The organism is Arthrobacter sp. SAFR-023, assembly GCF_051965295.1.
Taxonomy (GTDB): Bacteria; Actinomycetota; Actinomycetes; order Actinomycetales; family Micrococcaceae; genus Arthrobacter.
The window spans coordinates 228,953-286,623 of the sequence record NZ_JBQCMF010000001.1; the positions used below are offsets into that span (position 1 = coordinate 228,953).

48 protein-coding genes (1 of these 48 cut by a window edge) are annotated in these 57,671 nt (G+C 64.5%); 15 read left to right on the plus strand and 33 right to left on the minus strand.

Going from position 1 to position 57,671, the window contains the following annotated elements; all coding sequences use genetic code 11:
- Positions 1-510, plus strand: a 510-nt coding sequence (locus tag ACTHQX_RS01100) for an LGFP repeat-containing protein (RefSeq protein ID WP_440155252.1), incomplete at its 5' end; no start/stop codon positions are given.
- A 24-nt stretch (positions 511-534) separates the two neighbouring features.
- Here ACTHQX_RS01100 and ACTHQX_RS01105 read toward each other — a convergent pair.
- From ACTHQX_RS01105 to ACTHQX_RS01140, 8 genes are all read right to left on the minus strand, one after another.
- Positions 535-1,614 (minus strand): hypothetical protein, encoded by a 1,080-nt coding sequence (locus ACTHQX_RS01105; protein ID WP_440174517.1) that lies wholly within the window; start codon positions 1,612-1,614, stop codon positions 535-537.
- A gap of 155 nt (positions 1,615-1,769) precedes the next feature.
- On the minus strand, positions 1,770-3,176 hold the full coding sequence (locus ACTHQX_RS01110) for a lipopolysaccharide biosynthesis protein (RefSeq protein WP_440155254.1): 1,407 nt from the start codon (positions 3,174-3,176) through the stop codon (positions 1,770-1,772).
- A 64-nt stretch (positions 3,177-3,240) separates the two neighbouring features.
- Positions 3,241-4,392, minus strand: coding sequence for an aminotransferase class I/II-fold pyridoxal phosphate-dependent enzyme (locus ACTHQX_RS01115; RefSeq protein WP_440155255.1), 1,152 nt, complete (start codon positions 4,390-4,392; stop codon positions 3,241-3,243).
- A gap of 21 nt (positions 4,393-4,413) precedes the next feature.
- A complete protein-coding gene (locus ACTHQX_RS01120; protein ID WP_440155257.1) occupies positions 4,414-5,421 on the minus strand; it encodes an SDR family NAD(P)-dependent oxidoreductase in 1,008 nt (335 codons plus the stop codon).
- A gap of 5 nt (positions 5,422-5,426) precedes the next feature.
- The gene (locus ACTHQX_RS01125) at positions 5,427-6,485 is read right to left on the minus strand and encodes a nucleotidyltransferase family protein (RefSeq protein ID WP_236804081.1); all 1,059 of its coding nucleotides are present in this window, start codon (positions 6,483-6,485) and stop codon (positions 5,427-5,429) included.
- Positions 6,475-7,650, minus strand: coding sequence for a UDP-N-acetylglucosamine 2-epimerase (gene neuC, locus ACTHQX_RS01130; RefSeq protein ID WP_440155259.1), 1,176 nt, complete (start codon positions 7,648-7,650; stop codon positions 6,475-6,477). The genes ACTHQX_RS01125 and neuC overlap by 11 nt, the downstream gene beginning before the upstream one ends.
- A 2-nt stretch (positions 7,651-7,652) precedes the next feature.
- The gene (locus tag ACTHQX_RS01135; protein WP_440155261.1) at positions 7,653-8,705 is read right to left on the minus strand and encodes an N-acetylneuraminate synthase family protein; all 1,053 of its coding nucleotides are present in this window, start codon (positions 8,703-8,705) and stop codon (positions 7,653-7,655) included.
- The gene (locus tag ACTHQX_RS01140) at positions 8,702-9,394 is read right to left on the minus strand and encodes an acetyltransferase (protein WP_236804087.1); all 693 of its coding nucleotides are present in this window, start codon (positions 9,392-9,394) and stop codon (positions 8,702-8,704) included. The genes ACTHQX_RS01135 and ACTHQX_RS01140 overlap by 4 nt, the downstream gene beginning before the upstream one ends.
- A gap of 279 nt (positions 9,395-9,673) precedes the next feature.
- On the opposite strand from ACTHQX_RS01140, the gene ACTHQX_RS01145 reads away from it, so the two are divergent.
- Positions 9,674-10,444, plus strand: a complete 771-nt coding sequence (locus tag ACTHQX_RS01145) for an acylneuraminate cytidylyltransferase family protein (protein WP_236804089.1) — start codon at positions 9,674-9,676, stop codon at positions 10,442-10,444.
- Positions 10,445-10,539: 95 nt separating this feature from the next.
- Here ACTHQX_RS01145 and ACTHQX_RS01150 read toward each other — a convergent pair whose 3' ends face one another.
- From ACTHQX_RS01150 to ACTHQX_RS01165, 4 genes are all read right to left on the minus strand, one after another.
- Positions 10,540-11,571: a hypothetical protein gene (locus ACTHQX_RS01150; protein WP_236804091.1), complete on the minus strand. Its 1,032-nt coding sequence runs from the start codon at positions 11,569-11,571 to the stop codon at positions 10,540-10,542.
- A 66-nt stretch (positions 11,572-11,637) separates the two neighbouring features.
- Positions 11,638-12,534 carry a glycosyltransferase family 2 protein gene (locus ACTHQX_RS01155; protein ID WP_236804093.1) on the minus strand — a complete coding sequence of 299 codons (897 nt, stop codon included), beginning with the start codon at positions 12,532-12,534 and terminating at the stop codon, positions 11,638-11,640.
- A complete protein-coding gene (locus ACTHQX_RS01160) occupies positions 12,534-12,941 on the minus strand; it encodes a DUF2304 domain-containing protein (RefSeq protein ID WP_440155263.1) in 408 nt (135 codons plus the stop codon). Before ACTHQX_RS01160 ends, ACTHQX_RS01155 begins: the two co-directional genes overlap by 1 nt.
- A 3-nt stretch (positions 12,942-12,944) precedes the next feature.
- Positions 12,945-13,718 (minus strand): glycosyltransferase family 2 protein, encoded by a 774-nt coding sequence (locus ACTHQX_RS01165; RefSeq protein ID WP_236804096.1) that lies wholly within the window; start codon positions 13,716-13,718, stop codon positions 12,945-12,947.
- A 211-nt stretch (positions 13,719-13,929) separates the two neighbouring features.
- Between ACTHQX_RS01165 and ACTHQX_RS01170 the strand changes: the two genes are divergently transcribed.
- Positions 13,930-15,993, plus strand: coding sequence for a DUF6541 family protein (locus ACTHQX_RS01170; protein ID WP_236804098.1), 2,064 nt, complete (start codon positions 13,930-13,932; stop codon positions 15,991-15,993).
- Positions 15,994-16,062: 69 nt separating this feature from the next.
- Here ACTHQX_RS01170 and ACTHQX_RS01175 read toward each other — a convergent pair whose 3' ends face one another.
- The 5 genes from ACTHQX_RS01175 to glf all read right to left on the minus strand — a co-directional run bounded on the left by ACTHQX_RS01175 (position 16,063) and on the right by glf (position 21,992).
- Positions 16,063-17,115 (minus strand): ABC transporter substrate-binding protein, encoded by a 1,053-nt coding sequence (locus ACTHQX_RS01175; protein ID WP_236804100.1) that lies wholly within the window; start codon positions 17,113-17,115, stop codon positions 16,063-16,065.
- 71 nt (positions 17,116-17,186) lie between these two features.
- The gene (locus ACTHQX_RS01180) at positions 17,187-17,948 is read right to left on the minus strand and encodes an ABC transporter ATP-binding protein (protein ID WP_440155265.1); all 762 of its coding nucleotides are present in this window, start codon (positions 17,946-17,948) and stop codon (positions 17,187-17,189) included.
- Position 17,949: 1 nt separating this feature from the next.
- Positions 17,950-18,819 (minus strand): ABC transporter permease, encoded by an 870-nt coding sequence (locus ACTHQX_RS01185; protein ID WP_236804104.1) that lies wholly within the window; start codon positions 18,817-18,819, stop codon positions 17,950-17,952.
- Positions 18,820-20,808 (minus strand): glycosyltransferase, encoded by a 1,989-nt coding sequence (locus ACTHQX_RS01190; protein ID WP_440155266.1) that lies wholly within the window; start codon positions 20,806-20,808, stop codon positions 18,820-18,822.
- Positions 20,805-21,992: a UDP-galactopyranose mutase gene (glf, locus tag ACTHQX_RS01195; RefSeq protein WP_236804108.1), complete on the minus strand. Its 1,188-nt coding sequence runs from the start codon at positions 21,990-21,992 to the stop codon at positions 20,805-20,807. The genes ACTHQX_RS01190 and glf overlap by 4 nt, the downstream gene beginning before the upstream one ends.
- Positions 21,993-22,393: 401 nt before the next feature.
- Here glf and ACTHQX_RS01200 point away from each other — a divergent pair, with 401 nt between their 5' ends.
- The gene (locus ACTHQX_RS01200) at positions 22,394-26,359 is read left to right on the plus strand and encodes an FtsK/SpoIIIE domain-containing protein (protein ID WP_440155268.1); all 3,966 of its coding nucleotides are present in this window, start codon (positions 22,394-22,396) and stop codon (positions 26,357-26,359) included.
- Here ACTHQX_RS01200 and ACTHQX_RS01205 read toward each other — a convergent pair.
- Complete coding sequence (locus tag ACTHQX_RS01205; protein WP_440155269.1) at positions 26,356-26,853, minus strand: hypothetical protein; 498 nt, start codon at positions 26,851-26,853, stop codon at positions 26,356-26,358. The two genes, ACTHQX_RS01200 and ACTHQX_RS01205, sit on opposite strands and share 4 nt — an antisense overlap.
- 232 nt (positions 26,854-27,085) lie before the next feature.
- Here ACTHQX_RS01205 and ACTHQX_RS01210 point away from each other — a divergent pair, with 232 nt between their 5' ends.
- The gene (locus ACTHQX_RS01210) at positions 27,086-27,334 is read left to right on the plus strand and encodes a WhiB family transcriptional regulator (protein ID WP_003804966.1); all 249 of its coding nucleotides are present in this window, start codon (positions 27,086-27,088) and stop codon (positions 27,332-27,334) included.
- A 95-nt stretch (positions 27,335-27,429) separates the two neighbouring features.
- On the opposite strand, the gene ACTHQX_RS01215 is transcribed toward ACTHQX_RS01210, so the two are convergent.
- From ACTHQX_RS01215 to ACTHQX_RS01230, 4 genes are read right to left on the minus strand one after another with little or no spacing between them, the layout of a single operon-like run.
- Entirely contained in the window at positions 27,430-28,899 is a 1,470-nt protein-coding gene (locus tag ACTHQX_RS01215; protein WP_440155270.1) for a sensor histidine kinase, read from the minus strand.
- Between the two features lie 34 nt (positions 28,900-28,933).
- Positions 28,934-33,787 (minus strand): NAD-glutamate dehydrogenase, encoded by a 4,854-nt coding sequence (locus ACTHQX_RS01220; protein ID WP_440155271.1) that lies wholly within the window; start codon positions 33,785-33,787, stop codon positions 28,934-28,936.
- Positions 33,788-33,845: 58 nt separating this feature from the next.
- Positions 33,846-35,174 carry an AAA family ATPase gene (locus tag ACTHQX_RS01225; protein WP_440155272.1) on the minus strand — a complete coding sequence of 443 codons (1,329 nt, stop codon included), beginning with the start codon at positions 35,172-35,174 and terminating at the stop codon, positions 33,846-33,848.
- Positions 35,171-35,815, minus strand: coding sequence for an SAF domain-containing protein (locus ACTHQX_RS01230; RefSeq protein ID WP_440155274.1), 645 nt, complete (start codon positions 35,813-35,815; stop codon positions 35,171-35,173). Before ACTHQX_RS01230 ends, ACTHQX_RS01225 begins: the two co-directional genes overlap by 4 nt.
- A 153-nt stretch (positions 35,816-35,968) precedes the next feature.
- On the opposite strand from ACTHQX_RS01230, the gene ACTHQX_RS01235 reads away from it, so the two are divergent.
- Positions 35,969-36,184, plus strand: a complete 216-nt coding sequence (locus tag ACTHQX_RS01235; protein ID WP_043419585.1) for a helix-turn-helix domain-containing protein — start codon at positions 35,969-35,971, stop codon at positions 36,182-36,184.
- A 47-nt stretch (positions 36,185-36,231) separates the two neighbouring features.
- On the opposite strand, the gene ACTHQX_RS01240 is transcribed toward ACTHQX_RS01235, so the two are convergent.
- Positions 36,232-36,801, minus strand: coding sequence for a hypothetical protein (locus ACTHQX_RS01240; RefSeq protein ID WP_440155276.1), 570 nt, complete (start codon positions 36,799-36,801; stop codon positions 36,232-36,234).
- 182 nt (positions 36,802-36,983) lie between these two features.
- Here ACTHQX_RS01240 and ACTHQX_RS01245 point away from each other — a divergent pair, with 182 nt between their 5' ends.
- Positions 36,984-37,754, plus strand: coding sequence for a hypothetical protein (locus ACTHQX_RS01245; RefSeq protein ID WP_440155277.1), 771 nt, complete (start codon positions 36,984-36,986; stop codon positions 37,752-37,754).
- A 93-nt stretch (positions 37,755-37,847) separates the two neighbouring features.
- Entirely contained in the window at positions 37,848-38,276 is a 429-nt protein-coding gene (locus tag ACTHQX_RS01250; RefSeq protein WP_440155278.1) for an Rv3235 family protein, read from the plus strand.
- Positions 38,277-38,333: 57 nt separating this feature from the next.
- Here ACTHQX_RS01250 and secA read toward each other — a convergent pair whose 3' ends face one another.
- The 7 genes from secA to mtrA form a co-directional block, all read right to left on the minus strand.
- On the minus strand, positions 38,334-41,066 hold the full coding sequence (secA, locus tag ACTHQX_RS01255; protein ID WP_440155279.1) for a preprotein translocase subunit SecA: 2,733 nt from the start codon (positions 41,064-41,066) through the stop codon (positions 38,334-38,336).
- Positions 41,067-41,150: 84 nt separating this feature from the next.
- On the minus strand, positions 41,151-42,365 hold the full coding sequence (locus tag ACTHQX_RS01260) for a winged helix-turn-helix domain-containing protein (protein WP_440155281.1): 1,215 nt from the start codon (positions 42,363-42,365) through the stop codon (positions 41,151-41,153).
- A gap of 29 nt (positions 42,366-42,394) precedes the next feature.
- On the minus strand, positions 42,395-43,120 hold the full coding sequence (gene hpf, locus ACTHQX_RS01265; protein ID WP_102971985.1) for a ribosome hibernation-promoting factor, HPF/YfiA family: 726 nt from the start codon (positions 43,118-43,120) through the stop codon (positions 42,395-42,397).
- Positions 43,121-43,299: 179 nt separating this feature from the next.
- Entirely contained in the window at positions 43,300-44,202 is a 903-nt protein-coding gene (locus ACTHQX_RS01270; RefSeq protein ID WP_440155282.1) for a ComF family protein, read from the minus strand.
- 102 nt (positions 44,203-44,304) lie between these two features.
- Positions 44,305-46,014, minus strand: a complete 1,710-nt coding sequence (locus ACTHQX_RS01275) for an LpqB family beta-propeller domain-containing protein (RefSeq protein WP_440155489.1) — start codon at positions 46,012-46,014, stop codon at positions 44,305-44,307.
- Between the two features lie 5 nt (positions 46,015-46,019).
- Entirely contained in the window at positions 46,020-47,843 is a 1,824-nt protein-coding gene (gene mtrB, locus ACTHQX_RS01280) for an MtrAB system histidine kinase MtrB (protein ID WP_440155490.1), read from the minus strand.
- A gap of 160 nt (positions 47,844-48,003) precedes the next feature.
- Entirely contained in the window at positions 48,004-48,678 is a 675-nt protein-coding gene (mtrA, locus tag ACTHQX_RS01285) for an MtrAB system response regulator MtrA (protein ID WP_003804986.1), read from the minus strand.
- Between the two features lie 194 nt (positions 48,679-48,872).
- On the opposite strand from mtrA, the gene ACTHQX_RS01290 reads away from it, so the two are divergent.
- Genes ACTHQX_RS01290 through ACTHQX_RS01315 form a run of 6 tightly spaced genes read left to right on the plus strand, consistent with a single transcriptional unit; the run spans position 48,873 to position 55,235 of the window.
- Positions 48,873-50,213, plus strand: a complete 1,341-nt coding sequence (locus ACTHQX_RS01290; RefSeq protein ID WP_440155285.1) for a DUF7544 domain-containing protein — start codon at positions 48,873-48,875, stop codon at positions 50,211-50,213.
- A complete protein-coding gene (locus tag ACTHQX_RS01295; RefSeq protein WP_440155286.1) occupies positions 50,210-50,917 on the plus strand; it encodes a DUF4129 domain-containing protein in 708 nt (235 codons plus the stop codon). Before ACTHQX_RS01290 ends, ACTHQX_RS01295 begins: the two co-directional genes overlap by 4 nt.
- Positions 50,914-52,104: a DUF4350 domain-containing protein gene (locus ACTHQX_RS01300; RefSeq protein ID WP_440155288.1), complete on the plus strand. Its 1,191-nt coding sequence runs from the start codon at positions 50,914-50,916 to the stop codon at positions 52,102-52,104. Before ACTHQX_RS01295 ends, ACTHQX_RS01300 begins: the two co-directional genes overlap by 4 nt.
- On the plus strand, positions 52,101-53,171 hold the full coding sequence (locus ACTHQX_RS01305) for an AAA family ATPase (RefSeq protein WP_440155290.1): 1,071 nt from the start codon (positions 52,101-52,103) through the stop codon (positions 53,169-53,171). Before ACTHQX_RS01300 ends, ACTHQX_RS01305 begins: the two co-directional genes overlap by 4 nt.
- A 4-nt stretch (positions 53,172-53,175) precedes the next feature.
- Positions 53,176-54,468, plus strand: a complete 1,293-nt coding sequence (locus tag ACTHQX_RS01310; RefSeq protein WP_440155291.1) for a DUF58 domain-containing protein — start codon at positions 53,176-53,178, stop codon at positions 54,466-54,468.
- Between the two features lie 47 nt (positions 54,469-54,515).
- Positions 54,516-55,235: a DUF4166 domain-containing protein gene (locus ACTHQX_RS01315; protein WP_440155292.1), complete on the plus strand. Its 720-nt coding sequence runs from the start codon at positions 54,516-54,518 to the stop codon at positions 55,233-55,235.
- A 31-nt stretch (positions 55,236-55,266) separates the two neighbouring features.
- Here ACTHQX_RS01315 and ACTHQX_RS01320 read toward each other — a convergent pair whose 3' ends face one another.
- A complete protein-coding gene (locus ACTHQX_RS01320; protein WP_440155293.1) occupies positions 55,267-56,307 on the minus strand; it encodes a hypothetical protein in 1,041 nt (346 codons plus the stop codon).
- A gap of 3 nt (positions 56,308-56,310) precedes the next feature.
- A complete protein-coding gene (locus tag ACTHQX_RS01325; RefSeq protein WP_440155294.1) occupies positions 56,311-56,733 on the minus strand; it encodes a chorismate mutase in 423 nt (140 codons plus the stop codon).
- Between the two features lie 96 nt (positions 56,734-56,829).
- On the opposite strand from ACTHQX_RS01325, the gene ACTHQX_RS01330 reads away from it, so the two are divergent.
- The gene (locus ACTHQX_RS01330; protein ID WP_440155295.1) at positions 56,830-57,486 is read left to right on the plus strand and encodes an NADPH-dependent F420 reductase; all 657 of its coding nucleotides are present in this window, start codon (positions 56,830-56,832) and stop codon (positions 57,484-57,486) included.
- A gap of 81 nt (positions 57,487-57,567) precedes the next feature.
- On the opposite strand, the gene ACTHQX_RS01335 is transcribed toward ACTHQX_RS01330, so the two are convergent.
- Positions 57,568-57,671, minus strand: the 3' portion of a protein-coding gene (locus ACTHQX_RS01335) for an ABC transporter ATP-binding protein (protein ID WP_440155297.1). The gene runs 1,612 nt beyond the window's last position; the window shows 104 of its 1,716 coding nt (coding positions 1,613-1,716); the start codon falls outside the window, past its right edge; the stop codon is at positions 57,568-57,570.

Sequence of the window (57,671 nt, forward strand, 5' to 3'; positions counted from 1 at the left end):
ATCTACTGGTCCCCCACCACCGGAGCCCACGCCGTCACCGGCGCCTACTGGACCGGCTGGCAAGAAGCCGGCTTCCAACCCGCGATCGGCTACCCCACCGGCCCCGTGACCTGCGGGCTCTATGGCAACGGCTGCTACCAGCCCTTCACCAAAGGCAACATCTACTGGTCCCCCACCACCGGAGCCCACGCCGTCACCGGCGCCTACTGGACCGGCTGGCAAGAAGCCGGCTTCCAGCCCGCGATCGGCTACCCCACCGGCCCCGTGACCTGCGGGCTTTATGGCAACGGCTGCTACCAGCCCTTCGCCAAAGGCAACATCTACTGGTCCCCCACCACCGGAGCCCACGCCGTCACTGAACCGTACATGAGTGCGTGGCGGTCTGCGGGCTGGCAAAAGGGTAAGCTCGGGTACCCGACCAGCGCTGCCGTCGCCTACCGCGGATATCGCACCGTCTATTTCCAGGGCGGATCGATGACGTGGACGACGTCGGGAGTCACCGTCCGGTGACAATGACGGGCCGCCTGTATTGCGCTAGAGCGAGTCGGTAGCCGGCACGTCAACGGAAGCTGCTTGCCTCGCCTTCCGGCGCGAACGGACCTCCGCCAAAAGGAGCCCCAGTCCCAAGGACGCTCCGACCCACAGGCTTGAGCCGAGCCGTTCCGCCTGGGAGTAGACCGGATGGGCCACAACGCTCAAGACACCGTAAAGGGACAGGCCCGTCACCACCCAGGCTTCCGGACCGATCAACTTGGAACGCAGCGCCAGCACATATCCTGTCACCGCAGCGGCAAACAGGAGTACATAGAAGGCATTAGCCGGGAGCGCCAAGGTGAATTTCCACAGGAAATCTCCCTCAAGCATGAGGAGACGGAGATAGGGGTCGTCCACGGGCGGAAGCCTGAAGTGGTCCGTGAAGGTGTCCTGCAGACTGTGGCTAAGGCCCGGAAACCCGAAGAGCCGATTCACGCCCAGGCTCACCACTGCGCAGGCAGCGGTGACAAAGACAGCCAAGCGGACCTGGCGTCGCTGGCGGTAACTCTTGACAAGGACAAGGCCGAGGCAGACAGCCAGGAAGCTGACGCTGAGGAGAAGCGTGGATGAGTACTTGAAGAAGAATACAAGTGCAAGGCCGGCGCCCACCAGGATCGTTCCGCGAATCGTCGACCCTTTGAATACGTGGACCAGTCCAAGAGCCATGACCAAAGCCGATGTCAGGGTTGCAGCCTCCGCCAGCAATGCCACACCGTGAGGCAGGCTGACAGGCAAGACGTAAAACGCCACTTGGACTGCCGTTGCGGAAAACAGGCCCAGTCCCACAAGTCGCGCTATTCTTGCCATGATCAGACCGCCGATCGCGGTGGCCGCTACTGACACAATCCACAGCCCCTCGCGGTCGCCGAAGAGCGCCATCAATGGAATGGACAGCAGCGGGTACCCGATTCGCGGAGAAAAGATCTCCTGGTATTGCGCATTTCTGTCGATCCAGCCAATGATGGGGCCCCGTCCCGCCATGGTCGTCGAGATACAGTTATCGAGAGTTCCTGTGTACGGGCGCGACGGGTGCTGGCACCATAGCGTGTACGCATCCAGCCATGATTGCTCGACCGGCACGCCTTGGAGGGTATATGCGATGCGGAGATACTGGACCGTGTCGGCCCACACCACCCCTGGACCGAGTACTACAGCTACGACGACGAAGATCAGGCCGGCGAGCGCAGTAATCGCCGGCCCCGACTTCGGGGATGACGCAGCCAATCGGATCAGGCTCACTTCACCACACTCCTATGACTGTCCTTTGTCCCGTCTCCTTTTTCCGTCCCGACGGGCCGTGGCCGACGACGGGACAGGAGCCGCCACGTCAGACCACCGCCGGCCAGCGCCGTAGCCACAACTGCGACGGTTAGCACACCGGTGAAGATGTTGCGGGGAAGAAGTGTCAGGACAACTACGTATGCGGCAGCGGCGAAGGTGCACGCACCGTAAATTTTAAGCGCCCAGCCGCCTGCCGCGCGCCGTCGGACGATCACAAAATATGCGACACCCAACACCATGAACGTCAGGACGGAGGTGACCGCCATCCCGACAAGGTTCCCCTCAAGCGCCGGCACGAGGGCAAGGGCAGCCCCCACCACCAGAACCAAAGGCGTCACAACGGACAGCCACCATGTGGTGTTGTCTGCAAACAGCAGGGTTGACGCGTTCAGGTAGAGCAGATAGCCCATGGCCACGAGCGGCATTACCTGCGCTACCGGAATCAGGCTCTCCTTGCCCCCGGCCATGATGTGCGTGACGAGGTTTGCCCCTGCCGAAGCGACGACGACGATTCCCAACCCGGCCAAGCTCGCCGTCCGCATAGTGGAGCGTAACCGGGCAACCCGTTCAGCGCCCTTCACGGCCATCAGGGCCGGCACCCAGGCATTGTTCAGCGCACCTAGGAGCGTAATCGTGCCGAGGACGAAGACCTGCACCTTGCCATAGTCGCCAGACACGCCTTCAGCCGCCGTGACAGCCAAGAGGAAAACAGCACCCTGGGTCAGGAGCATGAGGGCTCCTGTGTGGGGAAGCACGGGCAACCCGATGGCGATGCCCTCCCTCACGGCGCCCTGGTAGCTCAGGGGCCAGCTCGGCTTTGTTGTCCACGCGGCGACAAGTGCGCTGACCAGAACCATGAGGCCGTAGCCGGTCATGAAGATGTTGGCTTCCGCACCGTAGAGAAGCATCGCGGTGAGCCCGGCAATGTAGGCCGCCATCGACGAAATCAGGCTGAGAACCACGAACATGACTGCCCGCCCCTGAGCCCGCAAAATCGCTTGGGCAGCCAGGACACCGGCTTGCAACCCCATAGCGAGAAGCGCAATGGAAAAACTGGTGGAAGCGCCACCGCCACCGCTGGCGAACTGGCATGTTCCGGCTGCCAGTACCCCCAGAACGAGACCGCCCAGTGTCATGAAGCCGCTGATCGCGCGCGCTTTAGCCGGACCGCCGGCGTCGAACCAGGCCTTAGTGATTGCCAGCGGCAGCCCCGCCGCCGCCAGCACGACTCCCACCTGGATGATGGATACTGACAGGAACAGCTCCTGCCATTTCGCATCGCTTTGAAGAAGATGGAGGGCAAAGGGCTGAACAAGGAAGATACCGAGCCCCTGAAGGAGCGCGCCGGCCAGGTAAAGCAAAGAATTTCGTCCTGTGCGGAGAGCCGCAGGTGCGGCTTCAGCGGGGCCGTTCTCTCGCACGGGGTTACTCACTGCCGAGTTGGAGCCATTCATGGACGCGATCGATAACCCGCTTCTGATCCACTGCCGTCAGGTCGGTGGAGCATGGCAGGGACAATCCTCTCGCGAAGAGGGACTCCCCGACGCTGCCTCCAACGAGAGCCTCATTTGTCAGCGGCGGCTGCATGTGCAGCGGGCGCCACAGCGAACGGGACTCAATACCCACCTCAGCGAGGAAATCCTGCAACTGGTCCCTGGCTCCCGGTCCGCGGTCAGCAGGCACCTGAATCGAGTAGAGCCAGTATGTGGAGTGCTGGCCCGGCAGGTCCGGCGGCGTCTGGATGGCTGTCCCGGCAAAGGCATCGTTGTAGCGCTTGGCAATTTCGCGCTTGGTGGAGACGAAGTCGTCCAGCCGTTCAAGTTGGGCCACACCCAGCGCAGCGGCAATGTTGGTCAGCCGGTAGTTGAACCCGATCTCGTCGTGCAGGTAACCGCGGTCGGGCAGGCGGGCCTGGGTGGTCAGGTGTTTCGCCCTGCGGGCGAGCTCCTCGTCGTTGGTGGTGAACATGCCGCCGCCGCCAGTAGTCATGATCTTGTTGCCGTTGAAGGAAAACGCCCCCATGTGGCCCACAGTTCCGACGTGCTTTCCAGCCAAAGGACCTGACGTCCACGTTGCCCCAAGCGCCTCGGCCGCGTCTTCAATAACCGTAATGCCGTAATCCCGGGCGACTTCCATGACGGCTACGGCATCTGCCGGCTGTCCCAGGATGTGCACGATCTCGATTACCTTGGGCAGCTTCTCCCCCGCTGCCTGACGCCGTTCCAGCTCCGAGCGAAGGAGGTCGACGTCCATGCACCAAGAATTCTCCTCTGCGTCAACGAGGAGAAGCTCGGCGAACTGGTACGAGGCGGCATTGGAACTGGCCATGAAGGTGAAATCAGAAACCGCAACCAGGTCCCCCGGCTGTACACCGGCCAGTCGCATGGCGATGTGGAGTGCCGCTGTGCCGGAAGCACAGGCCACTGCATACTTGGCACCCACATACTGCGCGAACCGGTCTTCGAACTCACTGACGAACCGCCCCACGGACGAGACGAAGCCGCTGCTGATGGCTTCGTTCACCAGTTCCGCTTCACGGGCACCAATGTTGGGAATAGCAAGGGGGACGCGGGTCACAATAAGCCTTTCGAGCGGGCGTTAGCGGGAGTATTTAGCGGCCGCAGACGCATCAACGCCCCGGGCCTTGATCCACTCGGCCGTCTGGCGAAGTCCTTGTTCAAGGCCCACCTGCGGGGCCCAGCCGAGTTCCGCCAGAGCCTGGGACGGGTCCGAGAGCAGGTGCATGACTTCGCTGGCCTCCGGGCGGACACGCTCCTCCTGGGTGATGATCTCAGCCGTCGACCCTGTCACCTTGGCGGACATTTCCACCAGGTCGCCGATCGTCACGTCGTAGCCCGTGCCAAGCTGGATTACCTGTCCCTTGAGCGGGATTTCGGCGGTGGCTGCTTTGACGAATCCGTCGGCAGTGTCAGAAACAAAGGTGAAGTCGCGGCGCGGGCTGAGGGATCCGAGGTGGATCTTCTCGGCGCCGGCCACCATCTGCTGCAGAACCGTGGGGATGACTGCGCGGGCGGATTGCCGCGGACCGTAGGTGTTGAAAGGTCGCAGGACTACTACGGGGGTCTCAAAGGAGCTCGCCCAGGCCTCGCACAGCTTGTCAGCGGCGATCTTGGTGGCACTGTACGGCGACTGGCCACGCAGCTCATTGTCGATCGTGATCGGCACGGTCTTCGGGGTGCCGTAGACCTCGGATGTCGACGTGTTCACCAGACGGCCGACGCCGTGGCGGCGCACGCCTTCGAGAACATTCAGAGTACCGACAACATTCGTTTCAACGTATGACCGGGGTGCCTGGTATGAGTAGGGAATGGCGATCAAAGCCGCCAGGTGCAGCACAACGTCAGAGCCCTTGACCAGGTCCGAGACGAACTCTGAATCCCGGATGTCGCCGAGTTGAAGGTCAACCGCGTCACGCTCGGCCGGCGTCAGGTCATCGAGCCAGCCGTAGGAGCCGTTGGAGTTGTAGACGCAGAGCGCGCGCACGTTGGCGCCCTCTGCAATCAGCCGCTGCGTGACGTGGCTGCCGATAAACCCGTCGGCGCCCGTGACGACTACTGTCTTGCCTTTTATGTCTTCGTAGTTCACAGCTGTTACTGGCCTTTCGCTGTTGCTAGGTCTTTGGGAGTACCGACGTCGATCCAGTCGGACTCTATGGGCCACGCGGCCACATTCTTGGAATTGTCGATGCAAGCCTTGACCAGCTCCGGCATGGAGAAGGGCTCCATGTAAGGCACCATCGCCAGGGCTTCAGGTGACACCGCATAAATGCCGGTACTGATTTCGAACTCCACCGTCGGCTTCTCGACCACCGAAGTGATGGAACGCCCGTCGCCTATTTCCAGTACGCCGAAGGGTACCTGGTGAGTGTAGGGGCGGGCCGCCACGGTCACCGCAGCCTTCTTCGAGCTGTGGAACGCCAGCAGGTCGGCGGCAGAATAGCGGACCATGAGGTCAGCGTTAGTAACAATGACCGGCTCGCTGATTTCCGGGACCTGGCGGGAGAGGAGTCCGAGAGCGCCGGCGGTGTTTAGCGGCTTTTCGGGGTCTTCGTGCAAGTAGTTGATCTTGCACCCCAGCTTCGAGCCGTCGCCCAGATGGTTCTCGATCTTCTCAGCCAGATATGCCACGGAAATGTAGATGTTGGTAATTCCCGACTCCACCAGGCCAAGGATGATCCACTCAATGATGGTCCGGTCTGCCACTTTCATCAGCGGCTTGGGCGTGTCCTTGGTGAGCGCGCCAAGCCGGGTACCCTTACCACCGGCCATGATGACGGCTATGTTGCTCAGCGGCCTGTGGCCGACAATGTCCGTCAGTGTATGCAGTCCAACCAACGTCCCGGCCTCATCCACCACCGGAACTTCGCTGATCCTCAAGCTGCGCATGAGGTCAAGGACGGCGGCCCGGGTGACGTCCGGAGTGACTACGTGCGGCTGGTCATTGGCGAACTCCAGGATCGAGGATTCAAGGCCAGCGCCACGCAGGAGTCCCCGGCGAATGTCGCCGTCAGTGATCACACCGTGAAGCCGCCCGTCATTGCCCGTCACGAGCGCGATGGCGGAGGCCCCACGGTCGATGGCCTCAAGGGCCTGGCGGACGGTAGCTTCTGGGCCGATGCAAACGTTTCTCAGCGGTCCGTCAATGCTCATAGATTCGGTTCTCCAGCGGTAGGTCAATGAAGGCCTTGGTCAGTCCCGTTGCCGGGCTATCGACGACAACCCGTTCGATCAGAGCGGCAGAACGCGAATTTCCGTAGGGGTTGACGACGCCGCGGCAAATCAAAGCAAAGTCCGGGCTCAGGGCCTTCTCAATACTAGCGCGAATCTCTTCTCGCTCATCCCGGCACTGGATGACATTGGCTCCGTACTCCCGTCCGCGCTGCCTGTCGCCGATGTTCACGACCGGTACGTGGAAGGACGCAGCTTCAAGGATCCCTGAGGACGAGTTTCCCACCAGGGCCCGAACGGTGGCCATCACACGGGGGTACAGCGGACCGAGGCTTTCCCGTACGATCACGCCGGGCAACCCCTGGTCTTCAATGTCCTGCAGCACCTTGACGATGTCCTCGCGGCCGGCGTCGAAACCTGGATACGTGAGAATAGCGGTCCCGGCCCGCGCCAAGGTTTCCTCGAAAACCTGCCGGGCCAGCGGTCCTGCGTTGGTGCCCATTTCGGCTGTGGGCGGATGATAGGTGGCCATCAGCAAGGGCTGAACCAGGGGAATGCCGAACTCCGCCAGGAACTCCTCTGCGCTGAGCGGCACGGGGCTGGCGAAGCGGTCCAGCCCGGGGGCGCCGGTCTGGTGGATGCGGTGATCGGATTCGCCCAGCTGGGCGATGCGCCGAGCAGCACCGGCAGTGCTCACACAATGCTGGTCTGCCAGCTTGGTAACGGCATGGCGCACCCTTTCATCCAGTGCTCCCTCCGTCACCTCGCCTCCGTGCAGGTGAACGAGCCGTATGCCGCTAACCACCACGGGCGGAAGCACATAAAGCAGCTCCCACCGGTCACCGAGAACCACCACCGCATCGGGTTGAACCGCAGGAAGGAGTTCAGCCGTGGCCGAGGACAGGCTGGCTCCGGCCTGCGTCTGTCCTGCAGCGGTTGCCTCAGCCAAATAGAGCCCCAGCTCATGATGCATGAAACTGCCCGGCCTGAGTCCTGCCTCCAGCAGTCTGTCCAGCGCTGTGCCGTCTGGAAACCCGATCGCCGTAGCCACGTGCAGGTCCACGCCCGGGTTTTCGGATAGGGCGACGAGGACCGGCCCGAGGGGGAAGAGGTCCGCCCTCGTACCGGCAAACGCGAGAACCCGCATGCCTAATCCAGGTCCTCAGCCGTCAGCGGAGACCCCGCGCTGACTGCCCGGGAGGTCTTTTGGCCAATTACCAGCGAAGACGGGGTCAGCCCGCCTTCGGGACGAAGGATGGCGACATCGGCGGCACTAACCACGGAACCGGCGGCCATGTCGCGGACAGCGTGGTAGGAGCGGCGAACCAGTGCAGCATTGGCTTCTTCACTAGGCATGCGGCGCTTCCTTCCGTCACCGAGGGAAGCGTGGGCATCCCGAACGGCACGCACATAATCAGCGAATTCTGCCTTCTCCAACGAAGCTGAGTGGTCCGGCCCGTTTCTGGTCTTGTCAGTCGTGATGTGTTTCTCGAGCAGCGTTGAGCCGAGTGCAGTTGCGGCGACGGCAGTCACCGATCCGGGAGTATGGTCCGACCAGCCCACCTCGACTCCGAACTCATTGCGCAGGGCCGGGATGGCCCGAAGGTTGGCTTCTTCAAGGGGCGCCGGGTAAGCCGAGACACAGTGCAGCAGGACGGTGGCCGGCGCAGCAGCCGTCGCTTCGAGCGCTGCAGCGATTTCCGAAAGCGTACCCATGCCGGTTGAAACGATCATGGGGATACCAAATTCAGCGATTGCCGAAAGGTAGGGGGTGTTGGTGAGCTCACCCGACCCGATCTTGAGCCCTGGCACGCCCAACTCGGCAAGCATCTTGGCGCTGTCGTAGTCGAACGGAGTTGAAAGGAAGGTGATGCCACGATCTGTGCAATGATCGCGCAGCTCGGACCAAGCGCTTTCCGGAAGTGTAAGGCGGGCGAGCATCTCAGACTGCGACTCGGCGAAGCCGGCCTTCTTCTGATAGGGAGTGGTGTCAGCCGAACCGGTGACTAGCGCCTCAGGTTTGAACGTTTGAAACTTGACCGCGTTTGCGCCAGTGTCGGCCGCCAGATCGATGAGTTCATGTGCCACGGCGACGTCACCGTCGTGATTTACGCCCGCCTCCGCGATGATAAAGATATCTTCTTCCGGTCCTATGCGGTGGCTTCCAAACGTAACCGGGGCGGAATAAGGGTCATGAGTCAATGGGCTGGACCTTTCTTAGAGACGAGTGGCTGCGCGGGCACTCCCACATATGTTGCCATACCGGCCAACGGCCGCGTTGCCACTGCCCCGGCGCCCAGGACCGCGAAGTCCCCCACCACGACGCCGGGGAGCAGCCGGGCTCCGGAACCCACAAACACCTGCTCGCCCACTTCCGTTGCGCCGAGCAACACAGCCCCCGGAGCGATGTGGGCGCCATTTCCAACAACTGAATCGTGCTCGACGACGGCGCTGGTGTTAACTATCGCGCCGTCGCCGACTGTGGCCAGCGGGCCTACGTGAGCGTGTTCGCAAATCTGGCTCAGTGGGCCGAGGGCAGCAGTCCGATCCACGGTGGCCGTTCGGGCCACCAATGGATCGGCCCGGAGAGCCAAGCGGGTCTCGGCAAGGATACCCGCAGCGATTCTTGATCGCAGGGCGTTATCGCCGATTCCTATGGCGATTGACAGCGCATGCTCAGCGGCGAATGCAAAGGCGTCTGAGTCCTCGCCAAAACAACGGGGAGTTGAGCCGGAGTCACCGCGGAAAGGAGCAAGATCGGGCCCGGCACCGGTGGACAGGTCACCGAACCGACTGTCGCTTAGCGCGGCAACGTCTTCGCCGCGTCCTCGGATAATGGCAGCCAGGCTCTTGCCGTGACCTGACGCTCCCACAATCAGCCAACGCGTCATTGGACCACCAACCGGTTCAGCATGCCGTTAAAGCTTCCGTCTTGCTGTGGCGGGTGCGGGCACCGGGAAGGCGCCGCTGGCTGGTTCCGAACCGGATCTTCATTTGCAGCTGCAGCACCCCAATGGTCTCTTTCCCTGATAACAGTTGAAATCATACGCGCCAGCATTATTGAGCATGTGCCAGCATCCCCGGCCGGGCGGCATGCTCGCGACGGTAGTGTAGTAGTACTGCTTCCGGCGACCTCCGATCGCCACCAGACTATGAGGTTGATACTAACGATGAACGAGAACTCGTCTGCGCCCAAGATACTGGCCGTCATTCCCGCACGAGGCGGCTCAAAGGGACTGCCCGGCAAGAACATTCGCCCTCTTCTGGGCAAGCCGCTTATCGCGCATACAATCACGCTGGCTTCCCAGCTCAGCACAAACGTTCGCTTCATTGTGTCAACGGACGATCCGTCAATCGCAGAAGTTGCCCGGGACGCAGGAGCGGACGTCCCCTTCATCCGTCCGGCTGAGTTGGCCAACGACACAGCCCCCATGAGCGTAGTGCTCCGCCATGCACTCCAAACCATGGAGGAGATTGATGGCGTCACCTACGACATGGTCCTGTTGTTGGACCCAACCAGCCCGACCAGGCTGGCAACCGACATCGAGGAAGCCATCGATTTGCTTGGCAAGAGCCAGGAACTCGACGGCGTCATCGCCGTTTCTGAACCCTCCTTCAACCCGATCTGGGTGGGTGTCAAGCCGCAGGCTCAAGACAGTTCCACGCTCGAACGCTACTTTACGGAAGGCACCGGCGTCATCAGGCGCCAGGACGTCCCCCGATTCCTGAGGATCAACGGCAGCTTCTACGTGTGGTGGGCCGATTACATCCGGCGCCTTGAGAACAGCTGGTTCGACGAAGGACGCCACGGCTACGTTGAGATCCCGGAATCACGGTCCTTCAGCATCGATGACGAGACCGAGTTCCGTCTGCTCGAGGCCGCCGTCAAGAGTGGCATCGCCCCGTTGCCCGGCTACCATCAACCGGCCGGCACGCAGTGACGGACGCAGAGCTTCGGTCAGCTTAACTGGATGTGGCCCCAACGGCATGCTGTTGGGGCCACATCTCTTGGTCCCGAGAACCAGATCTGGGTCCGTCAGGCGTGAAGTGGCTCTACCGGCACCATGGCAGGAAGCTGTGGCAATGGGGACGGCAGGTGCTTCAACGGATGCCGGATCCAGTGCCAGGGCGAAAGGCCCTTTTCAGTCGCGTGAGCCCCCTCCGGGACCTTCTTCAGCCCGAGAACAGTCTGAACCTTGGTGAGTGGTCCGCTCGCCCAGTACTCCAGGAACGGAACCACGGTGTGGGAATCCCACCCGAGCAGGTGCGACAGTTCCTGCGGGGAACGCATGTCTCCGCGCCCCAACTCCGCTTCCGCCAGCTTGGTCAGCACGTCCTGTGGAGTCGACTCGTCGTAAAACTCCGGCCACAGGTCACGCATCAGCAGACCCGGATCCGCTGCCGCGTTATGACCCAGCTTGAAATCAGGGCCGTAAATAGCAACGTCAGCGCCACTAACGGCGGCGTACATGAGCGACGTGGAGAGCCGGTTGGAAACGACTCTATCGGCCTCCAACATCATGCAGAGAATTCGTCCTATGAACTGCGGGTCCCTGCGGTCACCGGCACTGACAACCTCGTGTCCGGCCGACTTCCACGCCGTCAGTATCTCGTCGTTATGCAGGTCGTCAACATGCAGACACACGACTGCCGGGCCCTCCCGGTCCCTGACCATGCGGGCAAAGGCGGCATGGTCGCCGTCGACCTTCAACAAGGCTGTACCGTGAAGCGGCAAGACAAGAGCCCGGTTCCCCCGGTGGGGAACAGTGCCTTCTTTCATGGCGGCGTCCAGAAGATACAGATAAGGGGCGCCGACAGCCGTGAGCATCGGAGTGCCGTCCTCAAAGAAGTTGCCGGCGTCCTCCGGGCTCCAGGCCCTCGACGTACTTGTCCAGGAAAGCCTGCGCCGGCTAGGGCCCCAGCTCGCGAAGTCGCCGAACTGGGCTGTGACGGGGCTGCTAACGGTCCATCCATGCTGGATCAGACCGGACACGTGCCGCAGCCGCTCCAAACCGCAATAGCGGGCAAAAACCGCCGAGTGACCGTAGTAGTGGTTCTGGATGTCCATATTAACTCAGTGGCACCTTTTGTTGCAGGCTTGAAGTTTGGGTTCTATCCGTGAGCGGCTGCCGGATCAAGGACGCACAGCGTGTGTAACGAGCTTGCGCAGCCCGGGCCACATGCGCTTTGAGACCACCTTGGGGGTGAGGGAAACGGCATTCAGACGCGACGTCAGGTGCCAGCGCGCCGATCGTGCAGCGTTGTTCCAGCCCCTGACGGAGAAGTCGCGAACGCACTCATCAAAGAAGGCCCGTTCCTCAGCGAAACGGCGTCCATCCAGAGCCCGGACGGAGGAGTCCGACTCCCGGTGCCTGCGGTACTGGAAGCATACGGTGTCGACGACGGCCATCTTGCCGCCAGTCAGGATGATGTCGATTGCGAGAGCCAGATCCTGAACGACGTCATACTGGGGCCGGAAATCATGCTTCTTGATGGCTTCCGCACGCCACGCTACCGACGGAAAATACAGCCAGTCTCCAACCAGGAGGCTTTCGGCCACCGCCTCGTCGGAGACGATTGCCTCAGAGGCCTTGCCTACCAGCCTGTGCCGCAGGTACTGCTTAACGTTGTCGCCGAGCGGCGTGTACACAGCACCGTTCTCGTCGATGACCTCGACTCCGGGCTGGACGATGGAAACAGCCGGATCCCGGAAGGCTTTCCGGACAGTGCCAATGTAGTTCGGAAGCATGATGTCGTCGGCGCCCATGATGACGACAATGTCGTGCTCCACGAGGCCAACACACTTCTTGTAATTTCCGTTGGCGCCAAGGTTTACGTCGTTGCGGAAGTACCGCACCCGGTCGTCGCCTTCAACCAGGCCACGGAAGTACTCCGGAAGGCTTTCATCAGGGTAGCCGTCATCAACGATCGTGAGGCGGAAGTCCGTGTCGTCCTGTGCAAGGACTGAGGCAACCGCGGCCTTCATCATCGCCACGTCGCCGTAGTACGGGAACATCACGTCAATTGTCATTATCTTCTCTCGGTAGGCGGCGTCGGGGAATCTGTTTGACCGTCGGTCGATGGTTGTGACGGGGTGAGCTGGCTCTGCAACTGGTCCACACCTGCCCGCAGAATGGCCACTTCCTCGGCAAGGATCCGCGTTTCATCCTCCAGGATGGTCAATTCGCGCGAGACGTGCAGGCTTACACCGACCAGCAAGAGGATGGAAAGCGAAAAGAGCAGGTTGGCCGGGACAACGATACCGACAACGGAAGCCGCCCAGTTGAGGAGCCTCGGAAAGAGGCCGAGAATGATCGTCAACCCGCCGATGACCAGCCAAAGAATGGCGTACTTTTCCCGGAGCCGGCCGTTCCGGAGCATAACCAGAACAACCAAGACCATAACAATGGCCAGAATTAATGAACCTGCGACGTTCATTCCTTAGGCACTTCCCTCTCCGGCAATGTCGCCGGACAACGGCGTATGTAGTTCAGCGGCACGCGGCGTTCGCCGGCGCGCAAGGGCAAAGCAGAGGACGAGGCCGGACCTGGCCAGGTAAATGGACGCCTTGATTGGCCCCTGGCTTGGAGTCCCCGCCTGCCTGGCTTTCATGTCCACGGGTATCTGCGTAACAGTGCAACCGGACTTGATCGCCACGACCAGTGAGTCAATGGTGTCGCCCAAGTATTCGGCTGGAAAGTGAGAGATGTACTGGCGGATTGCACGTGAGTTTGCCGCACGGAACCCCGACGTCACATCCGTCAGACGCGTTCCCGCGATGCCTGAGATCACTCTGGCAAGGAAGAACATGGCCCAGCGCCGCGGCCCCTTCGCCCCGTAACTTCCCCTGCCGGCGAACCGGGCACCAATGGAAATGTCAGCATGCTCCAGGCCAGCCAGCACGCGGTCAATATCGTGCGGATCGTGCTGCCCGTCGGCATCCACCTGGATCACAGAGGTGTACTTATTCCGTAGTGCGTACTTGAATCCCGCTCGCATGGCTCCGCCGACACCGAGGTTGAACGGTAGCCTCAGCACGGTCGCACCAGCCTCCGCGGCGATCCTGGGAGTATCGTCCTTGGATCCGTCGTCCACGACAAGAACGTGGTGTTGGGGGGTTACGGAGAGCACATCACGGATGGTCTGGCCAATCGCTTCTGCTTCGTTCCAGGCCGGCATGATTATGAGCACGCCAGACCGCTGTGAGTTACCCATGGTTGGCAAGTATACCAACGGTAACGGACCCGGATTACGGTGCACCTCCGCTTCGGAGACTCAAGGTCTCCTTCAAAAACGGCGGGTCACAGGCCCGTGTGCACTTGGTCCTGCACCCGTCGCGCGGTGGCCGGCCAACGCCGGCCACCCGAATACCGAGGGCGATGGTCCTACTTGTAAGGTGGGGTGTGACTTCTGAGGAGCTTGATAGATGACTTGGTGGGAAACTTTCCCTACGTTCGCCGCAACAATTCTGGTGTATTTCCTGCCCGGCTTGTTGATACTTGCAGCCGCCGGCGTCAGGGGGCTAAGCCTCGCAGCGCTTTCAGCGCCGGTATCAGCGTCCGTAGCCGGATCGGTGGCCGTGATTCTGCCTTACCTGCGCCTGCCCTTCAACCCGGCCGTCTATTTCATCGTCTCGGCTCTGGCCGCCGCCGCCATCCTGGCTGCCCGCGGACTGCTGCAACGGCGCCGCAGCCTCACGGGAGCCGGCAAGAAGTGGCGCCTTGATGCCAGTGAGTCGCTGCCGGCCACGTCGCTGGGCATCAGACTGACACAATTTCTGATCCCGCTCGCCGTACTCTTTCCCGCCATAATCATCGCGGCCCGGTACATCTCAGGTTTTGGTTCGCCCGAAAGTTTCTCAGAGTCTTTTGACAACATCTATCACCTCAATGCTGTTCGGCACATCGCGGAAACGCAGAACGGCTCGACCCTGACTTTGGGGAACCTGACGGATGCCTCGCAGGCACTCTATCCCGCCGCCATGCACGACGCGATGGCGCTTGTCGTCATGCTTGGTGCACCGTCGGTAATGGTCGCAGTCAACGTGGGCACCATCGTCACGGGAGCAATCGTCTGGCCCCTGTCGTGCATCTTCCTAATCAGCAGGGTCGCAGGATACCGTCCGGCGCCCTTGCTTGCCGCCGGTGTTCTATCGGCCGGGTTCAGCGCTTTCCCCTATCTCATGGTCGCCTACGGCGTTCTCTATCCGAACCACGCAGCGATTGCGCTCCTGCCTGCTGTTTTGGGTCTCGCTATCGAGGCACTGGGCATGTCACGCGCATCCCATGGTGTGACCGACAAAAACTGGATACCCGCCACTCTTGCCCTGGCAGCTACCCTTCCCGGCCTGGCTCTGTCGCACCCGAGCGCTGCCGTGGCGCTCCTGGCCTTTGCAGGACCGGCAGTAATCGCTGCGTGTATCAAGTCTTGGCAGGCCAATAGTGGGGACTCTGACCATCGAGCGGCTCGCCGCTGGGTGATCTTCGCAACAGGTTATGTATTGCTCACCCTCGTAGTCTGGGTGGCTATCCGACCGAGCTTGGCGTCATCGGGCTGGCTTGCATTCCAAAGTAATGCCCGGGCCATAGGCGAAATTTTGGGAAGCGCCCCAATGGGAACTACCACTGCCTGGGTCTTGCTGGTTCTGACGGTCATCGGACTCTACGTTATTGTCCGGCACCTGCAACGAATGTGGTGGATTGCCGGAATGTATCTCGTCGGCGCCCTCCTGTACCTGGTCGCTTCAAGCTGGATCGACGGCGACTTCCGGAATTTCCTGACCGGAGTTTGGTACCGTGACAGCAATCGCCTGGCCGCCCTGCTGCCAACGGTCACGTTGCCTGTAGTCGTCATCGGCAGTGAATGGATTATCCTGCGCGTGCGGCACGTCGTAGGGTCACTCGCACGGGCGGATTCGAGCCGTTCCCGGGGACAGCGCATCCTGAGCCGGCTCGTAAAACGGCTCCCTGGCAACCCGGGTGTGGCAGCTACATGTGTTGTTCTGCTGGCCCTTGGAGCGGGGGTTCAGGGCGGTTCCCTTTATGCCGTCCAAGACCGGCTGGCAACTGTTTTCTCAACGACGGAGAATTCGAAGCCGCTCACCAGGAACCAAGTCGACCTGTTCTCGGAATTGGCGAATATCGTCCCGAGCACGGATGTGATAGTTGCGAACCCGCGAACGGGCGCGTCGCTTGCCTACGCTTTCAGTGGCCGCCGCGTCCTTGCACCCCACATCTTCGGCACGCGGACGGAGCAGGAACAATTGCTTCTTGACCACTGGGCTGAAGCGTCCTACAACCCCAGAGTTTGCCCGGCTATCCGGGACTTGAAGGCGTATTGGGCCTTGGACTTCGGCGCCCAGGAAATTTTCACGCCACGGGGGGAAACACTGCTGGGGCTCCGTGATCTTGTCGATGATTCTGCGCCAGGTGTTGAGTTGGTGAAAGCTGTCGGTGACGCGAGACTGTTCCGCGTAACTGCCTGCGGCTAAAGCCGAACGGTTGTTGCAGAGCCTTGAGCTTGCAACAACCGTTCGTTTTTTGGGGGGTATTTCAGACGCCTATTTTTGACCGGAGAGGTAGGCGGCCTTCGCCAGTTCCGGCACAAGATTTCGGCTGGCCCATGCCATGCTGAGAGGTGTGCCGCTTTCCATCGCCAGCGTTTCATTTCCCGTGATGAAGTACGGTTGTCCGTTGCCAAAACGCGGAAGCCCAGGGACCTTACCGGTCGCCCTATAGTCCGTCATATCAACGGCACCGAGAGCAATCACCATGATATCGGCGCTGAGCTCAAGGGCGCGCTCGTGCGGCCATATGAATGAAGGCTGCGCCGTGGGATCTGTATAGCTCTTCCCTTCTGCCTTGACTACTTGCAAGCAAGGGGCAGCGACCGATCCAAACTCTTCGGCCAGCTGCATGGGATTCGAAGCCTGCGCGAACACTCGCACATCTGCACCGGCCACTGAAGATGCCCGCAGGTAGATAACACTTGTCCCCTTCAACGCGGCATAGTCCCGGACAGCGTCTTTCATGGACGTCTCGGTCTTTCGCACAAGCTCCGTTGCAGCGTCCTGCCTGCCCAAGGCCCGGCCAATAACTGTGACAGCACTACGCCAGTCGCCGTCCTCAGCGGTCGCTTCAGGCACGACGACGGGAGCAAGGCCTGAGAGGGCATCATAGTTTGCTTTGGACAGCGTGTTGGTCAGGGAAAGGATGAGATCGGGCTCAAGCTTCTCGATCTCGGAAACGGGAACCCCGCGGCCGTCATTGAAATAGCTTGGAGCTGGAGCGCTGATGTCATTCAACGCCACCTGCAGCCAGGGAGACTGGTCTCCCTGTGGCATCCCTACCGGGCCCAACCCGAGCGCTGCACACGTGTCTGCCTCGAGGGCTCCAAGCACCACAACGCGTGTCGGCGGGGCATCGATGGTGGTCGACCCAAAGGCATGGCGCATCGTCACCGGGAAGGCGTCCGCTCTGGGCGTGACTGCGGGTACGGCTTGCTCATCACCCGAGCAGGCCGCCAATGCAAGCGGCAACGCACCGACGGCCGCCAGGAAGCTACGGCGTCCGATTGCACGCACGGTGTGTCCACTGTCCTTGGTCCTGGCCATCTATATGTTCCTCAGTACTAGTTCGGTTCGTTTCCCGGCGGCACCGGATGTTGAGTCGGGCGCTTCCATCCTTAGGCAGCAGAGCGCCGGCGAAGTTCTGCCACCACATCGCGGACAGGGCCGTCCATCTTTACCTCGCCGTGTTCCAGCAGGACGCCCCGCTCACAGACGGTTGCCACAAGGTCCAGGTCATGGCTCACGACGAAAAGGGTCTTGCCCTTGGCGGACAGCTCCTTGATCTTGGCAATGCATTTCCGTTGGAAAGGCTCATCCCCCACCGCCAGGATCTCGTCGATGAGGAACACTTCCGGGTCGGTATGAACGGCAATCGAAAAGGCCAGCTTCAAGTACATCCCCGAGGAGTAGAACTTCACTTCGGTGTCGATGAACTCCCCGATCTCGGCAAATTCGACAATCGAATCGAACATATCGGTGATCTGCCGCTCGGTCATTCCCAGGATCGCGCCATTCAGATAAACGTTATCCCGTCCGCTCAAGTCGTGGTGGAATCCGGCACCGACCTCGATCAGGCCCGCCACCCGGCCACGGGTGTGAACAGTTCCCTCATCCGGCTGCAGAACCCCGGAGATGAGTTTCAAGAGTGTTGACTTCCCGGATCCGTTGAGGCCAAGGAGCGCCACTGTCTCCCCTTGTTCAACGTCCAATGAGACATTTTTCAGAGCGTCAAACTTCTTGGACAGGTCGCCCTTGCGGCCCGTAAGCAGCCAAACAATGGCTTCCTTCATGCTCCGGGTATGCCTCAGGACAAACTTCTTCCGGAGATTCCGGCAGGTTATAGCGACGGTATCGGATGCGACTGCAGGCACAGTCATACTAAAGCTCCTGGGCAAAGTGGACGGAAAGCTTCATAAAGACAACCTGGCCAATCGCAAGGACCAATGCCGCCACGCCGAACGACGCCGGGAACCACACTGACAGGAGGTCAGGCGGCATAGCGACGGCGGCAGACTGTTCGGCGCTGAGCGTCGGCGACCAGAAGGCCCAGTGGAAGATCTCCACGGCCACCGTCACCGGGTTCAGCATGTAGACAAAGAACCAGCCGCGCATGACCTCCTCCACCATTGTCCAGAGGTACAGAACTGGCGAGGCCCAGGTGACTACCATCAGAATCATGTCGACAATGTTCTCGGAGTCGCGAAAATAGACATTGGCGGCACCGAAAAGCAGCCCCAGGCCAGTGGACAGGATGGCAACGAGCAGCAGCGCAGCAATGACCGCAAGAAGCTGCAGGATCGAGGGGCGCCATCCGCCAAGGAGGCATGCCCCCATGAGGACAACCAGTTGCGGGAAGAGGTGCACTGCCGACACCCATACGGTGGATACCGGAAAGAGTTCCCTGGGCAGGTAGATTTTCCGGATCAGGTCCCGGTTGTCCACGATGGAACGGGTCGCGTTGCCAAGCGATTCCGTGAAGAAGTTGACCAGCACAATGCCGGAAAAAAGGTATATCGCATAGTTTGGCGTGCCGCGTTGCATCCCGAGAAAGATGCCGAGCGCGACGAAATAGATCGAGAACTGCATCAGGGGCTTGACGTAGGACCAAAGAAGTCCCAGCACTGAGCCGCGGTAGCGGATCTTGATTTCCTTGCGAACCAGCAGTTGAAGCAGGAACCTATGTTGGAAGACGTCGACGATCCCGCGGCCGCGCCCCGGCCGCGTCAGTTCATCCGGGCCAGCAGACACTCAGCTGTCCTCCCCGGCACTGATCCCGAACGTCTTCCGCCATGCATCGAACGAGGTGATCTGCGGTAGCGCGCTGCGGTACTGCTCGCCGAGCTCTTCCCAGCGCCGGTACAGGCGGGCATGCTGCTGGCCTGCTTCGACCAGCATCTTCTTGAACTTCTGGGGGTTTCTCCGGTACCAGGAGGCAGCAGTTCCATCCGCGTTGGACACCACCACGCTGTCGTAGTGGGCCAACCTGAACCACCGGTTGTCGCGGTGGGCCAGGAAGCCCTGCGGCCGCTCCGCGGCCTCCGCATCCGGCCTTTTGACCAGTTGCCGGGCTACGGTCCTGACGCCCCACTTAACCAGGTCCTTCCGGTTGGGAAGGCCAATCGGTTTCACCCCGGACGGCCCGCGGCCCGCGGCCGGTGCGGGGAAATCGTCGATATCCTCCAGCATCTGCGCATCGGAATAGAGCTCACGCCGTTTGTTGATCTCCGCCAGCTTTGTGGCGAGGTTCTCATGCAGCCCCGCTGGCCCTTCAAACAGGTCTTCCAGAGCATCCAGCCGCCCGTGCTCCGTGAAGTACTGCATGGACACGAGGTGTTTAACATCGGACTGGAATGACTCACGGATCATGCGGCCGCCCTTGGCGTGCGTGCTGTACATGAGCCCCACCATGAGGCGGTTACGGCCGTGGAAGTAGGCCTGCCACCCCACGAGATCGTCTTTGTCCACCCATGAAACGTGCCACACGGCCGCCCCGGGGAGCGAGACCGTAGCGAAGCCTGCCTCGCGGGCTCTCAGCCCGAACTCGATGTCGTCCCACTTGATAAAAATGGGAAGCGGCAATCCGATGCTACGGATCACCGAGGTGGGGATCATGCACATCCACCACCCGTTGAAGTCCACGTCCACCCTGCGGTGCAGCCAGGGCGTCTGGCGGAGATTGGCGAGACTGAAGTCGTGCCGCATCTCCATATCATCGTGCGGATGGGCAGGCAGGAACCGGTATGAATCCACGACTTCACCGTAGGAATGCAGGACGGTGCGGCTGTGCAGGTCAAACATGTGTGCGCCGACAATTGTGGGCCGCTTGCAGTAGTCAGCAAACGTCAGCATCCGAATGATGCTTTCCGGCTCGATCACTACATCGTCGTCCAACAGCAGGGCGTAGTCGCTGCCGTTTTCTACGGCTTCAAACATTCCCCGTGCGAAGCCGCCGGATCCGCCCAGGTTGTCCTGGTCGATAATGCGGAGCTTGCCGCCCAACTCTGCAGCAACCTCAGCAAACCCTGGCTGGTCCGCGACCTTTTGCGTTCCCTGATCCACGATCAGGACTTCCCGCACATGCTTCAGCGCGTCAGTATTCTCCGCCAGGATTCGGGCGTTGTTCAGGCAGAAGTCAGGCTTGTTCATGGTGGTGATCTCAAGGGTCACCGCGCCGGGCTCGCGGCCGTGATCCTCACCCAGCCATTCCGCGGATTCCAGCGTGAGGTCTTTGCGACTGGAGGCCAGGTCGAACCAGAACCATCCGCCGTCTCCAAACGGCTTTAGCGAAAGATCAAAAACGGTGACGGCGTCGCCGTCAACACGCGCTCCGTCCACACGCTGCAGCGTCCCCCGCGCATTCGACTTATTGACCGTGATGGTTCCGTGGCCGCTGGTTCGCACGACGAGCCGCACGGACCGCAAGGGGGTCCAGCGCCGCCAGTAACTGGCAGGGAAGGCGTTAAAGTACGTTCCGAATGAAAGCTGCTCCCCCGCCCGGACTTTCAGCGAATGCCGCGAGAGTATGTCTTCGAAGTGGACTTCGCGGCCGCCCGAGCTCACCAGGTGGAGCTTCTCATCCAGTGCTTTTGGGTTTCGCGCGAACTCATCTGTTTCGCTGAGCCGTATTCCGCTGGCTGGGCCGGCATCCACGTACAGCGAAAGAGTGTCCGTCTGGGACTCAGGCGGAAGAATCACCCGCTGCAGCGTCATCCACTGTTGGTCAGCGGCTGCGCTCATGCGTCAACGCCCCCGCTTTCAAGGTTGGCTCCGCTTTCGAAATGGGGCCGAATCTGGTTGTCGAACATTGTTAGCGCCGACCCGATGGCCATGTGCATGTCAAGGTACTTGTACGTACCGAGCCGGCCGCCGAAAAGAACGTTCTTTTCGTCTGCAGCGAGATCGCGGTATTTGAGCAAACGTTCGCGGTCTGCGCTCGTGTTGATCGGGTAGTAGGGCTCATCGCCCTTTTCCGCGAAACGTGAGAACTCGCGCATGATGACGGTCTTCTCGGCCTGGTAGTCGCGTTCCGGGTGGAAGTGGCGGGGCTCGATGATGCGGGTGTAGGGCACATCGGCATCGTTGTAGTTGACCACTGAAGTGCCCTGGAAATCACCTACGTCGAGCACTTCTTCCTCGAAGTCAATGGTGCGCCAGGACAGGTCGCCCTCAGCGTAGTCGAAGTAGCGGTCCACGGGTCCGGTGTAGACCACCGGGATGCTGCCGACCACTTTGCCTTTGCTGTACTCGTGCGACTCGTCGAAGAAGTCCGTGTTGAGCCGGACCTCGATGTTCGGGTGTTCGGCCATCTTTTCTATCCAGGCCGTGTAGCCGTTGGTCGGCAGACCCTCGTACTTGTCGTTGAAGTACCGGTTGTCGTAGTTGTACCGGACGGGAAGGCGGGAAATGATGCCCGCCGGCAGGTCCTTGGGATCCGTCTGCCACTGCTTGCCGGTGTAGTGCTTGATGAAGGCTTCGTAAAGCGGACGCCCAATGAGCTGAATGCCCTTGTCGTTCAGGTTCTGGGGATCGGTGCCGGCAAGTTCCCCGGCCTGTTCCTGGATGAGTTCCTTCGCCTCGCCCGGCGTCATGTTGGCGCGGAAGAACTGGTTGATCGTGGCCAGGTTGATTGGCAGGGAGAAAACCTCCCCGCCGTGCACGCCATAGACCTTGTGCACGTAGTTCGTGAAGGCGGTGAAGCGGTTGACGTACTCCCAGACGCGCTCGTTCGACGTGTGGAACAGGTGCGCACCGTAGCGGTGAACCTCGATCCCGGTCTGCTCTTCCTTCTCGCTGTAGGCATTGCCTCCGATGTGGTGGCGGCGGTCGAGGACGACTACCTTCAAGCCCAGCTCACTGGCGGCCTGTTCTGCGATCGTCAGGCCAAAGAAGCCTGATCCTACGATGACGAGGTCAGCAGTCACTAAATCTCCTGTTTCGAATTCGGGCAGCCCAACGTTGTGCATTGTCTGCTGACCTAGCCTACCCGAGTCTCCCCCGGCGGCAGTGACCGCAGTCCGGCGGGGGTTTGTCCACATACACGGAAATGCAGGATCGGCTCGCATGTGAAGAGGACTAGCGTTTCCACCAAAAGGGCCCGGGAAGGAGGATACGCATGGAACTGCAATGCACTCTGGTACGCGCTCCCGGGTCCCTATCCCCAGGCGGACCGGTCGAGCTGACGGTCTCGGCTCCGGACGGGTGCCCAGGGTCCGATCTGGAAACCGAACTCTCGCGCCGGTTCCAGACCGGCAGGCTGTCAGTGGAGGGCAGGCGCCTGGGTCTATTAACAGTCGGCAGAAGCCCCTTGGTCGACGGGGCTGTTGTGGTTGACGGTGCTTCCACCGGTGGCGGGTCCGACGCCGCCGTGTCCGAGGCCGGAGCGGACGGCGAGCTTCCCGCTGCCGTGCTTCTCGTGGTGGACAGCGGTCCCGCCGCAGGCTCTGTTCTTCCGCTGCGACGGGGAAGCTACAGAATCGGCCGGACCAACGCCGAACTGACGATTCCGGATGCCGATCTCTCCCGCGAGCACGCCAGACTCGAAGTTACGGACAAGTCACTAACCCTGGTAGACCTTGGCAGCATTAACGGAACCGAGGTCGACGGCAAACGGGTGTCAAAAACAGCCGTCGCGATCGGTTCCCGTATTCGCTGCGGCAATTCGTCCATGTCGGTCGTGCTGGCGGCGCCGTCAGGGGCACGGGGCGCCGAGCTTGGGTTCGCCGGGAGCTCTGTGGCGGAGCCGCTGACCGTGTCACACCCGGCTGTGCCGGCGGGCCGGTCCATGCTGCTCCTCGGGGCGGTTCTCCCGGTGATCATAGGGGTGGGGCTCGTGCTGGTGACCGGGTCGTGGATGTTCCTGGCCTTCACCGCTGTGTCGGCAGTGTCACTACTTGTCCCGGTGTTCTCGGGCGCCCGGCAGCGCCGCGAGCTCAGATCGGCTGTCGCGGCAGCAGTTGCGCAGGATCTGGATCGACGACGGCGGTCCGCACCGTCCGCTGCTGATCTTGCGCTGAGCGCTGCGGTTCCCGCGCGGAGCCCCGCCGGCGCCGGCCGGAGTACAGAACGGGAGACGTCAAAGCACAAGGAAGCGCCAAGGCCTGCACCGGGCGTCTGGCTGAGACTCGGCCTGGCTGAACAACTGGCCAATGTACGCCTGGAGCCAAACCCGCCGGGCTTCAAACCCCCTGGGCTCGGCGCAGTGCCGCTGCTCCTTGATCCTGACCTTGGGGTCCTTTCCGTCCGGGGGCCAGAGCCGGAGGTACGCGGTCTGGTCCATTCGTTCCTGATGCAGCTCACTGGATATCCGCTGGCCAGGGGCACCCGGATCGCGATTCACGGACCGGCTTCCGCCCTGCCGCTCGCGGCGCGGTTCCTTCCCGGGGTCTCACTCCATTCAAGGATTCCCGACACCCTGGCGGCCGTAACGGACGCGTCCGGCGGACAGGATGCGTCCCGCATCCTCCTGCTCTTCGGCGAAGCAGCAGACGGCACCCCGGAGGCAGGCATCATCGCAACTGCCCGCGGTCTCGGATGGCGGGTGGTCCATCTGCCGGGCCGCGGACAGCAGCCGGCGGAAACCGACATTGAACTCGGCGAGCGCGGAGCCATGCTTCGGGCGCGGGCAAGGCACCACCGCTTCGTTGCAGACCTGGTGCCCTCCGCCGTTTTCGACCGCTACTGCCGGACATACCGCCGGTCCCACCCAGAGTCGCCGGCCGGCGGGCACCCCCTCCCTGCGAGCTGCGGGCTGAGCGATGTCCTTGACATGTCGGCTGCTGCGACCGCCAGACGCTGGGCGGCAGGCAGACTGGAACCGGGACTCACCATCCCCCTGGGCCGAGCCGACCGGGGAGCGCGTGTCCTGGATCTTGAGGCGGATGGCCCGCACGTCCTCGTTGCGGGCACCACCGGCGCCGGGAAATCGGAACTCCTTCGCACTATTACCGCCGGGCTCGCCCTGTGCTACCCGCCGGACCGCGTCAATGTTCTTTTCTTCGACTTCAAGGGCGGGTCCGGACTCAGTCCTCTGACTGGCATCCCCCACTGCGTCGGCATGCTGACAGACTTGGCCAGCAACCAGCTGGACCGCACGATTGTGTCACTGCGGGCGGAAGTCCGCAGGCGTGAGCAGGTGCTTGCCGCAGCCGGCGCCCCGGACCTGGCCGCCTATCGCATGGCGCCTGCGGACGGACCACCCCTCCCCCAGCTGATCCTCATCATCGATGAGTTCCGGATGCTCGTCGAGGACGCTCCGGAGACCCTGACCGAGCTAATGAGGATCGCTGCCATTGGCCGCTCCCTGGGCATCCACCTGATCATGGCGACCCAGCGTCCGCAGGGGGCCCTTACAGCGGATATCCGGGCGAACGTCACTACTAGCATCGCCCTTCGGGTGCAGTCCGCGCACGAGTCAGCCGACGTGATTGGCACCAATGCGGCATCGGCAATACCCGTCAACCGGCCCGGCCGCGCCTATCTGGCGAGGGGTACCGAAACTGCCGAGGAGTTCCAGTCAGCATCTATTGCCGGCACCGGCGAGGACCCTGCGACGTGCCGGGTCAGGGCGCTTGAGGCCACCGAGGCGCTGGTGATGCTGCCTTCTGTCACCTGCAGCAGCCTTCCGCCGGCAACGCCGTCGGACGCTGCCACGCCTGTGGTGGAACTGACTGCCTCCCTTTGGGCCGGAATGAGTGGTCTTCCGGTGCGCCGTCCGCTGGCTCCACCGCTTCCGGACGTGCTGACCGATCCCGCCGACCTGGCCGCACTCACCGCAGATTGCCCCGTCCTTGCAGACGCCGTCCCGGCGACTGCCGGGGACGCCGCCGTCGGGCTGGGCTTGCTGGACCTGCCCGAGGAGCAGCGGCTGGCCCGCCTCACCTGGCGGCCCGGAACCGATGGGCATCTGGCGCTGATCGGCGCAAGTTCCCCGGATGCCGCCCACGCCATGTCAATGGCGATGCAACAGCTGCTGGCCCATCCTGCGGAATGCCACCTCTATGCCCTCGATGCGGACGGGTCCTTGGCGGGAATGGCGGGCGCGCACCGCGCAGGGTCCTTTGTAAACCTGGACGACCTCCGCCGCGGTGTGCGCCTCCTGGAGCGCCTGGCGGCCGAAGCGTCCGGGCGGCTCAGCCAGCTCCCGGCCGCATTGGGGCCGCCGCTGGTGCTGGTCATTTCAGGCTGGGGCTCCTGGCTATCGGCCCTCCGCTCCGGCCCTCTGACCCGCGCCGAGGACCATGTCCAGGACATCGTCCGGGACGGTCACCGTGCCGGAATCACCGTGGTGATCTCCGGCGACCGGGAACTCGTGACGTCACGGTTCTTCCCTGCCATCCCCAACCGCATCTACTGCCCGCGGGGCGCCAGCGCCGAGAGCAGGCTGGCGTGGCCCAAGATGCCCGACCTTCCACCAATTCCGGGCCGTGCCGTGGCATCCGGTACTTTGTCGGCCGGGCGCCAGGCGGTCTGCCAGCTCTATGGTCCAGAAGGTCCACGTGCCGGTTCCGGAACTGTCATTGCCCTCGGCGAAGCGATGCAGGGGCCGGTGCGGGTTAGGCCCTTCCGCGTGGATCCTCTTCCGCTGCAGCTCTCTGTGGCGGACGTACTCTCCCGGATGCCCAGAGCATGTCGAGCTTCAAGCGACGCTGCTTCCGACGGGCCTGCTTCAGACGTCCCTCTGCACGGATCAGATCACGCGGCGGCCAAACCGGTGCTTACAGCCGCCCGGTGCCTGGTGGTCGGCGTGGGCGGGGATGAACCCGCCCCTGCCGGGGTGCGCCTGCCCCAAGGCGCTGTCCTTGCCGTGCTGGGCAGCGCCGGGTCGGGCAAGTCCTCGTTCCTGGCTTCCCTGCAGGTGCTCAATCCCTTCGTGGCCAGCTGGCTGCACCCCGGCCCGGCGTCCCATCCCGGCGACTTTTGGGGTTCGGTCCACCGTGACGCGGTAGAAGGAAGCCTGCCCAAGGACGCCATTCTCCTCGTCGATGATGCCGACATGCTGCCTGCCATTTCCCAGCAGCAACTCGTGGAGCTGAACAGCCGCGGCTGGGCGACAATTTTCTCAGCCGCGTTCAGCCAGTCACTGATGCAGCGTGTCCCGCTCGCAATGGCAGCCCGCAGTGGCGGCAGGGGCATCCTCATAGCGCCCCGCAGTCCGCTGGATGGCGACATCTTCGGCCTGCGGATCGAGCCAGATCCCCATCCCCCACCAGGACGCGCCCTGCTCGTGGCGGACGGCACGGCGGTGCCCGTTCAGCTGGCGGTGGCCGACGACGAAGTCAGAAGGCGTTAAAGTGCCGGCGGAGCGGAAGCGGCGCGGGAGGCGAAGCGGATCACGCGCTTGTCGAACAGCAGGACGATGGCCGTGGCGGCCGGAATCAGCATCGCGGCGCCAGCCACCGGGAAACCGCCGGTGAGCGTAGGGAAGCCGATGGTCAGCACGAACAGCTGGGCCACCAGCGCACCGGCCCTCGGCCAGCGGAAGCCCCGGAACAGGAACACGGCAACGGCATACAGCCACGACGCAAAAGCCAGGAGCAGTCCGAGCGTGAAAACGGCACCCCAAAACGACATGACAGGCGCCCCGCTGACCAGCTGGAAACCATACCAGGCTGCTGCGCCCAGCAGGGCCGTGGCCTCCGCTGCCACGATCCCAGAGATCACGGCGACGGCGCGGGGACGGACGGGACCTGAAGGCTCCGTTCCCGGGGCGGCCTGGTCCTCCGGCAGTCCGCCGTCTCCGGCATCAGCGAACGGGCCGGAAGGGTCTTCTGGGGGTCTTGACACACTGGCACACTACCCGAGATAGTCGACTGACGGCGGGACAGCCCGCTGATGTGATGCATCGCTCACGTTTCTTGGGGATTTCGTGGTCCACTACCCCTTGTTTACACAGCGTTAACATGAAACGCTTGATCCAGATGACCAAGGGGGCCCTCCAGGGCCCCTTTCCTATGTAAGCCCTAGTGAATATTTTCACAAGGGTATTGACTTCCCAGGAATGGAGTGACTGATCAGCATGGATTGGCGTAACCGCGCGGCCTGCCTCGACAAGGACCCGGAGCTGTTTTTCCCCGTGGGCAATACTGGCCCCGCTCTCTTGCAGATCGAAGAAGCCAAGAGCGTCTGCCGCCGGTGCCCGGTCGTTGACACCTGCCTGCAGTGGGCGCTGGAGTCCGGACAGGACGCCGGCGTGTGGGGCGGCATGAGCGAGGACGAGCGGCGCGCACTGAAGCGCCGCGCCGCCAGGGCCCGCCGCGCGTCCTAACGCGCGCGTCAGCAACGACGGCACCCGAGCAAAAGCTCCGCAAGTAAAGGCGACGGCCACGGACCCTATGGTCCGCAGCCGTCGCCTTTGTCGTGTTAGCGGCTTGCCAGGCTCAGGACAATCTGCACCGCCGTGCCGCCGCCCTCGCGGGGCTGCCACTGGATGGTGCCGCCGAGCTCGCTCGTGACCAGCGTCCGGACAATCTGCAGCCCGAGGCCCTCCACATGGGGCGTCTCCGGCAGGCCAACACCGTCGTCCGCCACCGTGACAGTGAGCAGCTCCTCATCGTCGTCGCCAGCGGAACGGTCGGCGAGCAGCCACACCGTGCCGGTGCGCCCCTCCAGTCCGTGCTCGACGGCGTTGGTGACGAGTTCGTTGATCACCAGCGCCAGCGGCGTCGCGAAGTCGCTGGGGAGCTCACCGAACAAACCCGACCGCTGCGTCCGGACTTGCTGGGACGGTGAAGCCACTTCGGCGGAAAGGCGGAACTGCCGTCCAATCAGTTCATCAAAGTCGACGCTTTGGGTCAGCCCCTGCGAGAGCGTCTCGTGTACCAGGGCAATCGTCGCCACGCGCCGCATGGCCTGTTCCAACCCCTGCTTTGCCTCGTCACTGACCATTCGACGGGACTGCATGCGCAGCAGAGCGGCAACGGTCTGCAGGTTGTTCTTGACCCGGTGATGGATTTCACGGATCGTGGCATCCTTCGTGACCAGCTCCATCTCGCGGCGCCGCAGCTCGGACACGTCACGGCAGAGGACCAGGGCACCGAAACGCTGCTGCTCGTCGCGGAGGGGGATCGCGCGTAGCGACAGGCTGACGCCGCGGGATTCTATCTCGCTTCGCCAGGGCATCCGCCCTGTGACAACAAGAGGCAGCGTCTCGTCCACCATGCGGCGGTCCTTCAGCAGACCCGCCGTGACTTCAGCCAGCGAGCGCCCTTCGAGGGATTCTCCGTCGCCGAGGCGCCGGAACGCGGAGACCCCGTTCCGGCTGGCGTACTGCACGATGCCCTCGGCGTCGAGGCGGATCAGCCCGTCACCAACGCGCGGGGCCCCGCGGCGGGAACCGGTGGGCGAGGCGAAGTCCGGCCAGAGGCCCAGTGTGCCCATGCGCAACAGGTCATAGGCACACTGGCGGTACGTTAGCTCCAGCCTGGACGGCATCCGCGAGCTGGAGAGGTCCATGTGTGAGGTGACCACCGCCAGCGTCCGGCCGTTCCTGACCATTGGCACGGCTTCGACCCGCAGTGCCATGTCGCTGCTCCAGTTCGTCTCACTGGAACGCTCAATGGTGCGGGTCTCCCACGCCTTGTCCACCAGCGGCTGCAGGTCCGAGCGGATGCCCTCCCCGACGAAGTCGGCATGGAACACCGTATGCGTCGTGGAGGGCCTCACGTGTGCCAGGGCAACGTAGCCGTGTTCCGGGTGGGGAAACCACAGGGCCAGGTCGGCAAATGCAAGATCGGCCACCATCTGCCAGTCGCCCACCAGGAGGTGCAGCCACTCGGCATCCCCCGGCCCAAAATCAGCGTGCTCCCTGATGGGGTCCGTAAAGATTGCCACTGCACCTCCAGTTTTTCGACGGCGGGACCTTGTCCTAGCGTCGTACGATTGACCTCAAGAGCCTCAATGCTACCGAGAGCGAGGCCATGTCGTCCGCTTCGAGGGCGTTGACCTCATCAAACATGCTCTTCGCCCGGCCCAAATGTTCCGCGTTCAGCTGCTCCCAGGCCTTGAGCCTGTCCTCGGCCGGCGACCCTTCCTCGGTCGAGTCCAGGACCGCCGTCGTCATGTCTGAGACGGTCGAGTAGAGGTCATCGCGCAGAGCTGCACGGGCCAGGGCCTGCCAGCGGTCCGCCCGAGGCAGGGAACTGATCCGCTCCAGTAGGGAGTCCACGTGGAACCGGTTGAACACCGTGTAGTAGACGTTTGCGATGTCCTCCACCGGCTCCTTGCGGCTGTGCGCGATTTTTGCGATGTCAAGCAGAACGAAGCTCTCGAACAGCTCTGCCCAGCGGTGGCCCAGGTCCTCGGGCACACCCCACGACCGCGCCTTCTCAAGCCAGGAGGCCACGCGCTTGCGGTCGTCACCGCGCAGGTAGTCCAACAGCCTGGCCCGCATGGGTTCCATTGGCGGCTGGAACTCGGCGACGATGTCGGCGATGGGCCGCGACGCGTTGCCCTGGGCAAGGACCCAGCGCACCGAACGGTCCAGCAGCCGACGGACATCGAGGTGGACGGTGCTCCAGTGCTCAGTGGGGAACGACGCAGGCAGGTCGTTGAGTTCGGACACCATGACGTCCAGCTCGTAGATTTCCCGCAGTGCCACGAACGCCTTGGCCACAGCCACCTCGCTCGCCGAGGTCTCCTCCATGGTCCGGAAGGCAAAGGTAATGCCGCCCAGGTTGATCATGTCGTTGGCCACGACGGTTGCGATGATTTCCCGCCGCAGCGGATGGGTGTCCAGTTCGGCGTCGAATTTCTCCCGAAGCTGGACCGGGAAGTACTGCCGGAGCGTCGTGCGGAACCACGGGTCGTCGGCCAGGTCGCTCTCGCGCAGGGCCGTCGCCAGTTCGATCTTGGCGTAGGCGGCCAGCACGGACAGTTCCGGTGAGGTCAGGCCTTGCCCCTGCTCCAGCCGTTCCCGCAGGACAGCAGTGGACGGCAGCGCCTCCAGGTCCCGGTTCAGGTCAGCCGTCTTCTCCAGCCAGTCCATCAGCCGCTCGTAGCTCGGGCTCCATTCGGCGACCTTCTGCCGGTCATTCAGCAGCAGGATGTTTTGGTCGATGTTGTCTTCAAGGACCAGCCGCCCCACTTCGTCGGTCATCGCCGCGAGGAAGTCCGAGCGCTCGGCGGCGTCGAGCTTGCCCGCGGCCACCATCCGGTCCACGAAGATCTTGATGTTGACCTCGTGGTCAGAGCAGTCGACGCCGGCGGAGTTATCGATGGCATCGGTGTTCAGGATGACGCCTTGCAGCGCCGCTTCGATACGGCCCCGCTGCGTCATGCCGAGGTTTCCACCCTCGCCCACAACCTTGACCCGAAGGTCGCGGCCATCCACCCTGATGGCGTCATTGGACTTGTCGCCCACCATGGCGTTCGTTTCGGAACTGGCCTTCACATAGGTGCCGATGCCGCCGTTGTAGAGCAGGTCGGCGGGTGCGAGCAGGATGGCGCGCAGGAGTTCGGGCGGGCTGAGCTGGGTCGTGTCCTCGGGCAGCCCCAGCGCGGAGCGGACCTGAGTCGATACCGGAATCGACTTGGCCTGCCTCGGGTAGACCCCGCCGCCTTCGCTGATCAGGCTCTTGTCGTAGTCGTCCCAGGACGACCGGGGCAGCTCAAACAGCCGCTGCCGCTCCGTGTAGGAGGTTGCCTCGTCCGGGTTCGGGTCGAGGAAAATGTGCCGGTGGTCGAAGGCCGCGAGCAGCCGGATGTGCTTGGACAGGAGCATGCCGTTGCCGAAGACGTCCCCGGACATGTCGCCGACACCCACAACGGTGAAGGGCTCGGACTGGGTGTCCAGGTCCAACTCGCTGAAGTGCCGCTTGACCGACTCCCAGGCACCCCGGGCTGTGATGCCCATGGCCTTGTGGTCGTAGCCCACCGAACCGCCGGACGCGAAGGCGTCGCCCAGCCAGAATCCATAGTCAGCGGCCAAACCGTTCGCAATGTCAGAGAAGGATGCCGTGCCCTTGTCCGCCGCGACCACCAGGTAGGAGTCGTCGCCGTCGTGCCGTACAACGTTCGACGGCGGGACGAGCCGTTCGCCGTCGGCTTCCGTAACGAGGTTGTCAGTAATGTCCAGCAGTCCGCGGATGAACGTCTTGTAGCTTTCGACGCCCTCCGCCATCCAGGCCGACCTGTCCTTGGCAGGATCCGGCAGCCGCTTGGCGAAGAACCCGCCCTTTGCGCCCGTTGGAACGATGACGGCATTCTTGACCGTCTGCGCCTTGACCAGACCCAGGATCTCCGTCCGGAAGTCTTCCCTGCGGTCCGACCAGCGGAGCCCGCCGCGGGCCACCTTGCCGAAACGCAGGTGCACGCCCTCCACCCGGGGAGAGTAGACCCAGATCTCGAACATAGGCCGCGGGAAGGGCAGCCCTTCGATGGCCGAGGGGTCAAGCTTGAAGCTCAGGTGCGGCTTGTCCTGGTAGAAGTTGGTGCGCAGGGTTGATTCGATCAGGTTGGTGAACGTCCGCACCACGCGGTCGGCGTCCAAAGTAGCGACGTTGTCGATCGACGTCACCAGCTGGGCGCGGACGGCCGCCTGCTTTCGCGCCCGCTCGGCCTCGGGCAGGCTGGGGTCGAAGCGTGCCTCGAACAGGGAAATGAGTCCGCGGGTGACCTCCGGATTGGCCAGCAGCGTATCGGCCATGAACTCAAAAGAGTTGGTGTTTCCCATTTGCCGCATGTACTTCGCGTACGCCCGCAGCACGATGACCTGCCGCCACGTCATGCCCTCGCGAAGCACCAGCCGGTCAAAACTGTCGGATTCGACACCGCCGGAAACCGCCGCCCCGAAGGAATCCGCCAGCAGCCGGCCCGTGGACACCGGGTCCACCCCGGCCGGGTACTTCAGTCCGAGGTCGTAGAGGAAGAAGTCCCGCCGGTCGGCAGTCTCGATCTCGAACGGCCGCTCGTCCAGCACTTCCAGCCCAAGGTTGTGGAAATAGGGAAGGATCTGGCTCAGGCTCTTCGGCTCCAGCATGTACAGCTTGACCCTGGCGTCCTCCTCGAGGGTGGCACCGGCGCCTTCGGGAAGATAGACATGGACGCCCGGCCGTTCCTGCCGGGCGCCAACAGTTCGCTCCGCCTCGGCCCCGTACTGTTCAAACCGGGCGATGTCCTCGAGGGCATCTTCGATCTCGTAGTCGACGCGGTAGCCCGGCGGGAAAGCCTCGGCCCAGATGGCCGCCAGTTCATTGGCGTCATCGTCGGCGCTCCGCTCGCGCAGTACCTCGGCGATCCCTTCGCTCCAGGACCGGGCAGCACGGACGAGCCGCTTTTCCAGCGCATCGGTGTTGACGTGGCTGACGTCCTCGCCCTTCGGCAGGCGGATGCGGAAGAACAGGCGGGCGAGGGCGGATTCGGTCATCCTCGCCTCAAAGTCAATCGACTCAGCGTGGAATGTCTCCCGGAGTTCCTGCTCGATCCTCAGCCGGACGTTGGTGGTGTACCGGTCACGAGGGAGGTAGACGACGGCGGACATGAACCGTCCGTATATGTCCGGCCGGAGGAACAGACGGGTCCGGCGCCGTTCCTGCAGCCGCTGGATCCCCGCTGCCGTCGCGGCAAGGTCGGGAATTTCAATTTGGAAGAGCTCGTCGCGGGGGTATGTTTCCAGGATGCCCAGCAGGTCCTTCCCGGAGTGCGAGTCGGGCGGAAATCCGGCACCGCGCAGCACGGCCTCGACCTTTTCCCGCACAATCGGGATATTGCGCACCGAGTCGGTGTAGGCGCTGGTGGCAAACAGTCCGATGAACCGCTGCTCGCCGTTGACGTTGCCGGCGGCGTCGAAGCTTTTCACGCCGACGTAGTCCAGGTATGCAGGCCGGTGCACTGTTGAGCGGGAGTTGGCCTTGGTGATGACCAGGGCGCGCTTTTCGCGGGCCTTGCGCCTGCCCGCGTCGGTGAGATGCTGTACCTGATGGGTATCGTGGTGCGCCCGCAGCAGGCCCAGGCCGCTGTCCTCGCGCAGTTCCAAGACATCCTCGCCTTCTTCGTTGACCAGGTCATATTCCCGGTAGCCGAGGAAGGTGAAGTTGCCCTCGTCGAGCCAGCGAAGCAAGTCCTGGGCCTGGCGCAGCTCTGCGATCTGGGCCGAGTGCGCCACCTTGTCGAGGTCCTGGGCGATCTGCAGTGCCTTGTTGCGCATTTTCGGCCAGTCTTCGACGGCGGCCCGGACGTCCCCGAGGACGCGTTCCAGCCCTTCCTGCAGGCGGTCAGCGGCTTCATCACTGGCGCGGCCGATCTCGACGGCAATCCAGGATTCCATGTGGGAAGCATTGTCGCCCTGGGCGATCAGGTGGGACAGGACGGGCAGCGCGGCTGTGTCGCCGCTGGAGAGGCCGATGTTGGAGGGGACCCTGTTCACCTTGACGAGTTCGTTGGTTGCGCGGTTGCGCGTGACCACGAACATGGGGTGCTGAACGAGGTGAATGGCCGAATTCTGCCGGACCAGCTCGGCGTTGACTGAATCTACCAGGAAAGGCATGTCGTCGGTGACGATGTACACAACGCTGCGGTCGCCCTCCGGAACGATCGAGATGTTGGCACTCCCCGGCCGGCGTTCAAAACCGACTGCGCGGTGGGTCTCAGCCCGGGCTGTCAGCAGCTCGTGCGGATAAGTGCGAGCGTCCTCCTCCGCCAGATGCTCGTAGTAGTCCGCAAAGAAGCCTTCTTCGGCTCCGATTGAACGGGACTGATCCTCCACGCTGGACCCAGACGACATCGACACACGCCTCCATCACACAGTTTGCGGCTGCTTCCTTGCAGCCCTCACGGTGAGCCTAGCCCGTCAGCCTGCGCCTTGCTGTGGAGGGAAACACAGTGGATCTGCGCTTTTGCTGGACAGGTGCACAAACCAATTCCGCAATCGCCGACCGGAGCCGGGAGTCCGGAGCCGATTCCAGCAATAGCGACCCGGATTGCAGCGCCGCATCTGTTGCCCCCGGGTCCCACGGAAGGAAGGCTTTGATGCTCGCGGACGGGCCAAACCGGTCCCACGCCTCGCGGAGCTGACGTTCCGGCGAACGGCCCACAGCCGCGGCACGGACTTTGTTGAGCACCACCTCGGGGCTGACCCCCGGCACTGCCCCTTCCAGTTCCGCCAGCCCCCTGACCAGGCGGGGAACACCGACCGGATCCGCAGAGCCAACCGCGATCACGGTATCGGCCAGCTCAAGGCTCCTGAGCGTCGCGGCGTTGCGTCGCGGTGCCATGGTGTCGAAACTCAGCTCCTCGTCGGCCTCAAGGCAGAAGCCGGCGTCGACCACGATAAAGTCGGCCACTTCCCGCGCCCGGTCCAAAACAAGCGCCAGCGCGGCCGCCCGCAGCTCGGTCCAGCGGTCGGCTCGGGTAATTCCGGTCAGAACCCGGAAAGTCCCGGCCGTGGCAGTAACCGGTACGGCGACTCGGAGCAGTGCCTTCCGGTCCAGGAGGCCCTGGTCGGCCAGCCGGCAGGCCTGCGCCAGACCCGCCGCGTCGTCCAGCAGCCCGAGGACGCCGGCGACGCTGGCCCCGTAGCTGTCGGCGTCAACCAGCAGGACGGACTTGCCTTCCGCAGCCAGCTCCCCCGCGACGTTGACGGCAACCAGCGTTCTGCCGGGTGCACCGGCCGGCCCCCACACCGCCAGGACCCTGCCGGTTCCGACAGGAGCCGGCTCCGATTCGACGTCGGCAGACTCCGGGTGCAGGGCCGCCCCGGCATCCGCGAAACCCGTGCTGTAACCGGGACCGCCGCCGGGAGTCGGCCCTGCCGGGCTCGAGCTCGCGTGCCTGCCGACGGCGTCGGCAATGGTCTCCGCCAGTGCTGTGGATTCGACGGTCAGAGGTGCCGCGGTGACTCCGATCCCCCGGAGCCTCAACCGCTCCTCAGGGCTGTCCGTCAGGGCAATGATCACTACGCCTACTGCGGCGAGCCTGTCCACCAGCGAGGCAGTCAGGTCCTGACTTCCCTCGGCTACAACAGCCGCCCGGGCCAGCCCGCTCTGGCAGGCAGCCAGCAGTTCTGCGAGCTCCGCGCAGCGCCGGACTACTGTGACGGGACCGTGGAGCCGCTCCAGTCCGCCCACCAGGTCTTCCTGCGACTCGCCGACGGTGACAACCGGAATACTCACTTGGCGGCCCCGCCAGGATTCCACACCACGGAGATTTTGGCTTCGTTCGCCTGCGCGCCGAGGAGGGAAGCCATCTGCTCGTTTCCCACCAGGACCATCAGGACCGTCGATTTCGAAGCGCCCAGGGCGGTGGATCCCTGTGAGACCTCCGCAATTTCTGCGCCCGGGAGCAGCAGCTTCGGTTCGGCAAAACCGTTCCGGGCGTCGGGCATGGAGACCCAGACGTCAACCCGAGTGCCTGCAACGGCCTGCTCCGGCAAGGCCTCCTGAACCGTGACGGCCACGGGTTTCCGGTCCAGGGCGTCGACACTGCCCAGGCTTTCACGGGGAACCAACTGATCCTTGGCAATTCGCTGGACGGCCACCTGGCCGTCGGGAACGCCAGAGGCCGCTGTGACATAGTGCGCTTCGACGTCGCCCAGGCGCACCTTCACGCGGCTGATGTTTTCAGGAGTGAGTTTCTGACCGACCGCGATCGCCTCACGGGCAGCGAACACCTCTGTGGTCCGGTCTGCGCTGCCGACGAGCGCAACGACTCCGACAATGGAGGCGAGGACAAGCAGCACGCCCACCAGAAGCCTCGGGTCCTTCCAGGAAGGCTTCTTCAGCCGGGCTCCGGTGGCCGCCGTGCTTGCACTCATGCGTACTGCTCCCCCTTGACGCCTGGGCGCTTCAATCGCGCCGGTCATGATCATTGTTACGGCATGCCTGCTCAATCGGAAAGGTATTCAGGCAAACAACATCAAACTGTGGATAACGGCATCATCCACGACCAGCGGTGGCACAATTGGACTATGCCCCGATTCCTTACGCTTGCAGATGTAGCCGAGCAGCTTCAGATCAATGCGCCGGCAGCGTATGCCCTCGTCCGCAGCGGCGAACTGAAGGCGATCCAGGTGGGTGGCCGCGGCCAGTGGCGGGTTGAGGAAAAGATGCTCGAGCAGTACATCGAAGAGCGTTACGCCGAGGCAAGCCGCATGATCCAAGAGGCCAAGTCCAAGTCGGTTTGAGCACGGGCGGTTTCCAGGCCGGACGCTTCATTCCCCGCCTCGGGCGGTCAGAGTTCCCCTCCGCGCCGTGACCGGAGCGCGCCGAGCGCCCGAAACGGAACCGTAGCCACGTCGGTGACCCGGCCAGCCCTCCGCGCTTCTCCGGGCAGCGTCGTGGCGAGGTCGAAAAAGTCCCGCCCCACCCTGTCAATCACACCTGCGAGCTGCACATCGGGTGACGGGCCCGCCATCAGCACAGTGAGTTCTGCCCTGTCCCGCGCCAACCCCCGCAGCGCGCTGGCAAGGCCGAGTCTGCGGCGCACGGGGGACGCCTCGCCCACCGCGAAGCGCCCAAGTCCGGTGTAGTGGCCGACGGCGGCATACGGAACCAGCACCTGGTGCGATGCCTCGTCGATGACGAGGCTCTCGGACCCGGCATGGCTGAGGGTGCCGGCAAAGACCGGTCCCGCGCTCAGATGGATGCCAATGCGGCAGCCCAGGGATCCTCGCAGCCTGTCATCGAGCGCAATGGCAGCAGTGTCCGCCCGGGAGCGCTCGGCGATCTCGGACTCCAGGCCCAAGACCCCGGCCTCGGCGAGCTGCATTTCAAGATCCTGAAAGAGTGCATTCCATCGCATGGCGACAGCGTAGGCGCGCCCACGGGGACGGTCAATTAATCCAGAAACTTTTCTATCTTCATAGACAAGCCAGATAAACGTGCTGCAAACTTGCTCCAACGGGATCAATCACATCAAAGTCTATCAAACTGCATCAAACGCGTCAGTTGGGGGAAGTCATGGGGGCAGAGGTACAACGTCCGGTGAGGGCAGAAGCCGCCCTGGCGGCCGTCATCCTGGGGCTCGGAGTCTTTCTGGCTTTCACCGGGGCCGGGATCGTCGACAAGTGGACGCGGTCGGCTGCACGCCAGCAGGCTTTGCACTTCGATGACCTCATTGGCCTGCTGGCCCTGGCGGCCGGGCTGACAGTCACCGCCTGGTGGCTGCTGTCCCTGGCTACGGCCTTTGCATCGGCACTCCTGGAACGGACCGGGCACCATGCCGCCGCCCGCGCCACGGGGCGGTGCACCCCTGTTTTCATGCGGAGGCTGGCGATCGCCGCGGTGGGCGCGCAGCTTCTCGGCGCACCGCTCGCCCATGCGGATGCCTTGGCCGCCGCGGCCGCTGCCTCGAACAACGGATCGTCCCTGTCCGCGGCGTGGACGCCCCTGGCTGAGGGGCGGCCGGGCCTGCCCGCCAACCGCTCCGCTGGCTCCGGCCTCACGGAAAGATCCGTCGCGGACGGCAGCGAACTCCAGCCTCAGTGGAAGCCGCGCGTTTTGGTTGTGGAACCCGGCCTCGTCACCCCATTGCCCGCCCGGGCAGCGGCTGAGCCGGCCAGTGCCCGCCGCGAGGTACCCGTGCGGGCCGGAGAATCCCTGTGGACCATCGCCGCGCGCGAACTCGGGCCCGGCGCTTCCGACGTGGATATAGCAGCCCGCTGGCCGCTCTGGTACCAGGTTAACCGGAACGTCATCGGAGCCGATCCCAGCATCCTTCTCCCGGGCCAGCTCCTCAGCCCTCCGCCGCCGTAAGCGGCGTTGGCATGTTTTCCTTTCGCGCCACTGAACCCGCGGCGGCCGCACTCCCGCGGCCTTCCCAAGCCAGCCTCTACCGAAGGACCGATCATGACTGCAGTAACCCCGATACGGCGTTCAGGAAGCGCTGTTCTTGAGCCCTCCCCGGCCGCGGCTCCCGGCTCCGGAGACGAGGCTCGCGAAATTTGCGCCATCACCAGGGCAACAGTCCAGGCCGCCGTGGAAGTCCTGGCGGGAACCAGGCCAATCCACCAGCTGGCACGGCGGCTGGACCAGCGCTGCCTCACCGTGCTCCAGCACCGGGCGGCGCTCACCCGGCGCGTGGCTGCCCGGGCTCCCCGGAAAATGGGGCTGCTTCACCGCAACGCATCAGTCCGCTCGGTCCGCGCCTGCGAGGTGACGCCGGACGTGTATGAGGCCAGCGCGGTGGTGATCGATGAAGTGCGGGTCCGGGCAGTCGCAGTGCGGCTGGAACGCAGCAAGAGCGTCTGGCGCGTCACTGCGTTGGAGATTGGCTGACGCCAAAAGGAAGGGACCGGAGCTCCTGCTCCGGTCCCTTCCTGCCATATCCTCTGGCTAGCGCTTTTTCTTCTTCCCGTCGCGCCGTTCCTGGGAAGCGGCCTTGGCGGGGTTGCCCGAGCGGCCCGCAGCCCGGCCCTCGATCCGGGTCTCGGCTCCGCCGTCCTCCCGGGGCGCGGTGTACTGCAGCTGGGCGGGCTTCTCCGGCGCTTCAAGACCGGCGGCGCGGATTTGCGGCTCGTGGTGTTCGGTGTGGCCGCCCCCGGCGTCGGCAACCACGACGTCCTCGGCCGGGGTGACCTCCACTTCGAGGTTGAAGAGGAAGCCGACGCTCTCCTCCCGGATGGCTTCCATCATGGACTGGAACATCGTGAAACCTTCACGCTGGTATTCCACCAGCGGATCACGCTGGGCCATGGCGCGCAGGCCGATGCCTTCCTTGAGGTAGTCCATCTCGTACAGGTGTTCCTGCCACTTCCGCCCGATGACGGAGAGCACAACACGCCGCTCGAGTTCGCGCATGCTCTCGGAACCGATGGCTTCCTCGCGTGCCTGATACACCAGCTTGGCATCAGACATGATTTCTTCCTTCAGGAACTCCACGGTGATCCGCGACTTGCCGCCTGCCTCGTCGATGACGTCGTGCGGCGTCACGGTGACCGGGTAAAGCGTCTTGAGGTTGGTCCAGAGCTGGTCGAAGTCCCAGTCGTCGCCGTTGCCCTCGGCGGTTGCTTCGTCGATCAGTGCGTTGATGGTGTCTTCCAGGAAGAACTGCACCTTCTCGTGGAGGTCGTCGCCTTCCAGGATCCGGCGGCGGTCGCCGTAGATGGCTTCGCGCTGGCGGTTGAGGACGTCGTCGTACTTGAGGACGTTCTTGCGCTGTTCGGCGTTGCGTCCTTCAACCTGACCCTGGGCGGAAGCGATGGCACGCGAGACCAGCTTGGATTCCAGGGCCACATCGTCCGGCACGGAGCTGTTCATCAGCCGTTCTGCTGCACCCGAGTTGAACAGACGCATGAGGTCGTCGGTCAGCGACAGGTAGAAGCGAGACTCGCCGGGGTCGCCCTGGCGTCCCGAGCGGCCGCGCAGCTGGTTGTCGATCCGGCGGGATTCGTGGCGCTCAGTTCCCAGCACGTACAGCCCGCCCAGGCCCAGGACTTCCTCGTGCTCGTCCTTGACGGCCTTCTTTGACGCCTCCAGAGCACCGGGCCAGGCTGCCTCGTACTCGTCGGAGTTTTCCTCCGGGTCGAGTCCCCGCTGGGCGAGTTCAGCGATGGCGGTGAACTCGGCGTTGCCGCCGAGCATGATGTCCGTGCCGCGGCCGGCCATGTTGGTGGCCACGGTGACCGCGCCCTTGCGTCCGGCCTGGGCCACGATCGCGGCTTCACGGGCGTGGTTCTTGGCGTTGAGCACCTCGTGCCGGATGCCCTCCTTCGCCAGCAGGCGCGAGAGGTACTCGCTCTTTTCGACGCTGGTGGTGCCCACCAGGACCGGCTGGCCATTCTCGTGGCGTTCGGCGATGTCCCGGACGACGGCCTCGAACTTAACGACTTCGTTCTTGTACACCAGGTCGGACTGGTCGATCCGCTGCATGTCGCGGTTCGTGGGGATGGCCACCACCCCGAGCTTGTAGGTGCTCATGAATTCGGCGGCTTCGGTCTCGGCCGTGCCGGTCATGCCGGAGAGCTTGTCGTACATGCGGAAGTAGTTCTGCAGCGTCACCGTTGCAAGAGTCTGGTTCTCCGCCTTGATCTCGACGCCCTCTTTGGCCTCGATCGCCTGGTGCATGCCCTCGTTGTAGCGGCGGCCGGCCAGAATACGGCCGGTGTGCTCGTCAACGATGAGGACTTCGCCGTCGAGGATGACGTAGTCCTTGTCCCGCTTGAACAACTCCTTGGCCTTGATGGCGTTGTTGAGGAAGCCGATCAGGGGGGTGTTGGCGGATTCGTAGAGGTTCTGGATGCCCAGGTAATCCTCAACCTTTTCGATGCCGCTTTCAAGCACACCGACGGTGCGCTTCTTCTCGTCGACTTCGTAGTCCTTCTCCGGCTGCAGGCGCAGGACGACCTTGGCGAACTCGCTGTACCAGCGGTTGGTGTCGCCCTGGGCCGGGCCGGAAATGATCAGCGGCGTTCGGGCCTCGTCGATGAGGATCGAGTCGACTTCATCGACCACCGCAAAGTTGTGGCCCCGCTGCACGAGCTCGGTTTTGTCCCAGGCCATGTTGTCGCGGAGGTAGTCGAAGCCGAATTCGTTGTTGGTGCCGTAGGTGATGTCGGCAGCGTACTGCTCGCGGCGGACGGACGGGTCCTGGTTGGCGAGGATGCAGCCGCTGGTGAGCCCCAGGAAGCGGTAGACACGGCCCATGAGTTCGGACTGGTATTCCGCCAGGTAGTCGTTCACGGTGACAACGTGGACGCCCTTTCCGGTGAGGGCGTTGAGGTAGGCCGGAGCAGTGGCCACCAGCGTCTTGCCTTCACCGGTCTTCATTTCGGCGATGTTGCCCAGGTGCAGGGCAGCACCGCCCATGAGCTGGACGTCGAAGTGCCGCATGCCGAGCGTCCGCGATGACGCCTCGCGCACGGCGGCAAAGGCTTCCGGCAGGAGGTCGTCGAGCTTCTCGCCGTCCTGGTGGCGTGCCCGGAGCCGGTCTGTTTCTTCACGCAGTTCCGCATCCGTGAAGGTTTGGAACGAGTCTTCAAGGGCGTTAATGGAATCAGCATAGTTCCGCAGTTGCCTCAGGAGTTTTTTGTCACCTGTGCGGAGAATTTTTTCGATTAGTGATGCCACGTGAAGTTGCTCCCAGTCTCATGCTGCCGAATTCTGGCGTGATTTAGTCTACGGGAGAGACACACGGCACGTTGCCCTGTTCCCTCACAGCGGATAGCCGTTACTGGCGGCCGCCACCGCGGGGGCAAGGTCCCCCACCGGCGAGACGGCTACGCCGTCCAGTCCCAGCCAACCTGCCATCAGGTGCAGTTCTGCAGCGAGTTCGACGGCGGTATCCGCCGGAGCGTCCGGCTCACCGAAGCACGCCTTGGCAAGCAGCAGCCCCGCTGCCCGGTCTGCCTTAAGGTCCACCCTGGCCACAATGCGGTCGCGGAGCAGGAATGGGAGCACATAATAGCCAAAGCGGCGTTTGGCCGCAGGGGTGTAAATCTCGATCCGGTAGCGAAACCCAAAGAGCTCCTCAAGCCTGCGCCGTTCAAACACCAGCGAATCGAACGGGCTGAGCAGCGCCCTGCCGGCCGCCTGGCGCGGCAGCCGCGCCTGGGCGTGGCGGTACACCTTCCTGTCCCACCCCGCCACCGTCACCGGTTCCAGGCGTCCGGCATCAATTAAGCGCTGGACAGAGTCCGCGGCCGCCTTGACCGGAGTCCTGAAATAGTCCGCGAAGCACCGCACCGTTCCGATGCCGTGCGCCTGCGCCGCCGCATCAATGAGCCTGTCCATGGCGGCCGAGGGGTCAGGTACCGCTTTAATGTCATGGCCGGGCAAAACCTGCCGGGTCAGGGCATACTGCCGTTCGAACTGGTCCGTCCTTGAAGCCGACGAGACGACCCCCTCCTCAAACAAGTGCTCCAGCACGCGCTTGACGGCGTTCCAGTTCCAGCCCCAATCGACGTGCTTGCGGTCCTCAACGTGCCCGAGCCTGGCGGTGAGTTCGGCCGCCGTCATGGGCCTGCCGTCGGCGAGCGCGGCCAGGACCCTGCCGGTCACACCGGAACGCAGCCCTGGATCCATCCCCGAAGCCCCGACCCACCTGCGGTTCTGCCACACCACCAGGTCCGGGAAGTGTTCCGGCCGGATGTAGCTGGCTTCGTGGGCCCAGTACTCCATCATCCGCCGCGGGTGCCGGCCTGCCAACTGCTGGAGGATGGCGCGGTCGTAGTCGCCGAGCCTGGAAAAGAACGGGAGGAAGTGGCTCCGGGCCAGAACGTTGACGGAATCGATCTGCACGAGCTGTATCCGGGCAAAGGTCCGGCCCACCGCCCGTGAGGTCACGGGGCCGGCGGGCCGTCCTTTGTCCAGTCCCTGGGCTGCCAGTGCGATCCGCCGGGCCTGGGAGAGGCTCAGCGATGCACCCATGTCAGCCCTTTCGTTGCCTGGGCACCATCTTAGGCAGTTGCGGCCGCATCATCCGAGCGGTACGCAAGGATTTTCTCCTCATGCGTGTTCTCGCCGGGTTCGCAGTAGTGGTCCAGGGTGATAACCCCGTATGTCCAGCCGCGACGCCGGTACACAACCGATGGCGCGTTCGTGGCCTTGTCCACGAAAAGGTAAAAGTCGTGACCGATAAGTTCCATGTTGTCCACGGCGTCGTCAAGGGTGAGGGACGCGGCCGGGAACACTTTGCGCCGGATCAGTACCGGCGAGTCGCCGGCGGGGATGTCGTTGTCGACGTCGTACGGCGATTTCTCAGCCGGTTCCGGAGCAGCCTGGGTGTTGTTGCTCGCTTCGACGTAGATGGGCTGGTTGGAGCTCGCGGGCTCCAGTGTTGCAGTTGCCTCGCGTACCGCTTTGGGCGTGTGCCGCCCGTGGTGGACCTTCTTGCGGTCCTTGGCCCTGCGCAGCCGCTCAAGCAGCTTGTTGTAGGCGAGGTCGAACGCGGCGAACTTATCTGCGGCGCTTGCTTCGGCACGGATCACGGGGCCTCGGCCCAGGACTGTCACTTCAACCGTGAGCTGGTCACCGGTCTGCCGCGCATTTGTTTCCTTGGAAACCTTCGCGTCGACCCTCTGGACCTTGTCCCCAAGCGATTCGATCTTTGAGATCTTCTCGCCGGCGTATTCGCGGAATCGGTCCGAGACCGTCAGATTTCGTCCGCTGATCATGAACTCCATGGTGCCCTCCAAATGACTTCGGTGACACGACGGCGGCACTTCCGGGGGACGATCTGATTGACAGTCGAGCCCCTTTCCGAGCCGCTATCGAAAGGTACAACTGATCTTGGTACCCATATCCGACGTTAGTTCATAGCAACAAGTTATTCATCCTTTCGCAGTTTATTTTTTTCTATGTCTCAGCTACGTCCCAGGTAGTCCCCAGGATGCCGGAACTGCGCCGGCCCGGCCGCCGCAGCGGGTGCGCGGGTGGCGGCCAGGACCACGGCGCCGCGCACAACTCCGCCGGCTTCGTGGATGGCCCGGGCAGCCTCTGCCAGAGTGGCGCCGGTAGTCAGAACGTCGTCGACAATGATGCACTGCCTCCCCCGCAGAGAGCGTCCGCGGGAGCCCCGCGCGGTGCGCATGGAGCCGCGTACCTTTCGCGATCTGTCTCCCCTGCCGAGTCCCTTCTGCCCACCGGACAGGCCGTTTCCGGCCAAACCAATGCCAGTTCCCGGGTTCCTGACCTTGCGAAGCGCATCAGTGCATTCCGGGCGTCGTCCGTCGAAGCTCCGCCTGACGCCGGCCAACAGCAGATGAACGGGACTGAACCCGCGTTTCCGGTAGGCGCTGCCGCTGCTTGGGACCGGAACGAGCACCATAGCGTCCGTTCCCGCATACGCTGCCGCGAGTGCGCCGGCCAATACCTTCGACAGCACGCTCTGCAGCTGGCCCTGCCCGTGGCGCTTGAAGGCCAGGATCGACTGGGAGAGCTCCTCGCGGTAGATGCCCGCCGCCACGACAGGAAGGATGACTGAGCCGTCGGTGTCCATGAGCGCGGGCGCACCGGTCTCTGCCCGGAAGGGATAGCGGGTGAGCATCCGGAGCCTGCGCTCGCAGCCGGCGCACAGCGCCAGGTCCTCCTTGCCACAACAGACGCATTCCACGGGCAGTGCCAGGGCCGCAATGTCGGCCACAGCCCCGGCCAGCAGGTCCCAGGCCTGCAGGAGGCGCTGACGGTGCTCCCCCCGGTGGCGGGCGCGCCACAGCGGCTGGGCCTGGAGGTCCGGATCTGCCGAAGTCCTCTGGCCGTCTCGCATCCTATGGCTCCCCACGGTTCAAGGGTGGTCCGGCACCGCCGGCCGGAAAAGAGGCAAGTACCCCATGTGGAAAAAGCCTCACGCAGGACGGGTGGGGAACGGTCAGCCGGGGAAAGACGGGTCCGTGGGTCCCCTCAGCTGCGCCGACCACCCGTTGCCGAGCCGTTGGAAGATGCCGTCCTTGGACTGGGCGTAGATTTCCTCCGGGCCGTTGCCGGCGCTGAGGGCAACCAGCCCCGGCCAGGGGGCCAGCTTCTGGGGCTGGGGGGAGGTGAGCGAGAGAAGTTCCGGGGTCACGTTGGACGTCGACGCGCCCTTCATCACCACAACGGTGGTGTCGTTTACCCATACGCCCTGGTCGGGGTTTCCGCTGGACTGCAGCGTGACGGGCGCCGTCAGTTCCTTAGGCGTGCCGTCGGTACTGCGAATGATCCCCGTCACCTGCACGCGTGTCTCCCCGTTCTGCTCGGAGATGACCAGTGCCCGGACCCCTTCCCGGGACACCCGGAAATCCTTCACGCTGCGGCCGGCCAGCCAGGAGGGTGTCAGCGTGACGGCGGGCACGGGTGCGCCCTGGGCCACGCCGGTGGGACGGAAGGCCGTGATTTCGGTGACGCCTTGGGCTCCGGGACCGGCGGTCCACAGCCAGTCGTGCAGGCTGAACGACGGGTGCGTCAGCGTGCTGCGCGTGGTCAGGGCCCGCGCGGGCTGGCCCGGCACCATCGAATAGAGGGTGCTGCGGCTGCCGTTCAAAAACGCGACCGTCTGCGAGATGGGCGATTCGGCGGGCGAACGCGGCTTCAGCCCGGCCACCGGCTGCATGTCGGGCAGCGGCGACACCCTGTTGTTCTCGTACCGCACCAACTCGTTGTTGCTGATGGCGATCTGGCGCGCGGGGGCATTTCTGTTCTGGACCGGCGGCAGGACTGAACCGTTGTCCTCCACGCGGACAAGGTCCTGGTTCGCCCGCAGCTCCACATTGATGACGTCCGGCTGGCTGCGGAAGGTCAGGGCCAGCTGCGTCTGCATCCTCAGTCTGTCCTCGGTGGAGGCCTCGGTCAGCTCCTTGGCCGACAGGTCCACCTGCGCTGCGCCCGAAACAACGGGCACCGATTCCCTGGCAAGTTTCATCCCGGAAGGGAACGCACTGACCACGGCGCCCTTAAGATACGGGGCGGGTCCGCCGAGCAGGGCGCTCGTCATGGCCTTCACCGTTTTCTTCTTGATAAACCAGCGCACATCCGGAACGGCATACGTGAAGCTGGGGTCGTAGAAGTAGATGGGATAGGCGCCGTAGATGACCTTGAAGGTCTCCTCGGGAATGGCGGTGCCGTCCGGGATCTTGGAGATGCGCCATTCACCGTCAACCTGCACCAGGGTCACGGGAATGTTTTCTTTGGTTCCGTCCGGCATCGGGGTGGCCACGCCGTCGGAATCCACTGAGTATGCGACTTCCAGTTCGTAGTTATAGACGCCCTCGACGCCGGTCTTCACCACGCGCTCGGAGCGGAACACCAGTGTCCGCTGGTCCGGCTTCCAGGCAACAGAGGAAGCCTGGGTCAGGTACTGCCGCGCCACCGCGTAGTCGTCCTCATACCCGCTGCCGGCCAGGTAGAAGTCCTCTATGACCGCTTCGGGACTGGACCCGGTGCGCGGCGCGACAGGAAAGAACACGGGAGCGTTGGGATTTCCCGCGCTTTCGTCCGTGCTCTTCCCGACAGGCCCGGACCGCGGAATCTGGGCGCATGACGCCAGGAACAGCAGAATGACGGCGAGCAGCCCTGCGGCAAGCCCGCGGGCCCCCGGGCGCACCCCGCTCACGAACGCTCCCCCGTGCGCGCTGTCTCCGGTTCCCCTGCCACGGCGTCGGCATTACCGGCAGCGGAGTCCTCCGGGGCAGAGTTCCTGGCCGCGGATCCCTCCAGCGCAGGGGTGGCGCCGGGACCCAGCACAAGGACGCTGTGGCCGCCGGGCCTGCCGAACCCTACGTCTGCAGGTTCAAGCGGCAGCGGCGACTTTGTGATGGTGCCGCCCTGTTTAAGCGGAAGCGTGAGCCTGAAGTTGGAGCCGACTCCCGTGTTCCCCCACGCCTGGAGCCAGCCGTTGTGCAGTTTGGTGTCCTCGGTGGCAATGGACAGGCCCAGCCCGCTGCCGCCGGTGGTGCGGGCCCGGGCGGGGTCGGCGCGCCAGAAGCGGTCGAAGACGCGGGCCGCCTCGGCGGGACTCATACCGATTCCGTGGTCCCTGACGGTGACGGCGACAGCGTCGGCGTTGGAGGCGACGGAGATGTTGACGGCCCGGCCTTCGCCGTGTTCGAGTGCGTTCAGGATCAGGTTCCGCAGGATGCGGTCTATGCGCCGGGAGTCCATTTCGACCACCACGCTGCCTTCCGGCGCATTCAGCTGCATCTTCGAGCCGTACTCTTCGGCGACGGGGGCCGCGCCCTCCATCACGTGCGAGATGAGCTGGACTATGTCCGTCGCCTCGGCATCGAGCATGGCCACGCCGGCGTCGAACCTGGAAATTTCCAGCAGGTCCGCCAGCAGCGACTGGAATCGCTCCACCTGGTTGTAGAGCAGTTCGGCGGACCTCTTGTTGATGGGGTCGAAGTCGTTGCGGGCGTCGTACAGCACTTCAGCGGCCATCCGAACGGTGGTCAGCGGGGTCCGAAGCTCGTGGGACACGTCGGAAACGAACCGCTGCTGCATCTGGGACAGCGTGGCCAGCTGCGTGATCTGCTCCTGCAGGCTCGCGGCCATGTGGTTGAACGAGGCCCCGAGGCGTGCCACTTCGTCTTCCCCTTTGACCACCATGCGTTCCTGCAGCTGGCCTGCTGCCAGCTTTTCCGAGACCACGGCGGCGTGGCTGACGGGACTAACCACGTTGCGCGTGACGTACCAGGCGATGCCGCCGATCATGAGGATCAGCGCGGCGCCGCCGGCCCAGAGGACGTTCTGGATTTCGTTCAGGGTCTGCTGTGCCGTGTTGAGGTCGTAGATCAGATAGAGCTCGTAAACCGTGCCGTTGAACGTCACCTTGTTGCCGACGGCGATGCCGGGCCGGTCTTCGGTTCCCACCGGGAACTCCGTGGACGCCCAGAACTGCTCCTTGCCGGAGTCCTGGACTGCTGCCCGGAGGTCCGGCGGGATGACGCTGATGGTCAATTGGTCGGAGGCGCGCGACTCGACCCACCGGTTGCGGGGCTTGGTCTGCTCCGGCATTGCCTCAAATACGTAGCGGCGCTGGATCACCGAGCCCTTGCCCTCAACGGCGTTGAGGGTGTCGTAGACGAGCGTGATCACGCTGGACTGGTCGGTGACCTGGGCGCCGTCGAAAGTGTCCTGCACCTGCTTGACGTTGTAGCGCGTCTCGGACTCTGCCTGCGTCAGCCGTTCGTGGAACAGGTTGTTGGCAATCTGGTTGGACAGGTAGGCGCCGACGATCGCGAACGAACTGATGGACAGCAACAGGGTGGTCAGGACGGTGCGGAACTGCAGCGACCTGCGCCACCGGCGCTGCAGGGAATGCAGCAGGTACCGGATGCCGGGAAAGATGCGGTCGAAGCCGGTGCGCACCAGGCGGCCGACCCGCAGCACCACGATGAGAGCGCGGCGCCGCCAGATCCGGGCCCTCAAAGGCAATCCCGCGAGCCCGGCTCCGAAGGCGTCGGTGTGCTCCGGGCCTGGACGCGGACCGGGTTTGCGAGCGGCGTCCCGAGGGTTCCCTGCCACGGGCGAGTTGCCGCGGGGACCGGATCCGGATCCCGCGGGCGCCTCAGTAGGGGGATTCTGGCCCTGGGGTTCAGGACCCTGCTTTGTAGCCGACACCACGAACCGTCATTACAACTTCCGGAGCTTCCGGATCACGTTCAATCTTGGACCGCAGTCGCTGGACATGGACATTGACCAGCCGGGTGTCAGCCGCGTGCCGGTAGCCCCAGACCTGCTCAAGAAGCAGTTCACGGGTGAATACCTGCCAGGGCTTGCGTGCCAGGGCAACCAGGAGATCGAATTCGAGCGGGGTCAGTGAAATCCGCTCGTCGCCACGGCTCACCAGGTGGCCGGCGACGTCGATGGTGATGTCCGCGATGCGCAGCGTTTCAGGTGCCTTCTGGTCACCGGGGCGCAGGCGCGCCCGCACCCGGGCAACGAGTTCCGCCGGTTTGAAGGGCTTGGGCACGTAATCGTCGGCGCCCGACTCCAGCCCCCTGACCACATCGGAGGTGTCAGATTTGGCCGTCAGCATGACGATCGGCACGTCCGACTCGGAGCGGATCTGCCGGCATACCTCGATGCCGTCCGTTCCCGGCAGCATCAGGTCGAGGAGCACGAGATCCGGCTTTGATGAGCGAAAGACGTCCAGAGCCTGTCCGCCGTCCGCGCAGAAGACGGGCTCAAAGCCGTCGTTGCGCAGGACAATGCCGATCATTTCTGCGAGCGCCTCGTCATCATCAACCACCAGAATGCGTGCCTTCATAGTTATATATTCCCTTATTGCTGTTGCTTTGTCCTATTGATGGAGTTTTCGGCGGGGCGCGTCCCGGGGCGCCGGACGCGGCGGCCAGCGGTCCGCCGCAGCCCGAACCGGCGGGAAGCTAGGATGCCCGACGGCGGAACTATAGTCTGGAGGTGCCCGGCCGTTGGTCTGTGCGCACCTTGGGGAGGAACAGGTTGTCAGAGCAGGATCCGCAGCACCCGCCGTCCGGGCACCGGCTACCTGAACACCGGCCGCCTGAACAGCCATGGGGCGCACCCCCGCAGTGGGGCAGCCAGCAGCCCGGGCCCTACCAGCCCGGACCGTACCAGCCCAGTGCCCACCAGCCATTCGGGCCGAACCCCGCCGTTCCCTATCCCATGTACGCGGCCCCGCCGAAGCCCGGCGTGGTGCCGCTGCGGCCACTGATGTTCGGCGAAATCATGGACGGTGCCTTCCAGACGATCCGGCGCAATCCCAAAGCGATGCTCGGCGCAGGCCTGGTGGCACAGGCGCTGGGCGCCGTGATCGCCGGCGTCGTCCCGCTGGTCACCCCGGCCTCCGATGCTTCCGCTGAAGCCTGGCTGACGAACCTCAGTTCTTCGGAGATGACCAGCATCGTCGCGGGTGTGGTGGGCAGCTTTGTGGTTTTCGGCCTGGTGTCCGTGTTTATCTCCGTGGTGATGCAGGGGGCCATGGTGGTCCCCGTGGCCAGGTCCATCCTCAACCGGCAAACCGGCTTCCGGCAGATGTGGCTGCTGGCGCGCGGCCGGGCGTGGGCCCTGGTTCGCCTGGCCGGGATCGGGGTGGCAGCCGTGCTGCTGGGCGGGGCCCTCATCGTCCTGGCGACCGTGCTGCTGGCCAATTCGCTGGGTACAGGGTCGCTGGTCATCGTGCTTCCGCTGTTCCTGGCTTTTATCGCCACCATAATCTGGGTGTCCGTCAAGCTGACCGTCGCACCTGCGGTCATCGTCGTCGAGGACGTGGGAGCGCTCGATGGCATCCGGCGTTCCTGGGCCGTCACCCGGAAAAGCTGGTGGCGGGTCTTCGGCATCGTCCTCGTGGTGTCACTCCTCGTCGGCATCATCGGCCAGATCGTCCTCATCCCGCTCACCCTGCTCACCGGACTCCTCACCACCGTGGCCGGCCCCCAGGACCCGGCCAGCCAGGCGGCTGCCCTGCAGGTGGTGGTCGGTGTCGCCACGGTGATCGTGTCCGCCGCCGTCGGCGCCGTCGCGTTCGCCTTCCAGACGTCGGTCATGGCTTTGCTTTACATGGACTTGCGGATGCGCAACGACGGACTGGACATCGCGCTGCTCCGGCTGCTGGAAACGGGCCATGACGACGGCGGCATCCCGGGCCGGGGCGTACCCGTCTACAGCCCGGGCCGGAACGGCGCGGGCCCTCACCAGTCCTGGCCTTACCAAGCCGGACCCCATCAGGCAGGCCCCTACCAAGCCGGACCCCATCAGGCAGGCCCCTACGGGAATTCAGCAGGCTGGCCGCCGCCTCCGGGACCGCCGACGATGCCGGGATGAGCCACATCGGCTTCGTTCCGGTCCTGCAGCACGCCACGGCACTTCTGAACCGGACCCTGGAACCACCGGTGCAGCCTGGCGGGGAAGAAGCGCGCCGCTGGGCGGCGGAAGAGCTCTCCAAACGCGAGTACAGGGAGGCGGCGCCAGGCTGGCTGGAAACCCTGTGGCAGCAGTTCCTCGACTGGCTGCAGTCCGTGACCGATGGCCAGTCCCCTGCCGAAGGACCTCCGGTGGCGCCCTTCATCGGCCTTGGCATCGCCATTCTGATAGCTGTGGCCATCATCCTGGCGCGGCCAAGGCTGAACGCCCGCCGCCGCACTCCGCAAGAGATCTTCGACGCCGAAGCACCCGCCACCGCAGCCGACTACAGGGAGCGCGCAAAAGCCGCAGCCGTACGCGGCGACTGGGCGGCCGCCGTCGTCGAACAGTTCCGCGCGCTGGTGAGTTCGGCGGAAGACCGCGCCGTCCTCGACCCCCAGCCTGGCCGGACAGCGGACGAGGCTGCCGGACAGCTCAGCCGGGCGTTCCCCACCGCCAGTGACCAGCTCGAGGCCGCTGCCCGCACGTTCGATGCCGTCCGCTACGGCGGCGGGAGCGGCCAGGCAGCCGACCATGCCGCGGTGGCTGAGCTGGACTCGGCCCTGGAAAGGCTCGTCCCTTCCTACGCAGGGGCCCCATCCGGCGGACTGGCGGTGCCGAGGTGACGCATCCCCTCATGGTCGCAGCCCGGCGCGAGAAGACAGGCTGGATCCGCAGGCACCGCGCGGGGGTGCTCTTCGGCTTGGCCATGGCTGTTGCCCTTTCGGTGGTCCTCGCCTTCCAGTCGACGCAACAGGGTGACAACCAGGAGCTATCCATCCGCAACCCCGGCCCGCAGGGTGCCAGGGCAGCAGCCCAAATTCTCGGTGCGCAAGGCGTCAGCGTTGAACAGACGGCGTCGTTCGAGGAGACTCTGGCAGCGGCGCGTGCAGGCAGCAACAGCGGGTCCGGCTCTACGGTCCTGGTCTATGACCAGCGCGGCTTCCTTGCTCCCGATCGGCTCCGCCGGCTGCTTGCAGAGACGGACCGGCTGGTGGTGGTCTCGCCGCGCCTGGCCACACTGACCGGCCTGGGCAGCACCATCCGGCAGGCCGGGGTGGTGCCCGGCTCGGAGCGGACCCTCCAGCCGGGATGCACCGTTGCCGATGCCCGGGCCGCCGGCGACATCAGCGCGGACGGAGGCTTCCTCTACACCGGCGGCACCGTCTGCTACGGCGCCGGCGGGAGCGGGCGGGGCCTTTACGCCTCGGCAGAGGACGGCAAGCTCGTGGTCATCGGCAGCACAGCCGTGATAAGCAACCAGTTTCTGGCCGTCAACGGCAACGCCGCCCTCACCCTGCGGACCCTGGGCAGCCAGGGAGACCTCGTCTGGTATCTGCCCGGTCCCGGGGACCTCGGGGGCAGCCCCGCACCGAAGACCCTGGCCGAGCTTGCACCGGCGTGGTCGGCGTTTGTGATCCCGTGGCTCATTGTGGTGGCCCTGTTTGCCGTGCTGTGGCGCGGGCGCCGTCTGGGCCCGCTGGTCTTCGAGCCCCTGCCGGTGGTAGTGAAGTCCGCGGAAACCGCCGAAGGCAGGGCCCGCCTGTACCACGAGGCCCACGACGTTGCACGGGCGGCGGATACCCTCCGTGCCGGCACCATCGCCCGGCTTGCCTCGGCACTCCGGGTGGGCACCGCAGCCGGGTTTTCTGACGTGGCCGGCTCTGACGTGGCGGCCGCCGCGGCCCGGCACCTGGACCGGAACGCCGCGGACATACAGCAGCTCCTGCAACACCGTCCCGCGACCGAGGCCCAGCTTGTCCGCTGGGCCCAAGACCTTGTCCGACTAGAGAAAGAGGTACAGGCCAGATGAGCCAGCAGCCAAGCGGCCACCCGCACGGGACCCACGGCAACGGAGCCAACGGCAACGGGACCTACGGCGAAGCGCCGGTGGGCACCATCGCCGCTCCGCACACCCCGGATCAGGTCCAGGATCCGGTCCGGCAGGCGCTGCTTGACGTCCGGCATGAGGTGGCCAAGGCAGTGGTGGGCCAGGATTCCACGGTCACCGGCATGCTGATCGCCCTGCTGTCGCGCGGGCATGTGCTGCTCGAAGGCGTGCCGGGCGTGGCGAAGACACTCCTGGTCCGGGCCCTGTCCGCTGCCCTGAGCCTGGACACTAAGCGCGTGCAGTTCACACCGGACCTCATGCCCGGCGATGTCACGGGGTCCCTGGTGTACGACGCCGCCAATTCGGACTTCAGTTTCCGTGAAGGCCCGGTCTTCACCAACATGCTCCTGGCCGACGAAATCAACAGGACGCCGCCCAAGACCCAGGCCTCCCTGTTGGAAGCCATGGAGGAACGCCAGGTGTCCGTGGATGGCGTGTCGCGCCGGCTGCCGGTGCCCTTCATCGTTGCGGCCACGCAAAACCCCGTCGAGTACGAGGGCACCTACCCCCTGCCCGAGGCCCAGCTGGACCGGTTCCTCCTCAAGCTGACCATGCCCCTGCCTGACCGTGCCGCCGAAATCGAGGTCGTCCGCAGGCACGCCGCCGGCTTCGATCCGCGTGACCTCGCCGCGGCGGGCATCCGGCCGGTGGCGGGCGCCGACGAACTGGAACGGGCACGGCGGGCAGTATCCGGCGTCGAAGTGGCGCCGGAGGTGCTGGGCTACATCGTTGACGTGGTCCGGGCCACCCGGGCGGCCCCGTCCTTCCAGCTTGGCGTCTCGCCGCGCGGCGCCACGGCGCTGCTGAACACCTCGCGGGCCTGGGCCTGGCTGTCTGGCCGGAACTTTGTCACCCCGGATGACGTCAAAGCGCTGGCCCAGCCGTGCCTGCGGCACCGCGTGGCGCTCCGGCCCGAAGCCCTGATGGATGGTGTCCAGGTGGACGACGTGCTGGGCAGCATCCTGGCCTCCGTGCCGGTCCCCCGCTGATCCCGTGGCCATTTCCGGACGGTTGGTACTCCTGGCGGCGGCCGGGCTGGCACCGGCGCTCCTCTTTCCCGGCTGGCTGACCGTGCTGGCCGTGCTCCTGGTTCTTGGCGCCCTGATGCTGCTGGACCTGGTGCTGGCCGCGGCTCTGCAGCAGGTCTCGGTGGAAAGGTCATCGCCTGCCAACGTCACCCTTGGGGGTACGGCGGACTCCGTTCTGACGGTGCATAACCGTGGCACGCGCAGGCTCAGGGCCGTCGTGCGCGACGGCTGGCAGCCCTCCGCCGGGGCTGAAAACCCGGTCCAGGCCACAGAAGTTCCGGCCGGCGAACGGCGCCGCCTCGGCGTCAGGCTCAGGCCGGTCCGGCGCGGTGACCTCAAGGCGCCCCACATCACCGTCCGCGCCTTCGGCCCGCTCCGGCTGGCCGCCCGCCAGAAAACGGTGCACGCTCCCGGATCCCTTCGGGTGCTGCCACCTTTCAATTCCCGGCGGCACCTGCCGTCAAAACTGCGCCGGCTGCGGGAACTCGACGGTAAGGCGGCAGTGCAGATCCGTGGAGCAGGAACCGAATTCGATTCCCTGCGCGACTATGTCCGGGGCGATGACGTCCGCTCCATCGACTGGCGCGCGACGGCGAGACGGTCCGCCGTCGTCGTCCGCACCTGGCGGCCGGAGCGCGACCGCCGCGTGGTGATCATGCTGGACACGTCCCGGACCGCCGCTGCGCGCGTGAACGACGAACCCCGGCTTGATACCGGGATCGAGGCCGCGCTGCTGCTTGGTGTCCTTGCCGAACGCGGCGGTGACCGCGTCGACTTCTTCGCCTTCGACCGGAGGATGCGCGCCCGGGCAGGCACCACGGCGGGCGGCAACCTGCTGGGCCAGCTGGTCCAGGCGGCGGCGCCGCTGCAAGCGGAACTCATCGAGCTGGACTGGGCACAGGTGCCCGCGCAAGTACGTGCGGTGTCGGCGCACCGTTCGCTCCTGGTGCTCCTGACCGCGCTGGATAGCGGCGCGCCGGAGGAAGGGCTCATTCCGATGGCTGCGCGCCTCGCCCAGCAGCACGTGGTGGTGGTGGCGTCGGTCCGGGACCCGCTGCTTGGCGAGATGCTCCATGACAGGACAACGGCGGCCCAGGTGTTCCGCGCGGCGGCCGCGGAACGGGCCCTGCTCGAGCGGGAAGCCGTGAGTGCCCAACTCCGCCAACTCGGCGTCCAAGTGGTGGACGCCGAACCGCACCAGCTGCCGCCGGCGCTGGCCGATACCTATATCCGGCTCAAGGCGGCAGGGCGGCTGTGAGTGCCGGCCGGAACTCAGAATCATCAGACCACATTCCAGGAGCCCCCGTGAATGCCCCGATCTACCGCCAGGCGCTGGGCGCCGCCTACTTCCGGCTGCAGCCGGAACTGCAGGAGTACTTTTCGCTTGCCCCGGGTTCGGGCAGTTATGGCGTCGGCGAGGGCGTTTTCGACGTGGTGGGCTGCAGGCAGCGGTGGCTGCGGCCGATGCTTCGGCTGACCGCCGGTGAACAGGCCTTCTTTCCGGAGTACGGCGAGGGCGTGCCGTTCCGGATCGAAAACCATGCGCATCTCGACCCTTTCGGCCGCTCCAGCCTCACAGCCCGCCGCGAGATATTCTTCCCGGGCCGGACCAGGGTCTTTCAGGACACCACCAGCGCGGAAACGGGCGACGCCAGTGGCCAGGCACGCCTGGTGGACTACGTGGGCAGGTACCGCCGGCTGGTGACGGACCTGAATCTCGACGTGACAGCGGAGGGTAGGTTGCGCGGAGTCTCCGAAGTATCGCGCCTGTTCCTGGGCCCGCTCAGGTTGCCGCTGCCCGCCGCCCTTGACGCGAAAGCGTACGCGGAGCAATGGTGGGACCCGGACGCGGGGGAAACCGGGCGGCACAGGATCCAGGTGAAGGTGATCCAGCCGCAGCTCGGCCTCGTCCTGGTTTATGCCGGCCACTTCGACTACCGCCTGGAACCCCATCCGTCCGGAAGTTCTTCAGCGGGTTTTCTTCCGGCGTACGCCAGGCCCGACCGCTGGGAGCGGCGAAGCTAAGGAGGCACCAGCCTGCTCACCCTGGCGCTGATCAACCGAGCGCCAGCTGGTTCAGGCCGTCGGCAACCTGGGTCAGGCGGGTAAGGACTTCCGTCGCGGCGGCTGGTGACTGCCTTTCAAGGCCGCCCGACGGCGTGACCCGTACCGTGCCGAGCGACGCCAGCGGCAGGCCGAGCTGCTGCCATGGACGCCGGACAGATTCAACAACGTCCGATGCCTTCGGAACGCCGCCCGGCCCGTCAGCCTGCAGGGCACCAGCCCAGAGCCGTTTGCCGGCTTCGACTGCCTCAGCGAGCTGTTCCCATTGCCGGGTGGTCAGGGCCCGCAACGGAACCGCAATGGCGTCCGCGCCCGCAGCCACGATCCTTTCGACCGGGGCCTCGATCTCCGGCACCGCGATGGCGATCTCGGAGGCGCCGGCCTCGCGGAGGGCGTCAACCACCACGCGCCAAAGCTCCGTGACCTCGTGTCCGGCTACGGAGCGCAGGGTCCGGTAGCCGCTGGAGGTGGGGATGGTGCCGGCGAGGACCGAGGCAATGTCCGGTTCGTCGAGCTGCACCACGAGCCTGGCCCCGGGAACGGCGGCGGACACTTTTGTCAGGTGCGCGCCGACCCCGGCGGCGAGGGAAGCAGCGATGTCGCGGCGGGCGCCATAGTCGATCAGGGCACGCTCGCCGTTGTGGAGGTGCAGGCCGGCGGCCAGGCTCAGGGGGCCCCGGAGCTGGACCTTGATTTCGTCCGCAGCGCTCTCCTCTTCGCCAGCGATGTCGGCCAGCACATTGATGTCCGTGGAGAGTGCGGACCTTGCCCGCACCAAGTCACGCCCGGGCCGGTCAACGATCCGCCAGCCGTGCGGCTGGACGTCCACTGCCAGGTCCACCAGGAGCGAGGCAGTGCGGCCTATGGCGTCGGCACCGACGCCGCGGTCAGGCAGTTCGGCAAGAAAAGGAAGGTGCGGGCTGCCGAGCTCACCGCGGATGATGCGGGTGGCCTCCACCGGGTCCTGGCCCGGCCAGGGTCCCAGGGCGGTGGCCGTTACCTGGGCGGGCAGCTGGAAGTCTGTATTCGGCACGGCTTAGGCGGTAAGCGGTGCGGAGGGGCTGGCCGACCCGCTGGCCGTTCCGCCGGCGGCGTTGTGGTCCTCGGCGATCGCCTCGTGGTGCCGGATCACCTCGCCGATGATGAAGTTCAGGAACTTTTCCGCGAACGCCGGGTCCAGCTGGGCATCCTCGGCAAGGCGTCGGAGCCGGGCAATCTGGGCGGTTTCACGGCCGGGATCCCCCGCCGGAAGACGGTGGGCAGCCTTGAGGAAACCGACCTTCTGGGTCGCCTTGAACCGCTCCGCGAGAAGGTAGACGAGGGTTGCATCAATGTTGTCGATGCTTGACCGGATCGATAGCAGCTCCGCCATCACCGCAGGATCCACATGCCCGGCCAGGGAGCTGGCGGCAGGATTGTAAGAGTCGGTGTCAGGCAGATCATGGTTCAGCTCGGTCATGGTTCCAGTCTATGGGCACCGCAGGACTCCCTGCCCGTGTTAAGGATGCTGGCGCAGAATGTAGGTGTTCGGACATTCCGATCAGGGAGGATGCACATGAGGATCGCAGTTCTTGGTACCGGCGTGGTGGGCAGGACCCTGGCGGGAAAACTCGTGGAGTGCGGGCACGACGTCGTGCTCGGATCACGGACCGCCACCAACGAGGCCGCCGTGGGGTGGGCTGCGGGGGCGGGGCAGCGGGCCAAAGCCGCGACGTTCTTGGACGCCGCGGCGGAGGCCGAGGTGGTCATCAACGCGACGCCCGGCGCCGTTTCGCTGGAGGTGCTGGCTGCGGCCAGCACGAAGAATCTCGCCGGCAAGGTGCTGATCGATGTGGCCAACCCCCTAGACCATTCGGCCGGCTTCCCGCCGTCGCTCTCCATCTCGAACACCGACAGCCTGGCGGAGACCATCCAGCGGGCGTTTCCCACGGCCCGCGTGGTGAAGGCCCTGAACACCATGCGCGCCGATGTCATGGTGGCGCCGGACCGGCTGGCCGGCGGGGATCACGACGTGTTCATGGCCGGGGACGACGAGAGAGCCAAGGAAGTGGTGGCCGGGATCCTGCGGGAATTCGGCTGGCGGGCTGAACACATCAGGGACCTTGGCCCGCTCGATGCGGCGCGGGGCATGGAGATGTGGCTGCCGCTGTGGCTGCGGATTTTCCTGAAGCAGGGAGGCAGCCCATTCAACATCAAGGTTGTCTCTGACTAGAACAGCAGGCCCGTATCCACCCTTGCCGAAGGTGGGATACGGGCCTGCCGCGCAATTTCCGGTGCTTGGATATTCCGCGTTCTAGATGCCCAGCAGGGCGCGGTGGTCCTCCCGGCGCTTGGCCTGCTCGGCGGGATCCGGGACAGGCAGCGACGCGATCAGCCTCTTCGTGTATTCATGCTGCG

Bases quoted from the DNA above. Each gene is read 5' to 3' on its own strand.
- ACTHQX_RS01295 (WP_440155286.1), top strand. From the start codon at position 50,210: ATGAGCCACATCGGCTTCGTTCCGGTCCTGCAGCACGCCACGGCACTT.
- ACTHQX_RS01150 (WP_236804091.1), bottom strand. From the start codon at position 11,571: ATGGACATCCAGAACCACTACTACGGTCACTCGGCGGTTTTTGCCCGC.
- ACTHQX_RS01330 (WP_440155295.1), top strand. From the start codon at position 56,830: ATGAGGATCGCAGTTCTTGGTACCGGCGTGGTGGGCAGGACCCTGGCG.
- ACTHQX_RS01250 (WP_440155278.1), top strand. From the start codon at position 37,848: ATGACTGCAGTAACCCCGATACGGCGTTCAGGAAGCGCTGTTCTTGAG.
- ACTHQX_RS01220 (WP_440155271.1), bottom strand. From the start codon at position 33,787: ATGTCGTCTGGGTCCAGCGTGGAGGATCAGTCCCGTTCAATCGGAGCC.
- ACTHQX_RS01260 (WP_440155281.1), bottom strand. From the start codon at position 42,365: ATGGGTGCATCGCTGAGCCTCTCCCAGGCCCGGCGGATCGCACTGGCA.
- ACTHQX_RS01180 (WP_440155265.1), bottom strand. From the start codon at position 17,948: ATGACTGTGCCTGCAGTCGCATCCGATACCGTCGCTATAACCTGCCGG.
- ACTHQX_RS01305 (WP_440155290.1), top strand. From the start codon at position 52,101: ATGAGCCAGCAGCCAAGCGGCCACCCGCACGGGACCCACGGCAACGGA.
- ACTHQX_RS01230 (WP_440155274.1), bottom strand. From the start codon at position 35,815: ATGAGTGCAAGCACGGCGGCCACCGGAGCCCGGCTGAAGAAGCCTTCC.
- hpf (WP_102971985.1), bottom strand. From the start codon at position 43,120: ATGGAGTTCATGATCAGCGGACGAAATCTGACGGTCTCGGACCGATTC.
- mtrA (WP_003804986.1), bottom strand. From the start codon at position 48,678: ATGAAGGCACGCATTCTGGTGGTTGATGATGACGAGGCGCTCGCAGAA.
- ACTHQX_RS01145 (WP_236804089.1), top strand. From the start codon at position 9,674: ATGAACGAGAACTCGTCTGCGCCCAAGATACTGGCCGTCATTCCCGCA.
- ACTHQX_RS01140 (WP_236804087.1), bottom strand. From the start codon at position 9,394: ATGACGCGTTGGCTGATTGTGGGAGCGTCAGGTCACGGCAAGAGCCTG.
- ACTHQX_RS01165 (WP_236804096.1), bottom strand. From the start codon at position 13,718: ATGGGTAACTCACAGCGGTCTGGCGTGCTCATAATCATGCCGGCCTGG.
- ACTHQX_RS01125 (WP_236804081.1), bottom strand. From the start codon at position 6,485: ATGAGCATTGACGGACCGCTGAGAAACGTTTGCATCGGCCCAGAAGCT.
- ACTHQX_RS01170 (WP_236804098.1), top strand. From the start codon at position 13,930: ATGACTTGGTGGGAAACTTTCCCTACGTTCGCCGCAACAATTCTGGTG.
- ACTHQX_RS01210 (WP_003804966.1), top strand. From the start codon at position 27,086: ATGGATTGGCGTAACCGCGCGGCCTGCCTCGACAAGGACCCGGAGCTG.
- ACTHQX_RS01175 (WP_236804100.1), bottom strand. From the start codon at position 17,115: ATGGCCAGGACCAAGGACAGTGGACACACCGTGCGTGCAATCGGACGC.
- ACTHQX_RS01155 (WP_236804093.1), bottom strand. From the start codon at position 12,534: ATGACAATTGACGTGATGTTCCCGTACTACGGCGACGTGGCGATGATG.
- ACTHQX_RS01270 (WP_440155282.1), bottom strand. From the start codon at position 44,202: ATGCGAGACGGCCAGAGGACTTCGGCAGATCCGGACCTCCAGGCCCAG.
- ACTHQX_RS01190 (WP_440155266.1), bottom strand. From the start codon at position 20,808: ATGAGCGCAGCCGCTGACCAACAGTGGATGACGCTGCAGCGGGTGATT.
- neuC (WP_440155259.1), bottom strand. From the start codon at position 7,650: ATGCGGGTTCTCGCGTTTGCCGGTACGAGGGCGGACCTCTTCCCCCTC.
- ACTHQX_RS01325 (WP_440155294.1), bottom strand. From the start codon at position 56,733: ATGACCGAGCTGAACCATGATCTGCCTGACACCGACTCTTACAATCCT.
- ACTHQX_RS01235 (WP_043419585.1), top strand. From the start codon at position 35,969: ATGCCCCGATTCCTTACGCTTGCAGATGTAGCCGAGCAGCTTCAGATC.
- ACTHQX_RS01240 (WP_440155276.1), bottom strand. From the start codon at position 36,801: ATGCGATGGAATGCACTCTTTCAGGATCTTGAAATGCAGCTCGCCGAG.
- ACTHQX_RS01160 (WP_440155263.1), bottom strand. From the start codon at position 12,941: ATGAACGTCGCAGGTTCATTAATTCTGGCCATTGTTATGGTCTTGGTT.